59 protein-coding genes and 1 tRNA gene (1 of these 60 cut by a window edge) are annotated in these 53,704 nt (G+C 69.6%); 27 read left to right on the top strand and 33 right to left on the bottom strand.

Features of this window, described 5'->3' with window-relative positions:
* Positions 1–712 precede the first annotated feature (712 nt).
* Positions 713–803, bottom strand: a tRNA-Ser gene (locus AC3EGR_RS02980).
* A 44-nt stretch (positions 804–847) separates the two neighbouring features.
* The gene (gene serS / locus AC3EGR_RS02975) at positions 848–2,158 is read right to left on the bottom strand and encodes a serine--tRNA ligase (protein ID WP_488544940.1); all 1,311 of its coding nucleotides are present in this window, start codon (positions 2,156–2,158) and stop codon (positions 848–850) included.
* Positions 2,159–2,217: 59 nt separating this feature from the next.
* Between serS and AC3EGR_RS02970 the strand changes: the two genes are divergently transcribed.
* The gene (locus AC3EGR_RS02970; RefSeq protein ID WP_488544939.1) at positions 2,218–2,637 is read left to right on the top strand and encodes a VOC family protein; all 420 of its coding nucleotides are present in this window, start codon (positions 2,218–2,220) and stop codon (positions 2,635–2,637) included.
* A gap of 4 nt (positions 2,638–2,641) precedes the next feature.
* Here the strand turns inward: AC3EGR_RS02970 and AC3EGR_RS02965 are convergent, their stop codons facing one another.
* The 5 genes from AC3EGR_RS02965 to AC3EGR_RS02945 all read right to left on the bottom strand — a co-directional run bounded on the left by AC3EGR_RS02965 (position 2,642) and on the right by AC3EGR_RS02945 (position 8,095).
* Positions 2,642–3,583 carry a threonine/serine dehydratase gene (locus AC3EGR_RS02965; protein WP_488544938.1) on the bottom strand — a complete coding sequence of 314 codons (942 nt, stop codon included), beginning with the start codon at positions 3,581–3,583 and terminating at the stop codon, positions 2,642–2,644.
* Positions 3,580–4,515 (bottom strand): 4-hydroxy-3-methylbut-2-enyl diphosphate reductase, encoded by a 936-nt coding sequence (ispH, locus tag AC3EGR_RS02960; RefSeq protein ID WP_488544937.1) that lies wholly within the window; start codon positions 4,513–4,515, stop codon positions 3,580–3,582. The genes AC3EGR_RS02965 and ispH overlap by 4 nt, the downstream gene beginning before the upstream one ends.
* Complete coding sequence (locus AC3EGR_RS02955) at positions 4,515–4,991, bottom strand: FKBP-type peptidyl-prolyl cis-trans isomerase (protein WP_488544936.1); 477 nt, start codon at positions 4,989–4,991, stop codon at positions 4,515–4,517. The genes ispH and AC3EGR_RS02955 overlap by 1 nt, the downstream gene beginning before the upstream one ends.
* Positions 4,992–5,070: 79 nt before the next feature.
* On the bottom strand, positions 5,071–6,672 hold the full coding sequence (locus AC3EGR_RS02950; protein WP_488544935.1) for a tetratricopeptide repeat protein: 1,602 nt from the start codon (positions 6,670–6,672) through the stop codon (positions 5,071–5,073).
* Between the two features lie 10 nt (positions 6,673–6,682).
* Positions 6,683–8,095, bottom strand: a complete 1,413-nt coding sequence (locus AC3EGR_RS02945) for a tetratricopeptide repeat protein (RefSeq protein WP_488544934.1) — start codon at positions 8,093–8,095, stop codon at positions 6,683–6,685.
* A 125-nt stretch (positions 8,096–8,220) separates the two neighbouring features.
* Here AC3EGR_RS02945 and radC point away from each other — a divergent pair, with 125 nt between their 5' ends.
* Positions 8,221–8,898 (top strand): RadC family protein, encoded by a 678-nt coding sequence (gene radC, locus AC3EGR_RS02940; protein ID WP_488544933.1) that lies wholly within the window; start codon positions 8,221–8,223, stop codon positions 8,896–8,898.
* Complete coding sequence (locus tag AC3EGR_RS02935) at positions 8,889–9,530, top strand: Smr/MutS family protein (RefSeq protein ID WP_488544958.1); 642 nt, start codon at positions 8,889–8,891, stop codon at positions 9,528–9,530. Before radC ends, AC3EGR_RS02935 begins: the two co-directional genes overlap by 10 nt.
* Here AC3EGR_RS02935 and AC3EGR_RS02930 read toward each other — a convergent pair.
* The 16 genes from AC3EGR_RS02930 to apbC all read right to left on the bottom strand — a co-directional run bounded on the left by AC3EGR_RS02930 (position 9,517) and on the right by apbC (position 26,250).
* The gene (locus AC3EGR_RS02930; RefSeq protein ID WP_488544932.1) at positions 9,517–10,521 is read right to left on the bottom strand and encodes a M48 family metalloprotease; all 1,005 of its coding nucleotides are present in this window, start codon (positions 10,519–10,521) and stop codon (positions 9,517–9,519) included. The genes AC3EGR_RS02935 and AC3EGR_RS02930 overlap by 14 nt on opposite strands.
* 17 nt (positions 10,522–10,538) lie before the next feature.
* The gene (locus AC3EGR_RS02925) at positions 10,539–11,132 is read right to left on the bottom strand and encodes a LemA family protein (protein ID WP_488544931.1); all 594 of its coding nucleotides are present in this window, start codon (positions 11,130–11,132) and stop codon (positions 10,539–10,541) included.
* Between the two features lie 161 nt (positions 11,133–11,293).
* Positions 11,294–11,692, bottom strand: a complete 399-nt coding sequence (locus tag AC3EGR_RS02920) for a group II truncated hemoglobin (RefSeq protein WP_488544930.1) — start codon at positions 11,690–11,692, stop codon at positions 11,294–11,296.
* Between the two features lie 21 nt (positions 11,693–11,713).
* Complete coding sequence (locus AC3EGR_RS02915; RefSeq protein ID WP_488544929.1) at positions 11,714–14,236, bottom strand: ABC transporter permease; 2,523 nt, start codon at positions 14,234–14,236, stop codon at positions 11,714–11,716.
* 19 nt (positions 14,237–14,255) lie between these two features.
* Positions 14,256–15,116, bottom strand: coding sequence for a formate dehydrogenase accessory sulfurtransferase FdhD (locus AC3EGR_RS02910; RefSeq protein ID WP_488544928.1), 861 nt, complete (start codon positions 15,114–15,116; stop codon positions 14,256–14,258).
* 69 nt (positions 15,117–15,185) lie between these two features.
* Positions 15,186–15,758, bottom strand: coding sequence for a hypothetical protein (locus AC3EGR_RS02905; protein ID WP_488544927.1), 573 nt, complete (start codon positions 15,756–15,758; stop codon positions 15,186–15,188).
* A 14-nt stretch (positions 15,759–15,772) separates the two neighbouring features.
* On the bottom strand, positions 15,773–17,023 hold the full coding sequence (locus AC3EGR_RS02900; RefSeq protein ID WP_488544926.1) for a formate dehydrogenase subunit gamma: 1,251 nt from the start codon (positions 17,021–17,023) through the stop codon (positions 15,773–15,775).
* Positions 17,007–17,240 (bottom strand): hypothetical protein, encoded by a 234-nt coding sequence (locus AC3EGR_RS02895; RefSeq protein ID WP_488544925.1) that lies wholly within the window; start codon positions 17,238–17,240, stop codon positions 17,007–17,009. The genes AC3EGR_RS02900 and AC3EGR_RS02895 overlap by 17 nt, the downstream gene beginning before the upstream one ends.
* Positions 17,237–17,854 (bottom strand): formate dehydrogenase FDH3 subunit beta, encoded by a 618-nt coding sequence (gene fdh3B / locus AC3EGR_RS02890; protein ID WP_488544924.1) that lies wholly within the window; start codon positions 17,852–17,854, stop codon positions 17,237–17,239. Before fdh3B ends, AC3EGR_RS02895 begins: the two co-directional genes overlap by 4 nt.
* Positions 17,855–17,870: 16 nt before the next feature.
* Positions 17,871–20,837: a formate dehydrogenase subunit alpha gene (locus AC3EGR_RS02885; protein WP_488544923.1), complete on the bottom strand. Its 2,967-nt coding sequence runs from the start codon at positions 20,835–20,837 to the stop codon at positions 17,871–17,873.
* Positions 20,838–20,852: 15 nt separating this feature from the next.
* Entirely contained in the window at positions 20,853–21,062 is a 210-nt protein-coding gene (locus AC3EGR_RS02880) for a formate dehydrogenase (RefSeq protein WP_488544922.1), read from the bottom strand.
* A gap of 233 nt (positions 21,063–21,295) precedes the next feature.
* Positions 21,296–21,913 (bottom strand): TorD/DmsD family molecular chaperone, encoded by a 618-nt coding sequence (locus AC3EGR_RS02875; RefSeq protein WP_488544921.1) that lies wholly within the window; start codon positions 21,911–21,913, stop codon positions 21,296–21,298.
* On the bottom strand, positions 21,910–23,997 hold the full coding sequence (locus tag AC3EGR_RS02870; RefSeq protein ID WP_488544920.1) for a 4Fe-4S binding protein: 2,088 nt from the start codon (positions 23,995–23,997) through the stop codon (positions 21,910–21,912). The genes AC3EGR_RS02875 and AC3EGR_RS02870 overlap by 4 nt, the downstream gene beginning before the upstream one ends.
* Positions 23,924–24,610 (bottom strand): DUF3306 domain-containing protein, encoded by a 687-nt coding sequence (locus AC3EGR_RS02865; RefSeq protein ID WP_488544919.1) that lies wholly within the window; start codon positions 24,608–24,610, stop codon positions 23,924–23,926. The genes AC3EGR_RS02870 and AC3EGR_RS02865 overlap by 74 nt, the downstream gene beginning before the upstream one ends.
* On the bottom strand, positions 24,603–25,151 hold the full coding sequence (locus tag AC3EGR_RS02860; RefSeq protein ID WP_488544918.1) for a DUF3305 domain-containing protein: 549 nt from the start codon (positions 25,149–25,151) through the stop codon (positions 24,603–24,605). The genes AC3EGR_RS02865 and AC3EGR_RS02860 overlap by 8 nt, the downstream gene beginning before the upstream one ends.
* A gap of 10 nt (positions 25,152–25,161) precedes the next feature.
* Complete coding sequence (gene apbC, locus AC3EGR_RS02855; protein WP_488544917.1) at positions 25,162–26,250, bottom strand: iron-sulfur cluster carrier protein ApbC; 1,089 nt, start codon at positions 26,248–26,250, stop codon at positions 25,162–25,164.
* Positions 26,251–26,323: 73 nt separating this feature from the next.
* On the opposite strand from apbC, the gene metG reads away from it, so the two are divergent.
* Complete coding sequence (gene metG, locus AC3EGR_RS02850) at positions 26,324–28,408, top strand: methionine--tRNA ligase (RefSeq protein ID WP_488544916.1); 2,085 nt, start codon at positions 26,324–26,326, stop codon at positions 28,406–28,408.
* On the opposite strand, the gene AC3EGR_RS02845 is transcribed toward metG, so the two are convergent.
* The gene (locus AC3EGR_RS02845; RefSeq protein WP_488544915.1) at positions 28,365–29,294 is read right to left on the bottom strand and encodes a LysR substrate-binding domain-containing protein; all 930 of its coding nucleotides are present in this window, start codon (positions 29,292–29,294) and stop codon (positions 28,365–28,367) included. The two genes, metG and AC3EGR_RS02845, sit on opposite strands and share 44 nt — an antisense overlap.
* A gap of 104 nt (positions 29,295–29,398) precedes the next feature.
* Here AC3EGR_RS02845 and AC3EGR_RS02840 point away from each other — a divergent pair, with 104 nt between their 5' ends.
* The 10 genes from AC3EGR_RS02840 (at position 29,399) to AC3EGR_RS02795 (ending at position 39,177) form a co-directional block, all read left to right on the top strand.
* Complete coding sequence (locus tag AC3EGR_RS02840; RefSeq protein ID WP_488544914.1) at positions 29,399–30,379, top strand: Bug family tripartite tricarboxylate transporter substrate binding protein; 981 nt, start codon at positions 29,399–29,401, stop codon at positions 30,377–30,379.
* Between the two features lie 5 nt (positions 30,380–30,384).
* Positions 30,385–31,230 carry an N-formylglutamate amidohydrolase gene (locus AC3EGR_RS02835; protein ID WP_488544913.1) on the top strand — a complete coding sequence of 282 codons (846 nt, stop codon included), beginning with the start codon at positions 30,385–30,387 and terminating at the stop codon, positions 31,228–31,230.
* A 24-nt stretch (positions 31,231–31,254) separates the two neighbouring features.
* Positions 31,255–31,470, top strand: a complete 216-nt coding sequence (locus tag AC3EGR_RS02830; protein ID WP_488544912.1) for a hypothetical protein — start codon at positions 31,255–31,257, stop codon at positions 31,468–31,470.
* Positions 31,471–31,689: 219 nt separating this feature from the next.
* Positions 31,690–33,342 carry a SulP family inorganic anion transporter gene (locus AC3EGR_RS02825; protein ID WP_488544911.1) on the top strand — a complete coding sequence of 551 codons (1,653 nt, stop codon included), beginning with the start codon at positions 31,690–31,692 and terminating at the stop codon, positions 33,340–33,342.
* Positions 33,343–33,383: 41 nt separating this feature from the next.
* Positions 33,384–33,611, top strand: coding sequence for a DUF3460 family protein (locus AC3EGR_RS02820; RefSeq protein WP_488544910.1), 228 nt, complete (start codon positions 33,384–33,386; stop codon positions 33,609–33,611).
* 8 nt (positions 33,612–33,619) lie between these two features.
* Positions 33,620–34,480: a segregation and condensation protein A gene (locus AC3EGR_RS02815; RefSeq protein WP_488544909.1), complete on the top strand. Its 861-nt coding sequence runs from the start codon at positions 33,620–33,622 to the stop codon at positions 34,478–34,480.
* Positions 34,481–34,505: 25 nt separating this feature from the next.
* Positions 34,506–36,086, top strand: a complete 1,581-nt coding sequence (gene nadB / locus AC3EGR_RS02810) for an L-aspartate oxidase (protein WP_488544908.1) — start codon at positions 34,506–34,508, stop codon at positions 36,084–36,086.
* A 112-nt stretch (positions 36,087–36,198) separates the two neighbouring features.
* Positions 36,199–36,915, top strand: a complete 717-nt coding sequence (locus AC3EGR_RS02805; protein WP_488544907.1) for a hypothetical protein — start codon at positions 36,199–36,201, stop codon at positions 36,913–36,915.
* Entirely contained in the window at positions 36,912–37,340 is a 429-nt protein-coding gene (locus AC3EGR_RS02800; RefSeq protein WP_488544906.1) for a hypothetical protein, read from the top strand. Before AC3EGR_RS02805 ends, AC3EGR_RS02800 begins: the two co-directional genes overlap by 4 nt.
* A 52-nt stretch (positions 37,341–37,392) precedes the next feature.
* Complete coding sequence (locus AC3EGR_RS02795) at positions 37,393–39,177, top strand: hypothetical protein (protein WP_488544905.1); 1,785 nt, start codon at positions 37,393–37,395, stop codon at positions 39,175–39,177.
* Positions 39,178–39,293: 116 nt separating this feature from the next.
* Here AC3EGR_RS02795 and nadA read toward each other — a convergent pair whose 3' ends face one another.
* Together nadA and nadC are read right to left on the bottom strand one after the other, a co-directional pair.
* Positions 39,294–40,412, bottom strand: coding sequence for a quinolinate synthase NadA (gene nadA / locus AC3EGR_RS02790; RefSeq protein ID WP_488544904.1), 1,119 nt, complete (start codon positions 40,410–40,412; stop codon positions 39,294–39,296).
* A complete protein-coding gene (nadC, locus tag AC3EGR_RS02785) occupies positions 40,412–41,275 on the bottom strand; it encodes a carboxylating nicotinate-nucleotide diphosphorylase (protein ID WP_488544903.1) in 864 nt (287 codons plus the stop codon). The genes nadA and nadC overlap by 1 nt, the downstream gene beginning before the upstream one ends.
* Before the next feature lie 81 nt (positions 41,276–41,356).
* Between nadC and AC3EGR_RS02780 the strand changes: the two genes are divergently transcribed.
* Complete coding sequence (locus tag AC3EGR_RS02780) at positions 41,357–41,755, top strand: PaaI family thioesterase (protein ID WP_488544902.1); 399 nt, start codon at positions 41,357–41,359, stop codon at positions 41,753–41,755.
* Positions 41,756–41,825: 70 nt separating this feature from the next.
* Positions 41,826–42,143, top strand: coding sequence for a thioredoxin family protein (locus tag AC3EGR_RS02775; protein WP_488544901.1), 318 nt, complete (start codon positions 41,826–41,828; stop codon positions 42,141–42,143).
* A gap of 61 nt (positions 42,144–42,204) precedes the next feature.
* Here AC3EGR_RS02775 and AC3EGR_RS02770 read toward each other — a convergent pair whose 3' ends face one another.
* The 5 genes from AC3EGR_RS02770 to AC3EGR_RS02750 form a co-directional block, all read right to left on the bottom strand.
* Entirely contained in the window at positions 42,205–42,867 is a 663-nt protein-coding gene (locus tag AC3EGR_RS02770) for a hypothetical protein (protein ID WP_488544900.1), read from the bottom strand.
* A 68-nt stretch (positions 42,868–42,935) separates the two neighbouring features.
* Positions 42,936–43,952, bottom strand: coding sequence for an NAD(P)H-dependent glycerol-3-phosphate dehydrogenase (locus tag AC3EGR_RS02765; RefSeq protein ID WP_488544899.1), 1,017 nt, complete (start codon positions 43,950–43,952; stop codon positions 42,936–42,938).
* A 22-nt stretch (positions 43,953–43,974) separates the two neighbouring features.
* Positions 43,975–44,454: a protein-export chaperone SecB gene (gene secB / locus AC3EGR_RS02760; RefSeq protein WP_488544898.1), complete on the bottom strand. Its 480-nt coding sequence runs from the start codon at positions 44,452–44,454 to the stop codon at positions 43,975–43,977.
* Between the two features lie 104 nt (positions 44,455–44,558).
* Positions 44,559–44,825, bottom strand: a complete 267-nt coding sequence (gene grxC / locus AC3EGR_RS02755; RefSeq protein ID WP_488544897.1) for a glutaredoxin 3 — start codon at positions 44,823–44,825, stop codon at positions 44,559–44,561.
* Positions 44,826–44,846: 21 nt separating this feature from the next.
* Positions 44,847–45,254 (bottom strand): rhodanese-like domain-containing protein, encoded by a 408-nt coding sequence (locus AC3EGR_RS02750; RefSeq protein ID WP_488544957.1) that lies wholly within the window; start codon positions 45,252–45,254, stop codon positions 44,847–44,849.
* A 93-nt stretch (positions 45,255–45,347) separates the two neighbouring features.
* On the opposite strand from AC3EGR_RS02750, the gene gpmA reads away from it, so the two are divergent.
* From gpmA to AC3EGR_RS02735, 3 genes are all read left to right on the top strand, one after another.
* On the top strand, positions 45,348–46,091 hold the full coding sequence (gene gpmA / locus AC3EGR_RS02745) for a 2,3-diphosphoglycerate-dependent phosphoglycerate mutase (RefSeq protein ID WP_488544896.1): 744 nt from the start codon (positions 45,348–45,350) through the stop codon (positions 46,089–46,091).
* A 176-nt stretch (positions 46,092–46,267) separates the two neighbouring features.
* Complete coding sequence (locus tag AC3EGR_RS02740; protein WP_488544895.1) at positions 46,268–47,713, top strand: S41 family peptidase; 1,446 nt, start codon at positions 46,268–46,270, stop codon at positions 47,711–47,713.
* Positions 47,714–47,824: 111 nt separating this feature from the next.
* Positions 47,825–48,586 (top strand): HesA/MoeB/ThiF family protein, encoded by a 762-nt coding sequence (locus tag AC3EGR_RS02735; RefSeq protein ID WP_488544894.1) that lies wholly within the window; start codon positions 47,825–47,827, stop codon positions 48,584–48,586.
* On the opposite strand, the gene AC3EGR_RS02730 is transcribed toward AC3EGR_RS02735, so the two are convergent.
* On the bottom strand, positions 48,583–48,738 hold the full coding sequence (locus tag AC3EGR_RS02730) for a hypothetical protein (RefSeq protein WP_488544893.1): 156 nt from the start codon (positions 48,736–48,738) through the stop codon (positions 48,583–48,585). The two genes, AC3EGR_RS02735 and AC3EGR_RS02730, sit on opposite strands and share 4 nt — an antisense overlap.
* A 216-nt stretch (positions 48,739–48,954) precedes the next feature.
* Here AC3EGR_RS02730 and AC3EGR_RS02725 point away from each other — a divergent pair, with 216 nt between their 5' ends.
* Complete coding sequence (locus AC3EGR_RS02725) at positions 48,955–49,332, top strand: response regulator (protein WP_488544892.1); 378 nt, start codon at positions 48,955–48,957, stop codon at positions 49,330–49,332.
* A gap of 25 nt (positions 49,333–49,357) precedes the next feature.
* Here the strand turns inward: AC3EGR_RS02725 and AC3EGR_RS02720 are convergent, their stop codons facing one another.
* Positions 49,358–49,990: a response regulator gene (locus AC3EGR_RS02720; RefSeq protein ID WP_169418000.1), complete on the bottom strand. Its 633-nt coding sequence runs from the start codon at positions 49,988–49,990 to the stop codon at positions 49,358–49,360.
* A 119-nt stretch (positions 49,991–50,109) separates the two neighbouring features.
* Between AC3EGR_RS02720 and AC3EGR_RS02715 the strand changes: the two genes are divergently transcribed.
* The 7 genes from AC3EGR_RS02715 to AC3EGR_RS02685 all read left to right on the top strand — a co-directional run.
* Positions 50,110–51,510 (top strand): CHASE3 domain-containing protein, encoded by a 1,401-nt coding sequence (locus AC3EGR_RS02715; protein ID WP_488544891.1) that lies wholly within the window; start codon positions 50,110–50,112, stop codon positions 51,508–51,510.
* A 179-nt stretch (positions 51,511–51,689) separates the two neighbouring features.
* Entirely contained in the window at positions 51,690–51,854 is a 165-nt protein-coding gene (locus AC3EGR_RS02710) for a DUF1328 domain-containing protein (RefSeq protein WP_488544890.1), read from the top strand.
* Positions 51,855–51,892: 38 nt separating this feature from the next.
* A complete protein-coding gene (locus AC3EGR_RS02705; protein ID WP_488544889.1) occupies positions 51,893–52,162 on the top strand; it encodes a hypothetical protein in 270 nt (89 codons plus the stop codon).
* Positions 52,163–52,175: 13 nt separating this feature from the next.
* Positions 52,176–52,550 carry a phage holin family protein gene (locus tag AC3EGR_RS02700; protein WP_488544888.1) on the top strand — a complete coding sequence of 125 codons (375 nt, stop codon included), beginning with the start codon at positions 52,176–52,178 and terminating at the stop codon, positions 52,548–52,550.
* Positions 52,551–52,640: 90 nt separating this feature from the next.
* Positions 52,641–53,105, top strand: coding sequence for a hypothetical protein (locus AC3EGR_RS02695; RefSeq protein WP_488544887.1), 465 nt, complete (start codon positions 52,641–52,643; stop codon positions 53,103–53,105).
* A 91-nt stretch (positions 53,106–53,196) separates the two neighbouring features.
* The gene (locus tag AC3EGR_RS02690; RefSeq protein WP_488544886.1) at positions 53,197–53,511 is read left to right on the top strand and encodes a BON domain-containing protein; all 315 of its coding nucleotides are present in this window, start codon (positions 53,197–53,199) and stop codon (positions 53,509–53,511) included.
* 96 nt (positions 53,512–53,607) lie between these two features.
* Positions 53,608–53,704, top strand: partial view of a zinc-binding metallopeptidase family protein gene (locus AC3EGR_RS02685; protein WP_488544885.1) — the 5' end (the start) only. It continues 1,076 nt past the right edge of the window; only the first 97 of its 1,173 coding nucleotides appear in the window; the start codon lies at positions 53,608–53,610; its stop codon lies beyond the right edge, outside the window.

Genomic DNA, 53,704 nt, shown 5'->3' with positions numbered 1-53,704 from the left:
CGGCCGGGATGAGCGGCGATCCCCGTCTCCCGAGCGGACTTGCCCGGTCGGCCCCCTTTCGTCGACACTTCTTGAAACAAACTTGTGGGGTGGCTGGTACAGATCCAGCCGGGGAACTGAGGGGAATCGAGGATCGCGCTTCGGCCGATCCAAGGGTGTCGTTGGGGAAGGTCTCGATGCAAGCGAGGCCATTGAGGGGAAAGCCCCGCGTTCGCGCGGGGCTCTTTTTTTGTCCGGACGGTTTGTGCATCCTGCCCACGGGCGGCTTGTGCGGTGAGCCCGACACGGAGAATAATCCCGCACAGGCAGCACAGATTCCGCGGGGCACCGGGCCTCGCCGCCCCCGAAGTGCTGCAAGCGCATATCGTGGGACGGAGAATCCCCCGGCGAAGACGCCGGAGCCAAGCAGGAAGCCCGCCGAAAGGCGGGCTTTCCTCTTTCTCGGACGTCCTTGCAGTGCGCGGTCGGGGACCTGATGCAGGGCAGTGCCGGTCTTCAGGTGTGCAGCTGGATGGATGCCTCCAGGAGCGGTCGCCCATGCCGGCAGCGAGGCGAGCGCCTCGTGCGAGCGCACGGCTGGGAAGACGACGCGCCCGCATTCGACCTCCATCACCAGGCACCGCGTTACTGGGCCCAAAAAAACAAAAGGCCTCTGATTTCTCAAAGGCCTTGTTCGTTCGAGAGGACCGGTGGACCTCCCTGGACTACGTTCTGGCGGAGCAGGTGGGATTCGAACCCACGGTACGGCATAACCGTACACCGGATTTCGAGTCCGGCGCATTCGACCACTCTGCCACCGCTCCTGATTCGGTTCGCGTGGTGCGAAGGCCGGTAGTTTAACCCAAGCTCAGGGCGCGAGCCGCTCCAGGCCGCCGAGATACGGCCTCAGCACCGGGGGTACCGTCACGCTGCCGTCCGCATTCTGGTAGTTCTCCAGCACCGCCACCAGGGTGCGGCCCACCGCCAGGCCCGAACCGTTGAGCGTGTGCACCAGCTCGTTCTTGCCCTGGGCATTCTTGAAGCGCGCCTGCAGCCGGCGGGCCTGGAAGGCCTCGCAGTTCGACACCGAGCTGATCTCGCGGTAGGTGTCCTGCGCCGGCAGCCAGACCTCGAGGTCATAGGTCTTGGCCGCGGTGAAGCCCATGTCGCCCGAGCACAGGAGCATCACGCGGTAGGGCAGTTCCAGCTTCTGCAGGATCGCCTCGGCGTGGCGGGTCATCTCCTCCAGCGTCTCGTAGCTCTTGTCTGGAAGCACGATCTGGACCATTTCGACCTTGTCGAACTGGTGCTGCCGGATCATGCCCCGGGTGTCGCGGCCCGCGCTGCCGGCTTCCGAGCGGAAGCAGGGCGTGTGCGCCGTGAGCTTCAGCGGCAGCTGCGCCTCGGCCAGCACCTCGTCGCGCACGAAGTTCGTCAGCGTCACTTCGCTGGTGGGGATCAGGTACAGCGCCTGCTGCTCCTCGGAGGCGAGGCTGTCCTGTCCACCCTTGCGCACGGCGAACAGGTCACCCTCGAACTTCGGCAACTGGCCCGTGCCGCGCAAGGTCGCCTCGTTGACGATGTAGGGTGTGTAGCACTCGGTGTAGCCGTGCTCCTGGGTCTGCGTGTCGAGCATGAACTGCGCGAGCGCGCGGTGCAGGCGGGCGACCTGGCGCTGCATCACCGTGAAGCGCGCGCCACTGAGCTTGACGCCCGTGGCGAAGTCCAGGCCGAGCGGCTCGCCGATGTCCACGTGGTCCTTCACGGCGAAGTCGAACTTGCGAGGCGTGCCCCACTTGCGCACTTCCACGTTGGCGCCCTCGTCCGCGCCGACCGGCACGCTCTCGTGCGGCAGGTTGGGGATGGCCAGCAGCAGCGCCTCCAGCTCCGGCTGGATCTGCTCCAGGCGCGCGGCCGCGCTGTCCAGTTCGGCCTTGGCCTGCGCCACTTCGGCCATCACGGCATCGGCGCTCTCGCCCCTGGACTTGAGCTGGCCGATCTGCTTGGACAGCTGGTTGCGCCTGGCCTGCAACTCTTCCGTGCGGGTCTGGATGGTCTTGCGTTCGGACTCCAGCCGCTGGAAAGCCGCGACGTCGAGGTAGGGCTGCGGTGACTTGCGCGCCTGCAGGCGCGCGACGACCGTATTCAGGTCTTTGCGAAGGAGGTTGACGTCGAGCATGCGCTGATTTTATTCGGGGCCTTCCGTACCATAGGCGCCCGACCCCAAGGAGGACCCCCATGCCCATGCAGATCGACTGCTATCTCTCCTTCAACGGCAACTGCGAGGAGGCACTGAACTTCTATGCCCAGTGCCTCGGCGGCAAGGTGAGCACGCTCATGCGCTTCGAAGGCTCGCCCATGGCCGACAAGAACTTCCCTCCCGAGTGGAAGAACAAGGTGATGCACGCCACCGTCGAAGCCGAAGGCGCCCAGATCATGGGCAGCGACGTCCCGCCCCACTTCGGCCGCGTCGAGGGCTACAACGGCATCACCGTGTCGCTGTACATCAAGCAGGACGTGGAGCGGGCGCGCAAGGCCTTCGAGGCGCTGTCCGCCGGCGGCCAGGTCACGATGCCGTTCGCGCCGCCGTTCTGGGGCGGCCACTTCGGCATGCTCAAGGACAAGTTCGGCGTGCCGTGGATGGTCAGCTGCGAGTGAGGGTTCAGGCCAGCGACGCCGGGTCCAGGTTGGCCCCGCACAGGACCAGCGCCACGATCTCGTCGGCCTGGGGAACGTAGGCGCCCGATTGCAAGGCGGCCAGGCCCAGCGCCGCCGCAGGCTCCACGGCCAGCTTGAATTCCTTCCACAGCGCCAGCTGTGCCGACCGGATCGCCGCATCGGGCAACAGCAGCGCGTCGCGCACGTGCCGCTGCGTGAGGTCCCAGGCGATCGCGCCGATGCGCTTGGCGCCGAGCGAATCCGCCGCGATGCCGCCCACTGCCACGTCGACCGGCGCCCCCGCCTCGCGCGCGCGGAACAAGGTGGGGGCGAGCTCCGGCTCCAGCGCCACCACGCGGCTGCCGTCGCCGTACCAGGCCGCGATGCCGGCGATCAGGCCGCCGCCGCCGACGCTGACCAGCACGCTGTCCGGCGGCTCGCCGCCCTGCTCCTCGATCTCGCGCGCGAGGGTGCCGGCGCCGGCCACGACCTCGGGCTGGTCGTAGGCATGCGTGAGCAGCGCGCCGGTCTCGCGCTGGCGCGCCAGGCAGGCCTCCAGCGCCTCGGCGTACACCGCGCCCGCCACGACCACCTGCGCGCCCAGTTCGCGCAGCTTCGCCTGCTTGGCCGGGCTGCAGACCGCGGGCACGAACACCTCGCATGCCACGCCGAGCGCGCGTGCCGCGGCCGCGGTGGCGATGCCTGCATTGCCGCCGGAGGCGACGATCACGCCGCTGGGCGGGATCGCGTTGGCGAGCAGCCGGTTGTACATGCCGCGCGCCTTGAAGCTGCCGGCCACCTGCAGCTGCTCCAGCTTCAGCCAGACCTCGGCGCAACCCACGCCGAGGGCGGCACCGGGCAGCTTCCACAAGGGCGTGCGACGCACGAAGCCCCGGCCGTCGGTCGCGAAGCGTTCGGCGGCGGCTTCGACGTCGCTGCGGTTCACAGCTTCAGGCCCTTGGGCAGCGGGAACTTGACGGTCTCGACGATGCCGTCCATCTTGCGCACGGACACGGCGCCCAGCGCCTTGATCCGCGCGATCACGTCCTGCACCAGCACGTCGGGCGCGGACGCGCCCGCGGTGAGGCCCACGCGCGACCGGCCTTCCAGCCACTCGGCCTTCAGCTCCTGCGGGCTGTCGACCATGTAGCTGTCGACGCCCAGCTTGCGCGCGAGTTCGGCCAGCCGGTTGCTGTTGGAACTGGTGGGGCTGCCCACCACGATCATCACGTCGACCTCGCGGGCCATCAGCTTCACGGCGTCCTGCCGGTTCTGGGTCGCGTAGCAGATGTCCTGCTGCTTGGGCTGGCGGATGGAGGGGAAGCGCTCCCGGACCGCGGCCATGATCTCCGCCGCGTCGTCCACCGACAGGGTCGTCTGCGTGACGACCGCCAGCCGCCCGGTCTGCGCCGGATGCACGTTGGCCACGTCGATCACGTCCTCCACGAGGTGGATGCCGTGATCGAGCTGGCCCATGGTGCCTTCGACCTCGGGATGGCCCTTGTGGCCGATCATGATGAACTCGTAGCCTTCCTTGGCGAGCTTGGCCACTTCGATGTGGACCTTGCTCACCAGCGGGCAGGTCGCGTCGAACACGTGGAAGCCGCGCTGCTGCGCCTCCTGCTGCACCGCCTTGCTCACGCCGTGGGCGGAGAACACCAGCGTCGCGCCCGGCGGCACGTCGGCGAGGTCCTCGATGAAGATCGCGCCCTTGGACTTGAGGTCGTTGACCACGAAGGTGTTGTGCACGATCTCGTGGCGCACGTAGATCGGCGCGCCGAACTTCTCCAGCGCCCGCTCCACGATGTCGATGGCGCGGTCGACGCCCGCGCAGAAGCCGCGCGGCTCGGCCAGCAGGATCTCGGCGGGAGCCGTCATCAAAGTACCCCGATCAGCTGGACCTCGAAGGTCACCGGCTGGCCCGCGAGCGGGTGGTTGAAGTCGAACAGCACCGCGTCGGGGCGGCCGTCGCCGTCCTTGTCCTCGCCCAGCTGCTGCACCGAACCTGCGTACTGGCCCAGGCCGTCCGGCGTCGGGAACTGCACCACGTCGCCGACGGCATAGCTCTCGTGCGGGTCGCCCATCTGCGCCAGCAGCTTGCGCGCGACCCACTGCACCATTTCCGCGTTGCGCTCGCCGAAGGCCTCGCCGGCCGGGATCTGGAACACGGTGCGCGTGCCCTCCTCCAGCCCCAGCAGCCGCTGCTCCACCGCCGGCGACAGCTCCCCGGCGCCCAGCGTCAGGGTGGCGGGCTTGTCGGCGAAGGTGTTGATGATGTCCCCGGCCGGTCCCGCCAGGCGGTAGTGCAGCGTGAGGAAGGAGCCCTGCTGGACGCGGGCGGGCGAGGTGCTCATGGGGGGCCAGTCGATCAGGAAGCCCTCCATTGTAGGAAGGCAGGCGGCAGGCGTCCGGGGCGCGCCGGAAGACCTTCCGCTAGGACGCCGCCCAGGCGGCGAGCGACTGCCTCAGCCGCTGGAGGGCCCCGTCCCACTCGCCGTCCGCCTCCTGGCGGAACTGGCGCATGGTGGGGTACCACGGGTTGTCGTCCCGCCCCGCGTGGTAGCGCCAGTCAGCGGAAAACGGCAGCAGCACCCACACCGGCCGGCCCATCGCGCCGGCGAGATGGGCCACTGCGGTGTCGACCGAGACGACCAGGTCCAGTTGCGTGAGCAGGGCCGCGGTGTCCGAGAAGTCGCGGATGCTCGCCGTGAGGTCGACGAAATGCATGCCCGCGGGGATCTCGGCCGGCTGCGGCGCGGGCACGCCTTTCTGCAGGCTGAAGAAGCTGACGTCGCCGACCTCCCCCAAGGCGCCCAGCTGCCCCAGCGTGAGGGAGCGGCGCGTGTTGCCCAGGTTGCCGGGGTTGCCGGTCCACACCAGCCCCACCTTGCGCCGCCGCGGGCCGGCGGCGCGCACGCGCTCGCCCCAGGCCTGCACACGCGCCGGGTCGGCCGGGATGTACGGACCGGACCAGGGAACCGTCTCCAGGGTCGTGCCGAACAGGCCGGGACACGCAATGAGCGGCAGATGCGCATCGAAGCGCGGCAGGGGGTCGCCCTGCGCCACCACCTGCGCCACGCCGGGCACGCGCGCGAGCAGAGCCTGCAGGGCGGGAGGACATTCCACGAGCACGCGCGCGCCGCGCTGCGCCACCAGCGCAGCGTAGCGCACGAACTGCAGGTTGTCGCCGAAGGCGCCTTCGCCGTGCAGCAGCACGGTGCCCTCTTGCAGCCTGCGGCCGTCCCAGCGCGGTTGCTGGAAGCGCAGCATGGCTTCGTTGAGCATCGCCATGCGCCAGCGCCACTCGTACGCCTTCCAGCCTTCGGCATACCGGCCCAGCAACAGCAGGGCCTGGGCACGGGCGAAGTGGAACTCGGCGCGGCCCGGCTCGAGGGCGGTGGCGCGCTCGTACGCAGCCAGCGCCTCGCCGTGGCGACCCACCTGCTGGTACAGGTGCCCCAATTGCAGCTGCCCCTCGGCGTCCTCCGGATGCTGCGCCACCTGGCGCTCGAACCCGCGCAGCGCCTCGCCGACCTCCTCGGGCCCGCCCGCCACGAGCGCGAAATTGCGCAGGGCCACCGGCTGCCCCGGCTCGAGCTGCAAGGCGGTGCGGTAGCAACGCACCGCTTCCTCGGTGCGTTGCTGCAGGTGCAGCATGCAGCCCAGGTTGGTGAAGCCCTGCGCGTTGGCCGGGTCGAGCTCCGTCACGCGCCGGTAGCTCGCCTCCGCCTCGCCGATGCGCTCGGCCGCCTCCAGCAGCCGGCCCATGGCGAAATGCGCCCGCACGCAGTGCGGGTCCGCTGCCAGCGCCTGCTGCGCCCACTGCAGGCCGGCCTGCACCTGCCGTTGATCCGCGGCGATCGCGGCCATCAGCGCCATGGCGTCCGCATGGCCGGACTCGTCGCGCAGGATCTCCTGCGCCGCCGCGCGCGCCGCATCGAAATCGTCCTGCATGCGCAGCGCCCGCGCGCGCTCCAGCCGCGCCGCCGTCGTATCGGCGGGCTTGCTGCGCCCGGCCAGCCATTTCAGCAGCATCGCGCGGACCTCAGGCGAGCCGGTTCCCGTACAGGAGGGTGATGTTGATGCGCCGGCTCAGGTAGCCCTCGCGAAAGCGCGGGCTGTCCGTCGCGTGGAACAGGTCCGAGTCGAACACCAGCGCGCGATTGGCGCGGTACGGATAGCGCGTGGGCGTGCTGCCCACCGATGCGAGGTAGTCCTTGATCACGCCGGGATCGTGGTTGAAGCGGCGGAAATCCCAGTCCGGCGGGGCCACGTGCTCGTACACCTGCAGGCCGCCGCCTGCCGGGTCCAGGTTGGCGTCGTCCTCGGTGATCCAGAAGTTCACGTTCACGGCGGCCGCATCCGCGTGCACCGCCAGGCCCGGCAGGCTCGCGTCGCACTTGAAGCCCCACATCATGTTCAGCGGATGGTCGCGGATCACGCGCGGCATGTGCGCGCGCAGGTCCCAGGCCAGGCGCAGCAGCAGTTCCGAGCAGAAGCCGTCGTAGAAGTAGGCGCCCAGGTAACCCGGCTTGATGTTGTTCCAGATGGTGCTCTCGCGGCAGAAGCGCCGCACGGCGGCCAGTGCCTCGGGCGTCAGCAGGCTGTCGATCGCCAGCGCATTGGGCTGCGCGGCGAGGTAGCGGTCCTGGATGTCCTCGAAATCGAGGTCCGGGTTGATGATCCGCTCCGGTGCGGGAATGTCCGCGATGTGCACCGGGCGCTTGTACGTGCGCTGCACGAGCGGGTGGCGGGCGGCATCGAACCCCATCAGCGAGTTCTCGTCCACCTGCCCGCGCACCTCCGCGAGCAGGCTGCAGTAGTCCTCCAGCACGCGCGCGAAGTCTTGCGGCAACTGCTTGCCCTGCAGCAGGTACTCCAGCTGCTCGCAGTCGTGCCGCAGCTTCACCTCGTTGACGCCCAGGTCCATGGGCTCGAGCGCCGGGGTGGGCTCGTGTTGCAGCAGCGCGGCGCGGTCGCCCTTCCACGGCGTGCCGCGGCGCAGTTCGACGCAGCGCGTGAAGCTGCGGCTTGCCTCCTGCAGGCGGCCTTGCTCGAACTGCGCCAGTCCCAGGTTGAACAGGGCCTCGGAAAAATCGGGGTTCAGTTCGAGCGCCTTGGCCAGATGCCGTGCCGCATCGTCGAAGCGGTGCTGCTCCTTCGCCGTCACGCCCAGCATGCACCAGGCGTCCGCGTTGGCCGGCTCCAGGTCGACGAGGGCGGCGAAGCTGCGTTCGGCTGCGGGGAAGAGTTCGAGTTCGTGCTGGATGGCGCCGAGCTGCAGCAGCACCTTCGCGCGGGCCGCGCCCCGGGTGAGCGCCTTCTCGTACGCGGCAGCCGCCTCCTGCAACTGCCCTTCGCGGCGCAGGCGCTCGGCCTGCGCGATCCAGTGGTCCGCACCGGGTTCGGCTGGCTGCCTGGCACCGCCGGCGAACAAGTTCCTGATCAGCGATTTCATTGTGCGGTTTTCCCCTCCCGGCATGCACCTCCCCCAGTTGCATGCCTGCGGCGAGTATAGGTGGCGCGTCCACGGGCTCCGCATCCGCGCGGGACGGATAGACTCGCTGCAGCCACACCCGCCGCATGCCGCTCCAGGACCTCCCCGCCGATGCCCGCCCCCGCGAGAAGCTGCTGGCCCGCGGCGCGTCCGCGCTCAGCGACACCGAGCTGCTCGCGCTGCTGCTGCGCACCGGCACGCGCGGACGCGGCGTGTTCCAGATGGCGGAGGAGGTGCTGGCGCGCTTCAGCGGCCTGGCCGGCCTGCTGCACGCGAGCGGCCAGGAGCTGCGCCTCGTCAAGGGCCTGGGCGGGACCGCCAAGCGTTCGGAGCTGCTCGCGGTGCTGGAACTCGCGCGGCGCGCCGTGGCGGAGCAGCTCAAGGCGCGCGAGGTGTTCGAATCGCCGAGCGCCGTGAAAAATTACCTGCAGCTGCAGCTCGGTCGCCGGCCGCACGAGGTCTTCGCCGGCCTGTTCCTCGATGCGCAGAACCGCCTGATCGCGATGGAAGAACTCTTCCGCGGCACGCTGACTCAGACCAGCGTGTACCCGCGCGAAGTCGTCCTGAAGGCCTTGCACCACCACGCCGCGGCGGTGGTGCTGGCGCACAACCACCCGAGCGGCACGGTGCATCCTTCGCGCGCCGACGAGGCCCTGACGCAGACGCTCAAGGCCGCGCTCGCACTGGTGGACGTGCGCGTGCTCGATCACGTGATCGTCGCGCCCGGGAACGCCCTGTCGATGGCCGAAAAAGGATTGTTGTGAAAGCGAAGTCCTTGCAGGACCTGGCGGACATCCGCAAGCAGCTCGCCGAGCAGGAGCGCCTGGCGCGCGAGCGCGCGGTGCGCGAGGCGGAGACGCGCAAGCGCGCGGAGGCCGAGCGCAACCTGTTCCAGCGCGCCGCGGGCAAGGTGGAGCCGCTGCGCCACCACGGCCGGGTGCAGCACCCGCCCGAGCCGGTCGCTCCCATCGCCGTGCAGCGCCAACTGGATGACCAGCGCGTGTTGAAGGAGGCGATCAGCGACGAGTTCGATGCCTCCACGCTGCTGGAAGTCGACGAGGCGATGAGCTTTCGCCGCCCGGGCGTCGGCATCGACGTCGCGCGCAAGCTGCGCCGCGGCTACTGGAGCATCCAGGCGGAAATCGACCTGCACGGCCTGCGCACCGACGACGCGCGCGAGGCGCTGGCCGCCTTCTTGCGCGAAGCCGTGCGCCAGGGCCTGCGCTGCGTGCGCGTCGTGCATGGCAAGGGGCTCGGCTCTCCCGGCAAGACACCGGTGCTCAAAGGCAAGGTGCACGGCTGGCTGGTGCAGAAGAACGAGGTGCTGGCCTTCGTGCAGGCGCGCGGCGACGAGGGCGGCGCCGGCGCGGTGGTGGTGCTGCTCACGCCCACGTGACCGCGGCGGGTTCGCCGCGCGGCAGCGGCAGCCCGGGCATGCTGCGGCCGTAGATGCGCTCGATGCGCTGCGCCAGCGGCGGGTGGTTGGCGAACCAGCGATGGCGTGCGGCGACGTCCGCCAGCAGCAGCAGGTGCTGCGCGGACGCGGGGAAGGCCGGATCGTCCGGGCGGCTTTCCGGCTCCGCGTGCTGCGTCAGTGCCTTGCGCAGCACGCCCCCCAGCCCGTCGCGGCTGCGGGTCCACTGCACGGCGCGCGCATCGGCCAGGAATTCGCGTTGGCGCGAGACCGACGCTTGCAGCAGTCGCCCCGCGTACCAGCCGGCCGCGCCGATGCCCATGATCGCATTGCCGAACACGAAGGCCAGGCCGCCGCGCTCGCGCACCGTCTCCCCGAAGCCCCACAGCAGTTCCAGCCCGGTCACCATGCCGGCCAGCTGCATGTTCAGGCGCGTGTCGCCCTCGTGGACGTGGCTGCACTCGTGCGCCACCATGCCCTGCAGCTCCTCGCGCGTGAGCAGGTCCAGCGCGCCCTGGCTCACGGCCACCACCGCATCCTGCGCATCCCAGCCGGTGGCGAAGGCGTTGATCGCCTGCAGCCGCGGCAACACCATCAGCTGCGGCCGGGGCATGTGCGCCGCGATGCAGATCTCGTCGAGGATGTTGTCCAGGCGCTGTTCGGCCGCGTGCTCGCGCCGCAGCTCGCGGGCGCCGAGGCGCCGCGCCAGCCGCTCGGCGCCGCCGGCGACCTGCAGGTTCGATGTCTCTATCCACCAGCCGCCCAGCACCAGCAGGAGCGTCACGCCCACGTTCACCGCGAGGAAGAAGGGCGGATAGTCCAGGGGCCAGGGCACGAGGCGCTGCAACACCCACCAGCACGCGAGCAGCGCCAGGTGCACCCCTGCCACGGTCGCGGCCACGGCCAGCGAGAACAGCAGCAGCAGCCGCAGCGTCTGGCCGCGGGCGGCGTCCTGCTGCTGGAAGAAACGCATGGCGCGCCGGCCGGCGCTCAGAAGGCCACGCGCGGCGCCTCGCGCTCCTGCGGGCTGGCGGTGGACTGCAACATGGCGCCGGGGACGAAGCCGAACAGGCGCGCGGCCAGGACGACCGGGAAGCGCATCGCCGCGTCGTTGTACTCCAGCACCTCGTCGTTGTAGGCCTGGCGGGCGAAGCCGATGCGGTTCTCCGTGGAGGTGAGTTCCTCGGCGAGCGACTGCATCGTGGCGTCGGCCTTCAGCGCGGGATAGGCTTCGGCCAGCGCGAACAGGCGGCCCATGCTGCCCCCGAGCTCCTGCTCCGCGAGCGCCAGGGCCTGCATCGTGCCGGCGTCGGCGGGCCGCACGCGGGCCGCGGCCGCGGCGCTCATCGCACCACCGCGGGCCTTGGCCACCGCTTCGAGCGTCTGCGCTTCGTGGGCCAGGTAGCGCCGTGCCACTTCCACCAGGTTGGGGATCAGGTCGTAGCGGCGCTTGAGCTGAACGTCGATCTGCGCGAAGGCATTCGCGATGCGGTTGCGCCGCTGCACCAGCGAGTTGTAGGCGGCGATGGCCCACACGGCCACCACGGCGGCGAGCACGACGAAAGTCCAGCTTCCTGCGTTCATGGAGCCCCTCCCCAGTCCCGGATGGGACGATTATGGCGTGGCGGGGGCCATCTCATCCGTGCGTATTGCGCATCCCGCCTGTTGTCGCGTGCATCGGTGGGGTTCGCGGCCGCTCACCACAACCCCGGCGACATCCGGGCTGCTGCTGCTCCTTCGCTCGCTCACATCGGCGTGTTGCGCATCCAGTCCGCGGTCTGGAAGAAAGACTGCTTGAGCCGCTGCCGCAGTTCCTCCGGCACGCCCACGTCTCCCATGGCTTCGTCCATGCACGCCAGCCACTGGTCGCGCTCGACGATGCCGATCTTGAACGGCATGTGCCGCATCCGCAGCCGGGGATGGCCGAAGCGGTCGGTGTAGTGCTGCGGGCCGCCCAGCCAGCCGCAGAGGAACCAGAACAGGTTCTCCCGCGCGCGCGCCAGCTCGCTGCCGTGCGCGGCGCGCAACTCCTTGTACTTGCTCTCCAGGTCCATGAGGTCGTAGAAGCGCTCGACGAGCGCCCTGACCTTCTCTTCGCCGCCGATCCACTCGAAAGGGGTGGCGGGCTTCTCGGGGTTCTGCATGCCCCGATTGTCTCAGCGACCCTATTCGGCGGCCTTGCGCAAGGTTTCCATGACCGGCCGGTTCAGCACTTCGCGCAGGCCCCACCAGCCGGCGGCCAGCGCCAGCACGGCGCCGGCAGCGGCCCCGGCCAGCGGCACGAGGGGGGACGCGGTCCAGGTGAAATCGAAGGCGTACTTGGCCAGCGCCCAGCCCACCACCGCGGCGACGACGCTGGCCAGGAAGCCGGCCAGCAGCCCGACGCCGATCAGTTCCGCGCGCTGCACCTGCCGCAGCAGGCTGCTGCGGGCGCCCACCGCCCGCATGATCGCGTACTCCCGCGCCCGCTCCTCGCGGGTGGCGGTCACCGCGGCGAACAGCACCACCACCCCGGCGGCCAGCGTGAAGCCGAACAGGAACTCCACCGCGCGGATCACCTTGTCCAGCACGCCTTGCACCTGGTTGATCGTGGCCGTCATGTCGACGTTGGTGACGTTGGGAAACGCCCGCACCAGCGCGTTGTCGAAGCCGCGCTGCTCCGGCGCACGGAACGCGCCCATGAAGGTCACGGGGATGTCCGGCAGCTCGTTCACCGGGTACATCACGAAGAAGTTCGCCCGCATGGAGCCCCAGTCCACGCGGCGCAGCGAACTGATCTTCGCCTCGCTGGTGGCACCGGCGATGTCGAAGCGCAGCGTGTCGCCGAGCTTCAGGCCCAGCGTGGTCGCCAGTCCCTCTTCCACGCTCACCGTGCCCTGCTCGCCGGGCACCCAGCGGCCGGCGACCACCTCGTTGTGCTGCGGCTGCTGCGCTGCATAGGAGAGGTTGAACTCGCGATCCACCAGGCGGCGCGCGCGGTCCTCGGCGAAATTGTCGGGGCCGATCACGCGGCCGTTCACCGCGACGAGCCGGCCGCGGAACATCGGGTACCAGTCCAGCCGCTTCACGCCGGCGCCGCGCAGCTGGTCCAGGAAAGGCTGGCTCTGCTCCGGCAGCACGTTGATGACGAAGCGGTTCGGCGCATCGGGCGGCGTGGCCTGGCGCCAGCTCGCGATGAGGTCCGTGCGCAGCAGCACCAGCAGCACCAGCGCGAGCAGGCCCACGGCCAAGGCGCTCGTCTGCACCACGGCATAAGCGGGGCGCGCGCCGATCTGGCGCGTGGCCAGCACGAGCCAGCGGGGTGCGGTCTGCTCGTTCACCACGCGCCGCAGCAGCTTCACTGCGATCCAGCTCAGGCCCGCGAACAGGAGCACGGCGCCGGCAAAACCGCCGACCGCGATGGCGCCCAGCTTCAGGTCGCTGCTCGCGGCCAGGAGCAGGGCCGCGAAGCCGGCGACGCCGATGCCCAGCACCAGCAACGAGGCGGGCTTCAGGCCGCCCACGTCGCGCCGGATCACGCGCAGCGGCGGCACCTGCGCGAGCTGCAGCACCGGCGGCAGCCCGAAGGCGAACAGCAAGGTCAGGCCCATGCCCAGGCCGAAGGCGACCGGCCACGGTCCCGGCGCCGGCAGCGAGGCCTCCACCAGGCCACTGAGGAGGGCGACGAACACGAAGTGCACCGCGTAGCCGAGCGCCAGCCCGAGCAGGCTGGCCGCCACGCCGATCACCGCGAACTCGAAGGTGTAGCTCAACGCGATCGTGCGCTGGCTCTGGCCCAGCACGCGCAGCATCGCGCAGTCGTCCAGGTGGCGGCTGGCGAAGCCGCGCGCCGCCAGCGCCACCGCCACCGCGCTCAGGAGCGCGGCCAGCAAGGCCACCAGGTTCAGGAATTTCTCGGCGCGGTCCAGCGTCTGGCGCATCTCCGGCCGGCCGCCCTCGAGCGACTCCACCCGCACGCCGCGCACCTGCGGCTTCTTCGCCTCGGCGTCGGCCCACTCGGTGAAGCGCCGCACCGGCACATCGGCCCCCGCCACCGCGAAGCGGTAGCCGACGCGGCTGGCCGGCTGCACGAGACGGGTGGCCGGCAGGTCGTCGACGTGGACCATCACGCGCGGGGCGAAGCTCAGGAAGCCCGTGCCGCGGTCCGGCTCCAGGGTGATGACGCGGGCGATGCGCAGTTGCGCGTCACCGAGCAGCAGCGGGTCGCCCACGCGCAGGTTCAGCGACTCCAGCACGCCCGCATCGACCCAGGCCTCGCCGCGGCCCGGCACCTCGCGTGTCGTTCGCCCCGGCCCGTCCGACTGCGTCGCCACCTCCAGGCTGCCGCGCAAGGGATAACCGGTGGGTACCGCCTTGAGCGACACGAGCCGGCTCGCGCCCCCTTGCGCCTCGGGTGCGCGACCCATGGAGGGGAACACCAGCGTGGTCACGCTGCGCAGCCCGAGCGCCCGCGCCCGCTCGATGAAGGCTGGCGGCGTCGGCTGGTCGCTCACGACCACCGCGTCGCCGCCCAGCAGCGCCCGCGCATCGCGCGCCAGTCCGCCCTTGAGGCGGTCGGCGAAGAAGCCGACGGCGGTCAGCGCCGCAACCGCGAGCGCGACGGCCACGATCAGCAGGCGCAGCTCGCCGGCGCGCAGGTCGCGGCGCAAGGTGCGCCATCCCAGGGATACAGCGGGGAACAAGGGCATCGGGGATCCAGGAAGGCGCTCAGGCCGCGGCCGGCCGGGGACGCGCGCCGGCGAGCTCGGGCTGCGACAGCAGGCGCTCGCGGGCGGTGTAGCAAAGGAAGTGGCGGTTGGTGGCGCGGCCGATCGTGCACAGGCCCAGGCGCTCGGCGATCTCGTAGCCCATCTGCGTGATGCCGCTGCGCGAGACCACGATCGCCACACCCATCTGCGCGGACTTGATCACCATCTCGCTGGTGAGCCGCCCGGTCGTGTAGAACACCAGCGGCTCTTCAGGCGTGGCCGGCGGCAGGTCCTGCTGCAGCCACATCCAGCCCGCGATGGTGTCGATCGCGTTGTGGCGGCCCACGTCCTCCACGAACAGCAGCATCTGCTCGCCGCGGAACAGCGCGCAGCCGTGCACCGAGCCGGCGGACTTGTACGTGGTCTCCTGCAGGCGGATGGCATTGACCAGGCCGTACAGCTGCGCCTGCGTGATGCGCGCTTGCGGCAGCGCGATGCTGTCCACGTCCGCCATCAGGTCGCCGAACACGCTGCCCTGCCCGCAGCCGGTGGTGACCACGCGCCTGGCGGTCCGCTCCTCGATGCGCTCGATGCCCGTGCGGGTCTTCACCGCCGCGGCGCCGACCTCCCAGTCGACGGTGACGGATTCGACCGCGTCCAGGCTCTCCACCAGGCGCTGGTTGCGCAGGTAGCCCAGCACCAGCCACTCGGGGCGCGCGCCGAGGGTCATCAGCGTGACGAGTTCGCGCTTGTCGACATAGAGCGTGAGGTCGCGCTCGGCGGGGATGGAGATCTCCTCGCGCTCGCCGTGCTCGTTGACGATTTCCACGCTGCGGGTCAGCGGCGCGCGGGCATCGGTGAGCTGGGGACGGCGGGTCATGCGCGAAGGCTACCGCAAATGAAAAGGCCAGCCGCAAGGCTGGCCTTGGCAGGCAAGCGAGCCGCGGGCTTACTTGGCAGCCGGGGCGGTGCTGGGCTTTGCCGGCGCCATCTCCGCCGAGGGCGTCCGCACGCTCGGCGGGCTGGTCGCCGTCGCGGCCGGGGAATGCGCGCCGGAGGCCTCCAGCGGTTTCTGGTCGGGTGGGGCGTAGACGAACGGGCCGGGCTCCGTGCACGGCGGAATGGACGGTGCTGCCGCCACCACCGCCGCAACCGGCGTGCTGCCGCCTTGCGACGCGCTCGCGGCGCTCGGCACGGGCGGCTTTGCGGCCGCGGCCGCAGCCGCAGGAGCGGAAGCCGCAGCTGCCGCGGCGGGCGCAGCACCGGCCGGCGCCGCGGCGACGGGCGTGGCGGACGCCGCCGCGCCCGCAGGCTTGGCCTGCGCGGGATGGGCGGACTTGTATTTCGCCGCGACGCGGTCCTGGGCCTGGCACAGCTTGTACGCATCGACCTTGCCCTGCCAGGCGGTCTTGGCGGCGGCCTCCGCGGCCTTGGCCTTGGTGGCTTCGTCGGGCGGCGGCAGCTTGGCGACGGCCATTCCGGCAACCGCCAGGCAGGCCACGGTGAGCATGCAACGCTTCATTGTTCTTCCTTTCTTCAGGCGGGCCGCGCCGACTCGTGCGTGTCGTGCACGACCTCGAGCGGCCTGGTGCGCTCGGCCGGGATGCGGCCTGCCTTGATGTCCTCGTACCAGTACTGGTGGTGCTCGCGGGCCCATGCCTCGTCGACGTAACCACGGCGCATGGCGGTGTAGGCGCCGCGCATGCCGATGGTGCCGATGTAGATGTGGCCGAAGAAGACGACCAGCATCAGCACGGTGGACACGTTGTGCACCATGTGCGCCACCTGCATGGTCTGCCGCTCGTACACCAGGTTGGGAACGAGCTGGTCCATCACGAGGCCGGAGGCGACCACGATCAGGCCCAGGAACAGCACGCCGGCCCAGAACACCACCTTCTCGCCCGCGTTGAAGCGGTGCGAAGGCAGCTCCTTGCCGCTCACCATGCCGCCGAACCGCAGCAGCCAGCGCAGGTCGCCCTTGCGCGGCAGGTTGTCCCGCGCGAAGGTGACGATCATGATGACCAGCGAGACAGCGAACAGCGGCCCGGCGAAGTTGTGCAGGTTCTTCAGGATGTAGGTGAGGTAGCCGAACAGGGTCTGGCCCATGATGGGCAGCAGGAAGAACTTGCCGAAGGCCATGACGATCCCGGAGATGCCGAGGATCGAGAAGGCGATGGCGTTGCTCCAGTGGGCGGCGCGTTCGAACGGCGTGAAGCGCTCGATGGCGCGCGGGTTCGGGCCCATCTCGTGGTGGCCCAGCGGCCCCTTGGCGAAATAGAAGATCGCCAGCGCCGCCAGCACGATCAGCAGCAGCGAGCCGCCGTAGGGCAGCAGCCAGTGGTTGCGCACCTGGCGCCAGGCCTCGCCGGCCGTGACGAAGCGCGTGCCGGGATACTGCACCGGCCCCTGGATCAGGACGCCCGCCTCCGGCGCCTGCGACTTGGGCAGGCTGCTGTAGCCTTCCATGCCGCGCTGCACGCCGCGCCACATCGGCGCGTTGTTGCCCGGCTGCACGCGGTTGCGTTCGCCGTTGGTCTGGTCCAGGTAGCCCGGCTCGGACGACGCGTCGCGCTTCACCTCGGGCTTCACGTCGAAGATGTTCTGCCCCTGGATGCCGCCGGGGGCGGCCTGGCCGGGTGGCAGGTCCTCGGGCGCCACCTTGGCAGCCGGCGTGGTCGCGGCGGACCCGCCGCCCGCGGGCGTGGAGGTCGTGGACTGCGCGAGCGCGCCGCTTGCGAAAGCGGCCGTCAGGACGGCCGCTGCGACGAGCTCAAGGAACCTTGACATAGTCGTTCTGCCCGTTGACGGTGCGCACCTTCAGCTGCTGCTCCCAGTTCGCGCGGTCGCCCTGCTTCCAGCCGGCGGCCATGAAGGGCGGCTGCTTGCTGGTGCCCTGGTAGGGCGCCGCATCGCTGCGGATGCCGCTGGCGGTCTGCTCGCGCTCGGCGCAGCCGGCCAGCGCGAGCGCGGCGGCGGCGAGGCCCAGGAGGATCGCGTGCTTCATGACTTGGCTCCGTTGGGCTGGCCGGCCTGCTTGGAGCCGTAGGCCGTGCCCCAGCCCCAGACTTCGGCACCCTTGCCGCGCTTGAGCACGCGGTTGCGGAAGATGTCCGCCACCACGTCGCCGTCGCCGGCGAGCAGCGCCTTGGTCGAGCACATCTCGGCGCACGCCGGCAGCTTGCCTTCGGCCAGGCGGTTGCGGCCGTACTTCTCGAACTCGGCCTGCGAGCCGTTGGCCTCGGGGCCGCCCGCGCAGAAGGTGCACTTGTCCATCTTGCCGCGCACGCCGAAGGTGCCGGCGGCCGGGAACTGCGGCGCGCCGAAGGGGCAGGCGTAGCTGCAATAGCCGCAGCCGATGCAGGTGTCCTTGTCGTGCAGCACCACGCCTTCTTCCGTGCGGTAGAAGGTGTTGGTGGGGCACACCGCCATGCAGGGCGCGTCCGAGCAGTGCATGCAGGCCACCGAGATGGAGCGCTCGCCGGGGACGCCGTCGTTGAGCGTGACCACGCGGCGGCGGTTCACGCCCCAGGGCACCTCGTGCTCGTTCTTGCAGGCGGTGACGCAGCCGTTGCATTCGATGCAACGCTCGGAGTCACAGATGAATTTCATTCGTGCCATCGTGATCTCCTCGTTTTCAGGCGGCGCGCTGCACGTCGCAGATGGTCGTCTTGGTCTCTTGCATCATGGTGACGCTGTCGTAGCCGTAGGTCGTGGCGGTGTTGACCGCCTCGCCCCGCACCACCGGCGCGGCGCCGTTGGGGTAATGCGCCAGCATGTCCGCGCCCTGCCAGCGGCCGGAGAAGTGGAAGGGCATCCACACGGTGTCGGGGCCCACGCGCTGGGTCACCAGCGCCTGCACGTTCAGCTGCGCGCCCGTGGGGGTCTTCAGCCACACGCGGTCGCCGTTCTTGATGCCGCGGTTGGTGGCCGTCTGCGGATTGATCTCCACGAAGGCTTCCTGCTGCAGTTCGGCCAGCCACGGGTTCGAACGGGTTTCCTCGCCGCCGCCTTCGTACTCGACCAGGCGCCCGGAGCTGAGGATCAGCGGGAACTTCTCGGCCAGCTTGTCGTCGACGTTCTTCTGCTGCAGCGACTTGTACAGCGTCGGAACGCGCCAGAAGGCCTTCTTGTCGTCGTGCGACGGGTACTTCGCCACCAGGTCCGGCCGCGTGCTGTAGATCGGCTCGCGGTGCTGCGGGACCGGGTCCGGGAAGTTCCAGACCACCGCACGCGCCTTGGCGTTGCCGAAGGGGTGGATGCCGTGGTTCTTCATCGCCACGCGGATCAGGCCGCCGGACAGGTCGGTCTTCCAGTTCTTGCCCTCGGCCGCGGCCTTCTCGACGTCGGTGAGTTCGTCCCACCAGCCCAGCTTCTTGAAGAAGATGTGGTCGATCTCGGGATAGCCCGTCGTGATCTCGGAGCCCACCGGCGCGGAGCCGTCCTCGGCCAGCAGGTTGACGCCGTCCTTCTCCACGCCGAAGTTCGCCCGGAAGCAGCCGCCGCCGTCCATGACATGCTTGGTGGTGTCGTACAGGTTGGGCGAACCGGGATGCTTGAGTTCCGGCGTGCCGTAGCAGGGCCAGGGCAGGCCGAAGTAGTCGCCCTGGATGTCGTAGCCCGTGACCGGGTCCTTGGCGCTGCCCTTGGCCTTGAGCGTCTTGACGTCGAAGCTGCCCATCAGCTTCATGTGGGCCTTCAGGCGCTCCGGGCTCTGGCCGGTGTAGCCGATGGTCCAGTTGGACTTGTTGATCTCGCGCAGGATGTCCTCGGGGACGGGTTCGTCCATGCCCTTGACCTTCTGCATCTTGAAGTTCTTGACCAGCTCCTGGCCGAAGCCCAGCTTGTCCGCCAACTGGTACATGATCATGTGGTCGGTGCGGCTTTCCCACAGCGGCTCGATGACCTTCTCGCGCCACTGCAGGGACCGGTTGGACGCCGTCACCGAGCCGCTGGTCTCGAACTGGCTGGCCGCCGGCAGCAGGTAGACGGCGCGGTTCGGGTTCAGGTCCTTCGCGTCGCCGGGCATGGCGGCCATCGCCGCCGTCGCCGAGGGATAGGGATCGACCACCACCAGCAGGTCCAGCTTGTCCATGGCCCGCTTCATTTCCAGCCCGCGGGTCTGCGAGTTCGGCGCGTGGCCCCAGTAGAAGACGCCGCGCAGGTTGGGCGTCTGGTCGAGGAATTCGTTCTTCTCGAGCACGCCGTCGATCCAGCGCGACACGGTCATGCCCGGCTTGGTCATCATGCCGGGGTTCTCGAAACGGCCCTTGATCCAGTCGTAGTCCAGCGCCCAGACCTTGGCGAAATGCCGCCAGGAGCCCTCGGCGATGCCGTAGTAGCCGGGCAGCGAGTCGGGGTTGGGACCGATGTCGGTGGCGCCCTGCACGTTGTCGTGGCCGCGGAAGATGTTGGCGCCGCCGCCGGACACGCCGATGTTGCCCAGCGCCAGCTGCAGGATGCAGGTGGCACGCACCATCGCGTTGCCGATCGAGTGCTGCGTCTGGCCCATGCACCACACGATGGTGGAGGGCCGGTTCTTGGCCAGCGTCTCGGCGACCTTGAAGACCTCGGCTTCCGGCACGCCGCAGGCTTCCTGCACCTTGTCCGGCGTCCACTTGGCCATCACGTCCTCGCGGACCTTGTCCATGCCGTAGACGCGGTCGTTGACGTACTTCTTGTCCTCCCAGCCGTTCTTGAAGACGTGGTACAGCACGCCGAACAGGAAGGGGATGTCGGTGCCGGAGCGGATGCGGACGTACTGGTCCGCCTTGGCCGCGGTGCGGGTGAAGCGCGGATCGGCCACCATCAGCTTCAGGCCGTTCTCCTTGGCGTGCAGGACGTGCAGCATGGAGACCGGGTGCGCTTCGGCGGCGTTGGAGCCGATGTACAACGCAGCCTTCGAGTTCTGCATGTCGTTGTACGAGTTGGTCATCGCCCCGTAGCCCCACGTGTTCGCCACGCCGGCGACGGTGGTGGAGTGGCAGATGCGCGCCTGGTGGTCGCAGTTGTTGCTGCCCCAGAGGCTCACGAACTTGCGCATGAGGTAGGACTGCTCGTTCGAGTGCTTGGACGAGCCGATCCAGAACACCGACTCCGGTCCGCTCGCCTTGCGCAGGTCCTGCAGCCGGGCGGCGATCTCGCTGTACGCCTGGTCCCAGGAGATGCGGACGTACTTGCCGTCCACCAGCTTCATCGGGTAGCGCAGGCGGAACTCGCCGTGGCCGTGCTCGCGGATCGCCGCGCCCTTGGCGCAGTGCGCGCCCAGGTTGATCGGCGAGTCGAACACCGGCTCCTGCCGCACCCACACGCCATTCTCGACGACGGCATCGATGGCGCAGCCCACCGAGCAGTGGGTGCACACGGTGCGCTTGACCTCGATGCGGCCTTCACCGATCGCCGGGGCGTTGTCCTTGGCACGCGCCTTCTTCACCAGCACGAGCTGCGAAGCGGCGAGGCCGACGCCGACCCCGAGGCCCGAGCGGCGCAGGAACGCGCGGCGGTCCATGGTGGGCAGCGCCGTGGCCAACCCGCGCTGCAGGCTGTGGACGAAGGGCGAGCGTGGCGTGGCCTGGGCAGAACCCGACTTTTTCGTGAGCAACATGGATCTCTCCAGCGGTCAGACCTGGGTGGTCTTGTAGTAACGCTTGACGTGCTCCGTCACGCGATAGCCGCCACCCCTCTCGGGCGCGGGCGGCGTGTCTTCGGCGACGGGGAGTTCGGGGGTGGCGGTCCTGGGGAGCGTGACGACGGCAGCGGTGGCTGCGCCGGCAACGGCTGCTCCCAACACGAAGCCCCGGCGGGAGGGCTTGGCCTGGCTTTCGGACATGTGGGTCTCCTGAAGCTCTTATGAACAACTCTTCATACTGTAGTAGAGCAATCCGTGCACCGCAATCGAGCATGCGCCTCGATTCTCAGGGAAAACGCTAGGCGACAGGAGCCCGACAGGATCCCGTCTCAAAACGAGACGCCCGTATTAGGGAAAGTGCCGTGCGATTGGATGGCGCGCAAGGGAATAAGCGTGCCCGGGGCGCCACGCTCGACGGCGTGGGCCGCAGTCCCCTACCCGAGCATGTCGAAGCCCTGCGCTTCGACGTCGAGGAAGGTACGCGTGAACTCCGCGAGCCGCGCGTAGAAGTGCGCCTTCGGATGCGCGGCGATTGCATCGCACAAGGCTCCCGCCCAGGGCTGCAGGTGCGCTGCGAAGAACTCGCTCTGGCGCGCGAGGTTGGCGACGGCGACGTCGTCGCCCGCGATCAGGTAGCGCATGACTTCGCAGACGTAGGCGATGTGGTCCTCCGTCTCCGGCATGGCGTCGTCGCGCGCGAGCCCCAGGGAAGCGAGCGCCTCGCGCAGCCGCGCGAGCGGCTTCTCGTTGAGGAAACCACTGAGGTAGTGCGAACCAAAGAGGTAGACCTCGGGCTTGCCGACGCCACCGAAGAGCGCGTCGTACTCGTCGGCGATCTGCCGGTCGCCGAGCTCGCGCGCCGCGCCGACGACCTGCCGCCAGGGTTCTTCCAGCAAGCCGCCTTGCGCCGGCGCCTCCGTCACGGCGACGCGCAGCGCCGCCAGCAGTTGCGGCGAAGGCGGGGCGTAATACAGCTGCGACAGCAGGCCGTAGATCTCGGCCCGCGCCGTTTCCTCGTCCAGCGCACTCGTGGTCGGCAGGGGCTCGCTCATAGGTCGAGGATGCGGGACTCGTCCTGCGCGCTGTAGATGTCGATCACGCGGCAGTCGCCGCACATCTTCAGCCGCTCCGCGGCGGCGCCCTGGAACATGGCGTGGCCGGCGAGCTTGCCGATCATCGCCTCGATGCCCTTGAGCGTGCCGAAGGGCTTGCCGCAGCGCACGCAGGCGAAGGGCTTGGCCTCGTTGACGACGCGCGGCTGCTTGCGCTCGGGCGTGAGCAGCAGGCGCGGCTGCAGCGTGATCGCCTGCTCCGGGCAGGTCGTCTCGCACAGGCCGCACTGCACGCAGTTCTTTTCCACGAAGCGCAGTTGCGGGGCAGTCTGGTTGTCCTGCAGCGCGCTGGCCGGGCAGGCGCCGACGCAGGACATGCACAGGGTGCACTTGTCCTTGTTCACGTCCACGGTGCCGAACAAGGCGCCGGCGGGCAATGGGATGGACTCGGGCCTGAGCCTGCCCTGTTCGACCAGGTGGTCGAGGGCGAGCTCGAGCGTGGTGCGTTTCTCCGCGGAGACGGCGTAGCGCGCGCGGGTGGCCGGCACGGCGCCCCGGCGGCGCGCCAGCAGCTTCAGCTCCTGGTCCAGGTCGCTCGCGCTGCGCGCCTGCAGCAGGCTCAGGTGGCTGCCTTCGTAGCCCAGCCCCGTGAGGATGGACTGCGCCACCTGCATCTGCGCCTGCAGCCCTTCCAGGTACTGCGGCGCCTCCTCGTTCGTCGCGAGCACGGCGACGTGGGCCGCGCCCTGGGCGATGGCAGTGAGCCACAGGTCGATGCCCGTGCTCGCCACGTGCCAGAGGGGCATCGGGATCACGCCGGCCGGCACGCCGTCGGCGACGCCCACGCGGGCGGCGCGACCGAGCTCCTCGACCAGCGCCTGGCCGCGCTCCTGGCTGTGCAGCAGCACGACCGGCGCCGTGCCGCCGGCCTTCTCGTAGGTGGACACCAGGGTGCGCAGCTTCGCGCCCTGCTCGCTGGCCCGCGGATAGGCGAACGTCAGCGCGCCGGTGGGGCACACGGTGGTGCACGCGCCGCAGCCCACGCACAGGTTGGGGTTGACCTTCACCTGCTGGCGCGACTTGTCGCTGGAGATCGCCTCGGCCGAACAGATCTCGATGCAGGCGTTGCAGCCCACCTTCTCGTTGCGGCTGTGCGCGCACAGCTTCTGCTTGTAGGCGAAGAACCTGGGCTTCTCGAACTCGCCCACCAGCTCGCGCAGCTTGAGCACCACTTCCAGCGCGTGCGGGCCGTTCTCCTGCTCCGGCGGCAGGTGGAAATAGCCTTGCGGCGGCGCATGCTGCACGAAGGCGGGCGCCCGGCGCAGGTCCAGCACCAGGTCGAAGGTGTCGGTGTGCGACACCGGCGCGCGGGCAAAATCGATGGCGCCGGCCACGTCGCAGGCCTTCACGCAGGCGCGGTGCGACTTGCAGGCCTGCAGGTCCACCTGGTAGTCCAGGCCGATCGCCTGCTCCGGGCAGGCGGCGACGCAGGCATTGCAGCGCGTGCACAGGTCCAGGTCGATCGGGTTGTCCTGCGACCAGGCGAGCTGGAAGGCGCCCAGCCACCCAGTGAGGGTCTCGATGCGGCCGCCCACGATCGGATAGCGACGCTCCTGCTCGCCGCTGCCGCCGCGCGAGAAGATGGTGATGTCCAGCGCGTCGCCGATCACGTGGGCGAAGCGCTCGGCTTCCTCCAGCCGGCCGATCAGCAGCAGGCGGCCGGCGCTCTTGTAGGTGACGGTGGGGACCGGCTCCGGCTCGGGCATCCTGGCCACCGCGAGCAGCGCCGCCAGCTTGGGCATGGCGCTGCGCGCGTCCTTGCTCCAGCCACCGGTCTCCCGGATGTTCACGAAGCGGATCGGCGAGACCGCGCCTTCGGTCTGCCGGCCCAGTTCGCCGAACAGGCGCTTTTCCTGCGTGCAGGCGACCACGACGTCGTCGCCGCCCTTGACGGCCTGCTGGAACGCGCCCGCCTCGCGGCGGCACAGCGTCGAATGCAGCGTCAGGGATTCATCGAGAGCCCGCCCCAGGGCCTTCGGGTCCAGGGGCATCGTCTTGTTGCAGTCGCAGATCAGGGTCGGCATGGTCTTCGGCCGGCGGTAATGCTTGCGCGGTCCGGGTGCTGGACTGTGCCACGGATTGGGGCGCGCCCGCATCGGGGCTTGCGCTCCCCGTGGGGGATTTGCCAACGGCGCCCTCTTCCTTTTCCTCTTCCTCCTCCTCGAAGAGCTTGAGGAACTTCGCGCTGGCGAGCTTGCGCAGCATCTCCGGCGGGATGGGATCGGCCTTGTTGTAGTCCCCGATATAGGTGTCCAGGCCGTCCATGGTGTTGAAGTGGGGATCGCTGAACAGCTTCTTCAGCGCCGTGTTCTTCACTTCGGGGGCGACGCCGGGCTGGACGAAGCGGCGGAAGTCGGAGTCCCTGGTCAAGGCCTGCGCGTCCTCGAGCGTCGGTGCGGGCTCCGCGGCCGGAACGCCCCCACCCTGGCCCTCCCCCAGAGGGGGAGGGGAGGATGCAGCCTGGCCCTCTCCCAAGGGCCGAGGGGAAGAAGCAGTCTGGCTCCCTCCCCCACTGGGGGAGGGCTGGGGTGGGGGCACGCCCGGCGCGAGCTCCTTCGGCGGCTCCTCCGCCACCTCCTGCCCTTTGCGGACTGCCTCCTTGCGCTGCGACCAGCGGCCCAGGAAGCCCTCAGCCATTGCCGTCCCCTCCGCCGTACTTCTTTTCCGTCGTCACCGACGCCGGCTGGCCGAAGCGGTCCTGCAGCGGCTTGAAGCTTTCGGGGCGCTTGCGCTTCTTGGGCTCCGGCACGTAGTGCTCCAGGTAGAAGGCGCGCATCCACTCGACCACGTGCGGCGGCGCGGGCACCTGCTCCACCGTCTCCTGCGCATCCATCCAGCGCGCCGCCTCGTTGTAGCTGAGGGTCACGATCAAGGGGCGGGGGATGGGCTCGTCCGCGACGGTGGCCTCTTCCTCCATGCGCCAGAGCACGAACCAGCAAGGCGCCGGGGAGTTCACGTTGAGGTAATACCCCTCGGCTTCGTCGCGGAACAGCTCCACCCGCAGGGCGGGATGCAGCCAGCGCTCGCCGTCCTCGACCTGGACCAGGCGGCGTGGCTCGGTGCCGAAGCTTTCCTCCTGGGCGACCACCTCGGCCAGCTCCCAGCGCCAGGGCTGCCACTGGCTGCGGGTCGGCAGCTTGCGCAGGATCACCGCAACGTCGAGGGCCGGGCGTTCCATGCGGGAATCCTCAGGTGTTCTTGGACACCGTGATGGTCGGGAACTTCGAGGAGAAGTCCTTGGCCTTGGTCGCGATCTTGACCGCCACCTGGCGCGCGATGCTGCCGTAGATCTTGGCGGCCTCGCTGTCCGGGTCCGCGACGACCGTCGGCTTGCCGCTGTCGGCCTGTTCGCGGATGTGCAGCGCCAGCGGCAAGGCCCCCAGGTACTCGATGCCCTTCTCCTGGGCATAGCGCTTGCCGCCGCCCTCGCCGAAGATGTGTTCGGCATGGCCGCAGTTGCTGCACACGTGCACGGCCATGTTCTCCACGATGCCCAGGATGGGCACGCCCACCTTCTCGAACATGGTGACCGCCTTGCGCGCGTCGATCAGGGCGATGTCCTGCGGCGTGGTGACGATCACCGCGCCCGTCATCGGCACGCGCTGCGACAGCGTGAGCTGGATGTCGCCGGTGCCCGGGGGCATGTCGACGATCAGGTAATCGATGTCCTGCCAGTTGGTCTGGCGCAGCAGCTGCTCCAGCGCCTGCGTGGCCATGGGGCCGCGCCAGATCATGGCCTCGTCCTGGTTCACCAGGAAGCCGATGGACATCACCTGCACGCCGTGGTTCTCCAGCGGCTCCATGGTCTGGCCGTCCTCGCTTTCGGGGCGGCGGTCGATGCCCAGCATCATGGGCTGGCTGGGCCCGTAGATGTCGGCGTCCAGGATGCCCACGCGCGCGCCTTCGGCCGCCAGCGCCAGCGCCAGGTTGGCCGCCGTGGTGCTCTTGCCGACGCCGCCCTTGCCGGAAGCCACCGCGATGATGTTCTTCACGTTGGGCATCAGCTGCACGCCGCGCTGCACCGCGTGGGCGGTGACCCGGGTGGTGATGTTCACGGAGGCGTTGGCCACGCCCGGCACGGACTTGGCCGCCGCGATCAGCGCGCGCCGCAGCTCCGGCAGCTGGCTCTTGGCCGGGTAGCCCAGTTCCACCTCGAAGGACACGTCGCCGCCCTCGACCTGCACGTTGCGCACGGCCTTGGTGGAGACGAAATCCTTGCCCGTGTTCGGGTCCTTGACGCCCGCGAGGGCCGCGAGCAACTGTTCCTGGGTGGCCATAAAGCTTTGTGTCTCCGTGTCCTGCAAGTGTAGCGGTCACGAATAAAATGCCCGGTTCCCCCGGAAAGCCCCCATGTCCCAGCGCAAGCTCTTCGTCACCACCGCCCTGCCCTACGCCAACGGCAAGTTCCACATCGGCCACATCATGGAGTACATCCAGGCCGACATCTGGGTGCGCCACCAGCGCATGGCGGGCAACATGGTGCACTTCGTGGGGGCGGACGACGCGCACGGCGCACCCATCATGATCGCCGCCGAAAAGGCGGGCAAGACGCCGGAACAGTTCGTGGCCGAGATCGCCGCCGGCCGCAAGCAGTACCTCGACGGCTTCCACATCCGCTTCGACAACTGGCACTCCACGCACAGCCCGGAGAACACCCAGCTCGCGCAGCAGATCTACCTGGACCTCAAGGCCAACGGCCTGATCGCCAGCAAGACCATCGAGCAGTTCTTCGACCCGGAAAAGCAGATGTTCCTGCCGGACCGCTTCATCAAGGGCGAGTGCCCGAACTGCCACGCGAAGGACCAGTACGGCGACAACTGCGAGGTGTGCAGCAAGGTCTACTCGCCCACCGAGCTGATCAACCCGTACTCGGCGCTGTCCGGCGCCAAGCCGGTGCTGAAAAGCTCGGAGCACTTCTTCTTCAAGCTGTCGGATCCGCGCAGCATGGAGTTCCTCAAGAAGTGGACCGCCAGCGGCACCGTGCAGCCCGAAGTGCTGAACAAGATCAGCGAATGGCTCGTGCCCGGCGAGGACGGCCACACGGCGCTCGGCGACTGGGACATCAGCCGCGACGCGCCCTACTTCGGCATCGAGATCCCCGACGCGCGCGGCAAGTACTTCTATGTCTGGCTCGACGCGCCGGTGGGCTACCTCGCCTCCCTGAAGAACTACTTCGACCGCGGCGGCGCCAGGGCGGCGGGCGAGACCCGCTCGTACGAGGAGTTCATCGCCGATCCGGCGAGCGAGCAGTACCACTTCATCGGCAAGGACATCATCACCTTCCACACGCTGTTCTGGCCGGCGATGCTGCACTTCAGCGGCCGCAAGACGCCCAACGCCATCTTCGTGCACGGCTTCCTCACCGTGAACAACGGGGAGAAGATGAGCAAGAGCCGGGGCACCGGGCTCGATCCGCTGAAGTACCTGTCGCTCGGCATGAACCCCGAATGGCTGCGCTACTACCTGGCCGCGAAACTGAACGGCCGCAACGAGGACATCGACTTCAATCCCGAGGACTTCATGGCCCGGGTCAACAGCGACCTCGTGGGCAAGTACGTCAACATCGCCAGCCGCGCCGTCAAGTTCGTGCCCGGGGGCCAGCTGGTGGCGGGCGAGCCCCTGGCCGCGATCGACCCGCAAGCCCTGGTGCAGACCGTGCGCGGCCTGTACGAGGCGCGGGACTACGCCAAGGCGCTGCGCGAGATCATGGCCGTGGCCGACCAGGTCAACACGGCCTTCGATGCCGCCGCCCCCTGGAAACTGGCCAAGGAAGGCAAGGGCGACGAAGCCGCGGCTGTGGGCAGCTGGTGCCTGCAGATGTTCCGCCTGCTCACCGCCTGCCTGCGTCCGGTCCTGCCGTCGCTCGCCGCACAGGCCGAAGCCTTCCTCGGCTGCGAGCCGCTGGACTGGTCCAATGCCGCCAAGCCGATGCCGGCGGGCCACCAGGTCGGCAGCTACAAGCACCTGATGCAGCGGGTCGAGGACAAGCAGCTGGATGCGCTGTTCGAGGCGCCTGCGGAGGCCGGAGCGCCCCCACCCCAGCCCTCCCCCAGCGGGGGAGGGAGTGACAAGCCGGGCGGCGAGGACATCGCGCCGACGATCACGATTGACGACTTCGCGAAGGTCGACCTGCGCATCGCGAAGATCGTGGACTGCAAGGCCGTCGAAGGGTCCACGAAGCTGCTGCAGCTCACGCTGGATGCGGGCGAAGGGCGCATGCGCAACGTGTTTTCCGGCATCGCGTCGGCCTACAAGCCCGAGGACCTGGTGGGCAAGCTCACGGTGCTGGTGGCCAACCTCGCCCCGCGCAAGATGAAGTTCGGCGTCAGCGAAGGCATGGTGCTGGCCGCCAGCCACGCCGACGAGAAGCAGAAGGCCGGGATCTACGTGCTCAACCCGTGGCCCGGCGCCGAGCCGGGGATGCGGGTTCGCTGAGCGCCGCCTGCTCCTGCACCCAGGCGGAGAAGCGTTCGACCGCCGGATGCGCCCCCAGTGCGCGCCGGCGGCACAGGAAGTAACCCCGGCCGGTCGAGGCGGTGCCCGGCACGGGCATCGCGAGCCGCCCGGAAGCGAGGTCCGCTTCCACCATGCACTTCTGCACCACGGCCACGCCCATGCCGCTGCGCGCCGCCTCGATCAGGTTGATCACGAGGTCGAAGCCGCTGCCCTGCCAGCCGGCGGGCAGCGTGGCACCGACGGCTTGCGCCCACAGGTCCCAGTTGTCCGGATACATCGAGTGATAGAGCAGCGGCTGCGCCAGCAACTCGCGCGCGTTGCGGATGCGGCGCCCGAGCGCGGGCGCGCACACGGCGACGACCTCCCGCCCCACCAGGTAGTCCGCCGCCACCTGCCGCGGCCACTGCTGCCGCGGCTTTTGCTTCAGCGCGATCCACAGGTCGACGTCCTCGCGCAGGAAGTCGTCGTCGCGCCGGTACGGGCGGAACTCGATCGCGATCTCCGGATGGCGCGCGTGGAAGTCCTCCAGCCGTGGCATCAGCCACAGGTTGCCCAGGCTGGTGACGACGGACAGGCGCAGGCGCATCCGGTCGGCGCGGCGGCCCAGTTGCACGGCCGCCGCCTCCAGCGCCGCCACGGGCTTTTCGACGCGCCGGCGCAGTTCCTTGCCGGCCGCCGTGAGCTGCACGCCGGCGCCGGAGCGGGCCAGCACGTCCACGCCCAGGTCCTGCTCCAGCCGCGCCACCGCGCGACTCACTGCGGCCTGGGTGACGAACAGTTCGTCGGCCGCCTTGCGGAAACTGCCCGTGCGCGCGACGGCGAGGAAAGCATGCAGCTCCACGAGGGAGGGACTGCGGATCGGCATGCGCCGATTACAGCATGTCATCACCCGCGGAAAAAAAGTCGCTGGACCGGCCCGGCCGGGAACCCTAGCCTCGCGGGCGCTACCAACCTCGCAAAGACCCGCCGATGCACACCCGCCAGTTCCTGAAGGCCACCGCCGCCGCCACCGTCCTCGTCCTGGGCAGCGCCTTCGCGCAGCAGCCCTTCCCGAGCCAGCCGATCAAGCTGGTCGTGCCCTTCGCGCCGGCCGGCTCCACCGACATCGCGGCGCGCCTGCTCGCGGAATACGGCAGCCGCGAACTGGGCCAGCCCGTCATCGTCGACAACAAGGCGGGCGCGGGCGGCTCGGTCGGGATGGAGTTCGTCGCCAAGAGCAAGCCGGACGGCTACACGCTGGGCATGGCCACCGTCAGCACGCACGGCGCCAACCCCGCCGTCTACGGCAGCAAGCTGAAGTACGACCCGGTCAAGGACTTCGCGCCGGTCACCAACGTGGCGACGACGCCCAGCGTGTTCGCGGTGAACCCCGGCAAGGTGCAGGCGAAGACCATGAAGGAATTCCTGGCCAGCGCCAAGGCCACGCCCGGCAAGTACACCTTCGGCTCGCCCGGCACCGGCTCGCTGGGCCACGCCAACATCGAGCACTTCATGGCGCTCGCGCACGTCAAGCTGCTGCACGTGCCCTACAAGGGCGCGGGGCAGGCGATGAACGACGCCCTCGCCGGGCAGGTCGACGCGATCACCGACAACCTGCCCTCGGCGCTGCCGCACATCAAGGCCGGCAAGCTGCGCGCGCTGGCCGTGCTGTCCGAAAAGCGCTCGCCCGCACTGCCCGACGTGCCGACCTACGGCGAGCTGGGCTTTCCCCAGATGGGCGGCGGCGGCTGGTTCGGCGTGGTCGCGCCCGCGGGCACGCCGCCCGAGGTGGTGGCCAGGCTCAACGCCGCCTTCCTCAAGGCGATGAAGGACCCGGAGTTCCAGAAGAAGGTCGAGGAACTCGGCGCCACGCTCATCCCCGGCACGCCGGCGGAATTCGGCAAGCAGATCGAGCAGGCGATCGCGCGCTACCAGCGCGTCTCGCAGATGGCCAACATCAAGGCGGAGTGAGCGGCGTGGCGCCCTTCACCCTGGTGCCGCCCGCCGCGGCGCCGGTGCCGCTGGTGTGCGACTCCCCGCACAGCGGCACCTGCTACCCCGACGACTATTGCCACGCGGTCCCGCGCGAACAGCTGCGCCGCGGCGAGGACACGCACGTCGAAGCGCTGTGGCAAGCGGTGCCGCGCCACGGCGGGACGCTGCTGCACGCGCACTTTCCGCGCACCTACATCGACGCCAACCGCACGCTGGAGGACCTGGACCCGGACCTGCTCGCCGAACCCTGGCCCGAACCGCTGGCGCCGAGCGAGAAGAGCCGGCTCGGCTTCGGCCTGGTGTGGCGCAACATCGGCGCCGGCGTGCCGATCTACGACCGGGCGCTGAGCGTGGCGGAGGTGCGCCACCGCATCGATGCCTACTACCGGCCCTACCACGCCGCGCTGGCGGACGCGATCGAAGGCACGGTGCAGCGCTTCGGCGCCGTGTGGCACCTGAACCTGCACTCGATGCCCAACGACGCCTACGAGCGCCTGCAGATCGCCAGCCCGCATCCCCTGGCGGACTTCGTGCTGGGTGACCGCGATGGCACGACCTGCGAGCCGGCGTTCGTGGACCTGGTGGAACGCGCGCTGCGCGCCCGCGGCTACACGGTGGCGCGCAACGACCCCTACAAGGGCGTGCAGCTGATCGCCCGCATCGGCCAGCCCGCGCGCCGCCGCCACAGCCTGCAGATCGAGATCCGCAGGCCGCTCTACATGGACGAGGCGACGCGCGAGCGCAACGCCGGCTTCGCGCGGCTGCAGGAAGATCTCACGGCGCTGACGGGCACCCTGGCGGCTTACGTAAAGGCACAGGTCGGCTGAGCTTGCCACGCTAAGCTCGCGGGCATGCAGTCCCTCGTCCGCGCCGCCGTCCTGGCCCTCGCCGCAGCCGCCCTCTGCGGCTGCACCGTCATCACGGTGGCGGGCGCCGCGGCGTCGGTCGCCGTCACCGCCGGTTCGCTGGCCGTCGATGCGGCCGTGGGCGCGGCCAAGGTGACGGGCGCGGTGGCCGGTGTGGCCGTCGACGCGGTGCTGCCTTCCGGCCAGCCCGCCGGCCAGTAAGGCTCGCAGCCGGCGCAGGCGCTGGCGACGCGCCTGCCCGCGGCACCCGCGAAATGCGCTCGCGGGCGTGGCGACGCCCGGCGTACACTGCCCGCATGACCTCCGCGGTCCTGCCCATGCCGCTCTCGCGGCGCCGCCGCTTCATCACGCGCCTGCACCACTGCGGGCCTCCGGCAGCGGACTGAACCCTCGCGTTCCGTTCGACGACCGGAGAGTTCCTTGCCCGTTTCCTTCCCCTTCCGTCCCCGCCTGCTCGACGCCGTGCGCGGCTACGACCGCGGCCGCCTCGCCCGCGACCTCGGCGCCGGCGTGAGCGTCGGCATCGTGGCCCTGCCGCTTGCCATGGCCTTCGCGATCGCCTCCGGGCTCAAGCCCGAGGCCGGCCTGTGGACGGCGATCATCGGCGGCCTGCTGATCTCGCTGCTGGGCGGCTCCAGCGTGCAGATCGGCGGGCCCGCGGGCGCGTTCATCGTCATCGTCTACGGGATCATCGAGCGGCACGGCGTGGCCAACCTGCTGATCGCCACCGCCTGCGCGGGCGTGCTGCTGTTCCTGCTGGGGCTGCTGCGCCTCGGGCGCCTGGTGCGCTACGTGCCCCTGAGCATCGTCGTCGGCTTCACCAACGGCATCGCGGTGCTGATCGCCGCCTCGCAACTGAAGGACTGGCTGGGGCTGGACACGGGGCGCATGCCCGCGGACTTCTTCGCGCAGCTGCGCATGCTGCTCGCGCACCTGGACACCTTCAATCCCGCCGCCTTCGCGCTCGGGCTCGCCTGCGTGCTCGGCCTCTTCGCCTGGCCGCGCCTGTGGCACGCCCGACTGGCCGAGCGGCTGCCCGTGCCGGTGCCGGGCTTGCAGGAGGCCAGCGAGGTGGGCGCGCGCATCCCGGGGCCGGTCGTGGCCCTGGTCACGCTGACGGCCGTCGCCTGGTTCTTCCAGCTGCCCGTGGAAACCATCGGCGGCCGCTTCGGCAGCATCCCGCAAGGGCTGCCCGCCTTCACCCTGCCGGATTTCCGCTGGGAGACGGTCAAGCAACTGGTGACGCCCACGCTCACCATCGCGCTGCTGGGCGCGATCGAGTCCCTGCTGTGCGCCCGCGTGGCCGACCAGCTCTCCAGCCTTCCCCGGCACGATCCCGACCAGGAGCTCATGGCGCAGGGCGTGGCGAACTTCGTGGTGCCCTTCTTCGGCGGCATGCCGGCCACGGGGACCATCGCGCGCACCGTGACCAACATCCGCGCCGGCGCGACCTCCCCGGTCGCCGGCATCCTGCACGCCGTCACGCTGGCGCTGATCGTGCTGCTTGCCGCGCCACTCGCCCTGCTGGTGCCGCTCTCCGTGCTGGCCGGCATCCTGTTCTTCGTGGCCTGGAACATGGGCGAGTGGCGCGAATTCGCCCACCTGCGCCGCTACAGCGTCGACTACCGCATCAAGATGCTGGTCACCTTCGTGCTGACGGTGGTGTTCGACCTGACCGTGGCCATGCAGGTGGGCCTGCTGGCCGCCTGCATCCTGTTCATCCGCAACATGGGATCGCTCTTCACCGTCGAACGCATCCCGGGCGACGACGACGCCCTGCGCTACCGGCTGTACGGCTCCCTCTTCTTCGGCGCCACCGGGAAGATCGATCCGGTCGTCCAGGCGGTGGAATCGTGGCCGGGCCCGCCCGCGGTCGTCCTGGACGCCCTCCAGCTGGTGCACCTGGACACTTCCGGCCTGGACACGCTGCGCCAGCTGCACAAGGTGATCCTGCTGCGCGGCGGCAGCCTGCGGCTGGAGAACGTGCAGCCGCAGCCGCTGCAGGTGATCGAACAGGCCCGCTTCGGCGAGGAACTGGCGCAGCACCGGGCTTCGGAGGAGGTGGCGGCCTAGCGTCCCCGGGCTGCCGGGCCGGAAGCCCTAAAATCGCCCCCATGTCCTTCCTGCAACGCATCTTCCGCCGGCCCGACTACCGGTCCGACGTCACCCAGTTCATCGACCAGCTGAAGACGCAGAAGCCGGACCTGGAGGCGCAGCAGCGCGCCGGCCGTGCCCTGTGGTGGGACAAGCACCTGGACCGCGAGGCCATCGCCGAGTGGAAGGAAGCGCGCGTGCCGCAGAAGGCCTACGTGTACGGCGACGATCCGCGCCGCCCGCGCTGAGCGGCACCATGGACAGCGGCGAAACCGTCCTGCCGGAGCTGCCGGAGCCCCCGGCGGCCGAGGAGACCGGGCTGCCCGAGGTGGTGGACCAGGTCGCCCTGGCCCGCCTGTACGGCGAGCCGCTGTTCGCCATGCCGCAGGACCTGTACATCCCGCCGGATGCGCTGGAGGTCTTCCTGGAGGCCTTCGAAGGGCCGCTGGACCTGCTGCTGTACCTGATCCGCAAGCAGAACTTCAACATCCTCGACATCCCGATGGCGGCGGTGACCCGCCAGTACCTCACCTACGTCGACGAGATCCGCGAGCGCAACCTGGAGCTGGCGGCCGAGTACCTGCTGATGGCGGCGATGCTCATCGAGATCAAGTCGCGCATGCTGCTGCCGCCCAAGAAGACGGCGGAAGGGGAAGAGGCCGAGGACCCGCGCGCCGAACTCGTGCGCCGCCTGCTGGAATACGAGCAGATGAAGGCCGCGGCCTTCCGCCTGAACGAGATGCCGCAGCTCGGGCGCGACGTGCTGCGCGCCCAGGTCTACATCGAGCAGTCCCTGCAGCCGCGGTTTCCCGACGTGGACATGAACGACCTGCAGGAAGCGTGGCGCGACATCCTGCGCCGCGCCAAGCTGGTGCAGCACCACAAGATCTCGCGCGAGGAGCTCTCGGTGCGCGAGCACATGAGCATGGTCCTCAAGAAGCTGCAGGGCCGCAAGTTCGTGGAGTTCGAGCACCTGTTCGACGTGGCGCGCGGCGTGCCGGTGCTGATCGTCACCTTCATCGCCATGCTGGAGCTGGCCAAGGAAACGCTGATCGAGCTGACCCAGGCCGAAGCCTACGCACCCATCTACGTGCGCCTCGCTTACCAACCCGCGTAAGAACAACAACGACAGGAGCCCCGCCTTGAGCCAGGCCCAATCTCGCGACTTCGACGTCCTCATCGTGGGCAGCGGCCTGGCCGGCCTGTCCGCCGCCCTGCATCTTGCCCCCACGCACCGCGTGGCGATCCTCACCAAGCGGGCGATGAGCGACGGCTCCAGCGGCTGGGCCCAGGGCGGCATCGCCGCCGTCACCGACCCGAGCGACAGCTTCGAATCGCACGTGAACGACACGTTCATCGCGGGCGCGGGCCTGTCCGACCCCGCCGCCACCCGCTTCGTCGTCGAGCACGCGCCGGAGAGCGTGGCCTGGCTGCGCGAGCTGGGGGTGCCCTTCTCCGAGGAGGACGGCCACCTGCACCTCACGCGCGAAGGCGGCCACAGTGCGCGGCGCATCGTGCACGTGACGGACGCCACCGGCGCGGCCGTGCAGCAGACGCTGATCCAGCGCGTGAAGCGCACGCCCAACATCACGATGCTCGAGCACCACATGCTGGTCGACCTGATCACGGCCGGCAAGCTGGGCGTGCCGGGCGACAACCGCTGCCTGGGCCTGTACGCGCTGGACGAGGCGACCGACGAGGTCGTCACCTTCCGCGCGCCGCACACCATCCTGGCCACCGGTGGCGCCGGCAAGGTCTACCTGTACACGACCAATCCCGACACGGCCACGGGCGACGGCATCGCCGCGGCCTGGCGCGCCGGCTGCCGGGTGACGAACATGGAATTCATCCAGTTCCACCCGACCTGCCTGTACCACCCGCACGTCAAGAACTTCCTGATCTCCGAAGCCGTGCGCGGCGAAGGCGGGCGGCTGCTGCTGCCCGACGGCACCCGCTTCATGCCCGCGCACGATGAGCGCCTGGAGCTCGCGCCGCGCGACGTGGTGGCCCGCGCGATCGACTTCGAGATGAAGAAGCACGGCCTGGACTGCGTGCACCTGGACATCTCGCACCAGCCGGCAAGCTTCATCCAGGAGCACTTCCCCAACATCTACGCGCGCTGCCTGGACCTGGGCATCGACATCACGCGCGAGCCGATCCCGGTGGTGCCGGCGGCGCACTACACCTGCGGCGGCATCCACACGGACCTGTCCGGCCGCACCGACCTGGCCGGACTCCACGCCATCGGCGAGACGGCCTACACCGGCCTGCACGGCGCCAACCGCCTGGCGAGCAACTCGCTGGTGGAATGCATGGTGTTCGCCCGGTCCGCCTCGCAGGACATCCTGGCCACGCCCATGCCCGTGCCGCCCGAGGTGCCGGCGTGGGACGACAGCCGCGTCACCGACGCGGACGAACTGGTCGTGATCTCCCACAACTGGGACGAGCTGCGCCGCTTCATGTGGGACTACGTGGGCATAGTGCGCACCAACAAGCGCCTGGACCGCGCCGCGCACCGCGTCACGCTGCTGCAGCAGGAGATCCAGGAGTTCTACAGCACCTTCCACGTCACACGCGACCTGCTGGAGCTGCGCAACCTGGTGACGGTGGCCGACCTGATCGTGAAGTCGGCACAGGCGCGCCACGAAAGCCGCGGCCTGCATTTCAGCCGCGATTACCCACAGATGGCGCCGGTGGCGGTGCCGACCATCCTCCAGCCCTGAGCGCCGGTCGCCGGGGCGGCCTTTTTTGCAACGGCCCACTGGTCGGCGCGGGGGGTCGTTGCTATAACGGGCAAAGGGGCGGCACGCAGTCGGGTGCCGCGAGGGGAACCCGATGCACCGCATCCTGCTTGCCTTGTTGCTCGCCACCGTGGCCGCCGCGCCGGCCGCGCGGGCCATGGATTTCCACCGCGTCGGGGACATCCTCGTCCTGAGCGGCCCCGTCGACGCCGACGACCTCGTGCGCCTGCGCAACGAACTGGCCGGCGCCCGCCCGGCGCTGGTGCTGCTGCACGACAGCCCCGGGGGCGACCTCTGGAACGGCTACCAGATCGGCAACCGCATCCGCGACGAGCACCTGCCCACGGCGGTCGCCGGCAAGTGCGAATCCGCCTGCGGCCTCATCTTCCTGAGCGGCTCCGAACGCTACTTCAGCGACGGCCGCCCCATCGCGCAGACCATGGTCGGCCTGCACGGCGCCCATTCCGTCGACACCAAGCAGCCGCTGCCCGAGCTGGGGCCGCGGATGGCGTACGTGATCAAGTCGATGACGGCCAGCAAGTACCCGGCGGACCTGCTGCAGCGCACGGTCTACCCGCGCAACGCGGAGGACATGGTGTATGCCTTCCACCCGGGCCGCTACCCGGTGAACGCGAAGGCGCGCGGTGTGGTCGAGTGCCTCAAGCAGCCGGACGTGAGCTTCAAGTGCGACATGGTCGATGGCCTGGACGCACTGGGCATCGGCATCATCACCAGCACCGAACTGCTGGAGCTGCCCGAAGAGGTCAAGGCGCTGCTGCAGCGCCTGGAGTCCACGGTCGCCTCCCCATGAAACCGCAGGAAGGCGGGGTGGTCGCGGGCGTGGCCGTCGCCGCGCTCGGCTGCGCCCTCGCCCTGCTCGCCTACGCGCAGCCCCAGCAGATGCGCGCGCCCGCCTGGGTCGTGTACGCCTGCGCGCTCGCCTTCGTGTTCGCCGGCTGGATCGTGGTGGCCCGCGCCCGCGGTCACGCGCGGCTCAAGGCCTGGCTGCCCGTGCCGCTGCTCGCGTGCCTGGTCGCGCCCACCGTGTGGATCGCCTTCGGCAGCGGCCACCGCCACTGCGGCCTGGACGCCATGCGCGGCGTGCTGCGCATCTTCGCCACCCGCTCCGACCTGCCCTGCCGGCTGGGATTCGGCATCGCCGCGGTCGTGGGATTGGTCCTGCTCCTCCTGTCCATCCGCCAGGCGGCGCGGTCGGGGCGCGAGCCGCTGCCCTGACAATCGCTGCGGCACGGGCAACGACAACGAAGAGACGGGGATGGGGATGGGGATGCGGAACATCTGGGAATCGGCCGGCGCGATGCGCACCCTGGCGGCCGGCCTGCTGGCGCTCGCGCTGGCGGGCGTCGCGGTAACCTTCTACGCCAACGGGCGCTGGGTTGCGATCCAAGGGCCGGTCACGGTGCAGGCGGTCGGCCGCGACACGCTGTGGCTGGGGGTCGACGAAGACCTGTGGATCCTGGACAGCCTCGGCCACCGCAACGGCCAGCGCAGTGCGCGCGAGCTGGGCTTCACGGCTGCCGTCAGCAATATCGCCCTGGCGCCCCACGACCAGGTGCTGCTGTCCAGCCGCGTGGACCGCGACTGGCAGCTCGTGGACCGCAAGACGCTGGCGCCGGTTCGCACCATCCGCCCGCAGTGGCCGGAGGACATCGCCAGGCTGCCGCTCAACGCCGTGCACCTGGCCGTGTCTCCTGAAGGCGACATTGCCGCTGCCACGGGCGGCGGCCACACGGTGCTGCTGTTCGACCGGGACGGTCGCCTGCTGGCCCGATCCGCGCCCGACACCTACCGCTTCACCAACGGCCTGTGGTGGTCGCCGCAAGGCTGGTGGAGCACCGACACCAACCGCTTCGCCCTGCGCCTGCTCGACGCGCGCACGCTCGCCGTCAAGGCCAGCCTGCAGCTGCGCGCCGAGCCCGCCGGGACCCCGTTCCTCGGCGAAGCCATCGCGTCGCAGGGCGGCCCGCAGACCGGCCGGACCGAGCTGCCGCTGGCGACCGTGTCCCGCCTGGGCACGCTCATGGAGCCGGGCCACGCGGTGGACATCTTCCCGGACGGCTCGCAGGCGGTCTACAACCTGGACACCATCGCGCAGCTGCGGGACATGGCCTGGTTCGACCGGCACCTGCTGCTGGTGGACGGGCACAACTTCGAGGTGCGCCGCTTCGACGCCGACCGCATCGAGGTGCAGCCCTTCGGCGACGTGCAGGTGCGCGCCGCGCTCGCGCGCCTGCGGCAGGATCGCGCGTTCTGGCGCGGCATCGCCTCGCGCCAGGCGTCCGGCTTCGCCGCGCTGCTGCTCGTGCTGGGCCTGCTGGCGTATGCGCGGCACCGCCAGCTCGCGGGCCGGTCCGACCTCGAGGAGGCGCTGAACGAGCCCGCCATCGACTGGCTGCGCGCCCCGGCCGAATTCGAGCGGATCAAGCTGGAGGCCGAGTCGGCACGCGAGGCGGTCTACCTGCCCGGCCGGCGTCCGCGCTGGCTGCTGGTGACGAACCGCCGCATCCTCCTGTTCGCGGGCGAGCCCGGCCAACGGCGGCTGCAAAGCGAATGGCCGCGGCGCGCCGTGATCTTCGCCGGGGCGCCGGAGCAGTCGCCGGGCCACCGGCCCCTGTGGCAGCAGCTGCTGCAACCGGCCAACCTGGCACTCACCTTCACCACGGGCACGACGCTGTACCTGCGCTGTGCCAGCGCAGCGACCGCCCGCCGCGTCGCCCGCTTGCTGATGTCCTCGCCGGCGCTGCCCGACGACTTCGGCAGCAGCATCGAGATCCCGCTCGTCCCGAAGCAGCCGACGTGGCAGGCCGCTGTCGCTTCCTTCGTGGTGCCGGGCACCGGCCAGTGGCTGCAAGGGCGCTTCGCCATCGGCACCGCGTTGTTCACGGCGGCCCTGCTCCTGTGCATCTACGGCTGGGCGCCGGTGCTCTGGGCGCTGCACGGGCCCAAGATGGAAGTGTCGCGCCACGCGATCACGCAGGCCCTGGTCGCCTGGCTGCTGCTGCCGCTGCTGGCGAGCAGCGAGGCCTGGAGGTTCGGCAGCAGGCGGGGGTGAGGCAGGGAAGGAACCCCGCGCCGGCGCAGGCACGGTGGGGTTCGCGGCGCTCACCGTCCGCGGCGTTGCCGCGCCGTCCTGCGGGGCGGTGGTGAGCGAACCGCGCGGATCCCCGTTCAAGCCGCGCCGATATTGGGCACCAGCGCGCCGGCCGGCTGCCCCGCCTTCAAGGCCGCGGTGAACGCCAGCATGCGGTCGATCGGCAGGCGGGCACGTTCGCCCAGCGCCGGATCCACGAACACCTCGTTGGTGCCCGTCTCCAGCACCTGCGCCAGGCCCGCCAGGCCGTTCATCGCCATCCACGGGCAGTGCGCGCAGCTCTTGCACGTCGCGCTGTTGCCCGCCGTCGGCGCCTCGATGAACACCTTGCCGGGGTTGAGCGTGCGCAGCTTGTGCATCATCCCGTTGTCGGTGGCGACGATGAACTCGCGCGCATCGAGCTCGCGCGCCGCCTTGAGGATGGCGGAGGTCGAGCCCACCGCGTCGGCCAGCGCCACCACGTCGGCGGGCGACTCGGGGTGCACCAGCACCTTCGCGTTCGGGTACTGCTTCTTCAGGTCCTGCAGCTCGAAGGCCTTGAACTCGTCGTGCACGATGCACGCGCCGTTCCAGAACACCATGTCGGCGCCCGTCTCGCGCTGGATGTAGCCGCCCAGGTGCTTGTCCGGGGCCCACAGGATCTTGTGGCCCTTGGCCTTGAGCGCGCTGACGATGTCCAGCGCGCAGCTGGATGTCACCAGCCAGTCCGAGCGCGCCTTCACGGCGGCGCTGGTGTTGGCATAGACGACCACCGTGCGATCCGGGTGCTGGTTGCAGAAGGCGTCGAATTCGTCGGCGGGACAGCCCAGGTCCAGCGAGCAGGTCGCGTCCAGGTCGGGCATCAGCACGCGCTTTTCCGGGGACAGGATCTTCGCCGTCTCGCCCATGAACTTCACCCCGGACACGACCAGTGTCTGGGCGGCGTGATCACGGCCGAAGCGCGCCATCTCCAGCGAGTCGCTGACGATGCCGCCGGTCTCCTCCGCCAGGTCCTGCAGGTCGGGATGCACGTAGTAGTGCGAGACCATGACGGCGTTGCGTTCCTTGAGCAGCCGCTTGATCCTGTCCTTGAGCGCCGTGCGCTCCGCCGGCGAGGGCTCCACCGGCACGCGCGCCCACGCATGCCTGGTGTCGCACGCGTTGCCGGGCAAGGGGTGTTCGTATTCGACTTCCTTCAGCGGAATGACTGCACTCATCAGATTTCCTTCAGGCGCATGGAGAAGTCGGTGGCCTTCACGTCCTTCGTGAGCGTCCCGACCGAGATGCGGTCGACGCCGGTTTCCGCCAGCGCCCGCAGCCGCTCGAAGGTGACGCCGCCGGAGATCTCCAGGATGGCGCGGCCCGCGTTGATCCGCACCGCCTCGCGCAGCACGGGCAGGTCCATGTTGTCCAGCAGGACCATCTTCGCGCCGGCGTTCAGCGCCTCTTCCAGCTGCGCCAGCGTCTCGACCTCGATCTGCACGAACACCGCCTGCGCCGCGACGCGCTGCGCCGCCTGCAGCACCGGCGTCACGCCACCGGCGGCCGCGATGTGGTTCTCCTTGATCAGCACGGCGTCGTACAGGCCGATGCGGTGGTTGGTGCCGCCGCCGGTCTTCACGGCGTACTTCTGCGCGAGGCGCAGGCCGGGAAGGGTCTTGCGGGTGTCCACGATCTGCGCGCGCGTGCCCCGCACCGCCTCGACGTAGGTGGCGGTCTTGGTGGCGACCGCGCTGAGCAGCTGCAGGAAATTCAGCGCGGTGCGTTCGGCCGTGAGCAAGGCGCGCGCGCTGCCTTCCACTTCGAGCACCACCTGGTCGGCGGCGCAGCGCTCGCCCTCGCCCACCAGCCAGCGCACGCGCGCGCCGGCGTCCACCTGGCGCAGGGCCGCTTCCGCCCACGGCGCGCCGCAGATCACGGCGCTCTCGCGCGCCAGCACGCGGGCCTGCGCCCGGCGGGCGGGGTCCACCAATGCCGCGGTGAGGTCGCCGCCACCCACGTCTTCGGCCAGGGCTCGGGCCGCATCGGACTGCGCGAGCTGCGCGATGGCGGCCGGGGAAAAATCGAACACGGAACTCATGGCGGCGAGCATACCGGCTCGCGCAGCCCCGTGCTGGCGCGCGGGCGATCGCGGCAGTACAGTCGCCGCCGGAGGAAGCGCATGAACCCAGACCAGCTCCAGTCCCTGCTGCAACCGCTGTTTCCCGGCCTCCTGGGCGTGGAGCTGACCGAAGCGACGCCCGAGCGGGTCGTCGCCAGGATGCGGGTGCGGCCGGACCTGTGCACGGCCGGCGGCATCCTCCATGGGGGCGCGCACATGGCTTTTGCCGACACGCTGGGCGCGGTCGGCACCGTGCTGAACCTGCCCCAGGGCAAGCGCACGACCACCACGGACTCAAGCACCAAGTTCATCGGCGGCGCCAGGGTCGACACGGTCGTCACCGGCGAGAGCGTGGCCTTGCACCGTGGCCGCACGACGATGGTGTGGCAGACCTCGATCCGCAACGCCGAAGGCAAGCTCTGCTCGGTGGTGACGCAGACGCAGCTCGTTCTGGATTAGCTGCTCCCTCCCACAAGCCTTGCGGGGCCGTTCCGACGCAAGCTGGACGAGGACGCACGACAATGGGGGCATGGAAACGAGCTATGCCACGGCCGCGCCTTCCCGCGACGAGGTCGACGCGCTGGCGGGGCCCACGGTGCTGGAGTTCGGCACCGGCTGGTGCGGCTGGTGCCGCGCGGCCCAGCCCCTGATCGGCGCCGCCTTCGCCTCGCACCCGGACGTGCGGCACATCAAGATCGAAGACGGTCCCGGCCGGCCGCTGGGGCGCAGCTTCCGGGTGAAGCTCTGGCCCACCCTCGTCTTCATGAAGGACGGCCAGGAGGTCGCGCGGGTCACGCGTCCGAACAGCCTGGACGAGGTGCGCGAGGCGTTCAAGAAGCTGGGCTGAAGCCGGCCCATGGATCCCGGCTTGCGCCGGGATCCCGGGCTACGCGCAGCCGCTCACGCCATCAATTCGCGGCGAAGCAGTAGAGCAGGCCGCCGCCGCCGGTCGACTTCAGTGCCTCCATGCTGCAGCCGCGGGTGGCATGCGAGGAATTCCAGGACTTGGACGGCGCGTCGTCGCGCAGCCCTTGGCGGTCGTGGTGACCGACGATGGCACTGCCCTCGCCCCCGCGCGTCCAGTTGCCGCAGGTGGTGTCCTCGGTGCCGCCTGCCGTGGCGCGGCCCTCCGGCGTCGAGCCGGTCAGCACGTCGTGCAGGTTCACCGCATCCCCGCGGCCCATGACGGTCGCGCCACGCTCGGTGAGCGCGGTTTCCTTGGTGAGCTGGTTGGTGCCGTGCAGTTCGTCGACGTTGGAGGCGATCTTCACGCCCTTGACGTTGTACCAGGGGCCCTTGCCGATGCGGTCGCGGGCGTTGACCGGCGTGGCACCGGTGGTGCTCAGGTAGGCGCGCCACGTGCGCCCGCTCAGGCCGGCGCTGCTCGCCAGGGTCTGGCAGTAGGCGTCGGCGCCGGCGATGCCGCCGAAATCCGCTCCCTTGCCCGGGTTGGCGCTGGTGAGGAAGAAGCTGGGGGATGGGCCCTGGCCCATCATGGTGTTCATGCTGCTGCAGCTGGCGAGGCCCGCGGCGGCGGCGGCCAGGGCGAGGAGGGCTAGGGATCGCTGCATGGAAGCTCCTGTCTTTGGGGAAGCGCCGAGGCTAGCCCCGCCGTGGCGGCGCGCCACGGGGAAGGTCCTTATGCAACCGGCGGAATATTTTCAGCGGCCGGGTCCCGCCCCATGAGGGTGCTCACCGCCTGCGCGGGAGCGAGGCGCCCATCCAGCAGGTCCACGACGCCTTGCGCGATCGGCATTTCGACGCCCAGGCGCCGGGCCCGTTCGACCACCGTGCGTGCGCTGTAGACGCCCTCGGCGACGTGGCCCAGGGACTGCACGGCCTGCTGCAGCGTGCGCCCCTGCGCGAGCAGCAGTCCGACACGGCGGTTGCGGCTCAGGTCGCCGGTGGCGGTGAGCACCAGGTCGCCCAGCCCGGACAGCCCCATGAAGGTCTCGGGGCGGGCGCCCAGCGCCACGCCCAGGCGCGTCATTTCCGCCAGGCCGCGCGTTACCAGCGCCGCACGCGCGTTGAGCCCGAGAGCCAGCCCGTCGCACAGGCCGGTGGCGATGGCCAGCACGTTCTTCACCGCGCCACCCACCTCCACGCCGGGCAGGTCGTCGTTCGCGTACACGCGCAGCGCCGGGCCATGGAAGGCGGCCACGAGCGCGTGACGCACAGCTGGCGTGTCGCTCGCCGCGACCAGGGCGGTGGGCTGCGCGTTGGCGACTTCCTGGGCAAAGCTGGGACCGCTGAGCACGCCGGCGGCCAGCCGCGGGGCGGTCTCGGCGCGGATTTCATGGCCGAGCAGGCCGTAAGGCTGGGTCTGCGGGGCTTCGAAGCCCTTGCACAGCCAGGCCACGGGACGCCCGCAGTCGCGCAGCGCGACCAGCATGCCGCGCAAGGCGGCCATGGGGGTGGCGACGATGACCAGGTCGTGGCGCGTCGCCAGCCTGGCCACCGCACCCTGCGCAGGACCCGCCACAGAGACGCCGGCGGGCAAGGCGAAGCCGGGGAGGTAGACGAGGTTCTCGCGCCTGGCTGCCATCGCGGAGGCTTGCGCCTCGTCGCGGGCCCACAGGGTCACGCGGTGCCGCGCGCCCGCGCTGACGGCCAGCGCCGTGCCCCAGGCGCCGGCTCCGAGCACCAGGATGTCCATTGCGCCGGCGACGTGGCCGCTTTCAGGCCGAAGTGATGATGCGCGACGCGCCCGCGCCGGCCCCAGCCTGCTGTTGCTGGTCGGCCTGCTGCTGCTCGTACATCGCCTGGAAGTTGATCTCCGCCAGGTGCACCGGCGGGAAGCCCGCGCGGGTGATCACGTCGGCCACGTTGGAACGCAGGTAGGGGTAGACGATCTGCGGGCAGGCGATGCCCATGACCGCCTGCATCTGGTCCGCCGGCAGGTTGCGGATCTCGAAGATGCCCGCCTGCTTGACCTCCACCAGGAACACGGTGCGATCCTTGAGCTTGGTGGTGACCGTCGCCGCCACGCAGATCTCGAACATGCCTTCGGCCGCCTGCTCCACCTGCACGCCGAGCTGGATGTCGACGGTGGGCTGCTCCTGCTCGAGCAGGATGGCCGGCGAATTCGGCTGCTCCAGCGAAGCTTCCTTCATGTAGACGCGCTGGATCTGGAAAACGGGATCGTTGTTGTCGGCCATGGCCAATGCCTTTCGAAGCGAATGAAAAAGCCCGCCGGGAACGCTCCGGCGGGCGCAGTGCGTGTCAGCCCGCGATTATCGCAGGCGGGGGGCGCGCGGCGGGCTCAGCCCGGTGCGCCGTTGAGCAGCGGCACGAGGCCGCCGCGGCCGTCGAGCGCGACCAGGTCGTCGCAGCCGCCGACGTGCGTGTCGCCGATGAAGATCTGCGGCACGGTGCGCCGGCCGGTGATCTCCATCATGCGGGCGCGCTCCTCGGGCTGCATGTCGATCCGGATCTCCTCGATCTGGGCGACGCCCTTGGCCTTGAGGATCTGCTTGGCACGGATGCAGTAGGGGCAAACGGCCGTGGTGTACATCTTGACTTGCTGCATGGGTCTATGGTGACGCGAGGTTCAACTCTTCTCGACGGGGAGATTAGCCTCTTTCCATGCCCGCATTCCGCCAGCCATGGCGACAGCCTTGTCGTACCCGAGGGCTTGCGCCGTCTTCAGGCAGCGCTGGGCGCGGGCGCCGGTCGCGCATACCAGGATGAGCGGCACGCCCTTGTTCTTCACCACCTCGGGCAGGCGCTGCTGCAGCACGGCCACCGGAATGTTGCGCGACCCGACGATGTGGCCGGCGGCGAACTCGTCCGCTTCGCCCACGTCGACGACCACCGCCCGCTCGCGGTTGATCATCTGCACGGCAGCGTCGGGCGTGAGCCCGGAGCGCACGCCCGAGAGGATGCCGGGGGCCAGCAGGAGGGTGCCGGATACCACGGCAATCAGCACCAGCGCCCAGTTGTGCGCCAGAAACGGCAAGAGATCCATTCCAACCTTTCACGTCAGGCCCGGCATGTGCCGGGCAGCCCTCAATTCTAGAATGCCGGGTTTCCCCCCACCTTGCGACCGACCATGCACAAGCTCGTCCTGATCCGCCACGGCGAATCGACCTGGAACCTGGAGAACCGTTTCACCGGCTGGACCGACGTCGACCTCACGCCCACCGGCATCCAGCAGGCGGTCTCCGCGGGCAAGTTGCTCCAGGCGGAAGGCTGGGACTTCGACCTCTGCTACACCAGCGTGCTCAAGCGTGCCACCCGCACGCTGTGGCACGTGCTGGACGAGATGGACCGCACCTGGCTGCCGGTGGTGCACTCGTGGCGCCTCAACGAGCGCCACTACGGCGCGCTGCAGGGCTTGAACAAGTCGGACATGGCCAAGCAGTACGGGGACGCCCAGGTGCTGCTCTGGCGCCGCAGCTACGACACGCCGCCGCCGGCGCTGGAGGCCGACGACCCGCGCTGGGAACGGGGCGACCGCCGCTACGACAAGCTCAAACCGGAAGAGATGCCGCGCACCGAATGCCTCAAGGACACCGTGGCCCGGGTGCTTCCCTTCTGGAACGAGTCCATGGCGCCGGCGATCCGCGCCGGCAAGCGCATCGTGGTCGCGGCCCACGGCAACTCCATCCGGGCGCTGGTGAAATACCTGGACGGGATCTCGGACGACGAAATCGTCGGGCTGAACATCCCCAACGGCATCCCGCTCGTTTACGAGCTGGACATGGACCTGAAACCGGTGCGCCACTACTATCTGGGCGACGCGGAAGCCGCAGCGCGGGCGGCGGCCGCCGTTGCAGCACAGGGCAAGGGCTGACGCGGCCCGCCGCGGCAGGCGGGACCCACTTCGGTGCACGTTGTAGGACGTTTCCTGCGCCAAAGCACGTATTTGTCACACGCCGTCCGGGGGCCCTCGGGAACCCCTTATCCCACCCGTGCATCTGACATGTTTCTCAGGTGTATATTGAAGTCGAGAGGACCTGGACCCACCCCATGAGCCAAAAATTGAAGATTGCCGGCTGGATTTCCGTTGGCGCCCTCGCCGGAGCGCTGACCACGGTTTCCCTGCAGACCGTTGCACGTGGCTCGCTGGCCCCCCTTCCGCTGGAAGAACTGCAGCAGCTCGCTGCCGTCTTCAGCATGGTCAAGACCGATTACGTCGAGCCGGTCGACGAGAAGAAGCTGATCACCGATGCCATCTCCGGCATGGTGGCGAGCCTCGACCCGCACTCGCAGTATTTCGACAAGAAGTCCTTCAAGGAATTCCGTGAAGGCACGTCCGGCCGCTTCGTCGGCGTGGGCATCGAGATCTCGCAGGAAGACGGCCTGGTGAAGGTCGTCTCGCCGATCGAGGGCTCGCCTGCCCACCGCGCCGGCCTGAAGACCGGCGACCTGATCACCAAGATCGACGACACCGCGGTCAAGGGCCTGTCCCTGTCCGAGGCCGTCAAGCGCATGCGCGGCGAGCCGAGCACGAAGGTGACGCTCACCATCTACCGCAAGGACGAGAACCGCACCTTCCCGGTCACGATCACCCGCGAGGAGATCAAGACCCAGTCGGTCAAGGGCAAGGTCGTCGAGCCGGGCTACGGCTGGATCCGCCTGTCGCAGTTCCAGGAACGCACCGTCGACGACTTCGTTCGCAAGATCGAGGAGATCTACAAGCAGGACCCCAACCTCAAGGGCCTGGTCCTCGACCTGCGCAACGACCCGGGCGGCCTGCTGGACGCGGCCGTGGCGATCTCCGCCGCCTTCCTGCCGGAGAACGTGACCGTGGTGTCCACCAACGGCCAGCTGGCGGAGTCCAAGTTCGTCTACAAGGCCTCGCCGGAGTTCTACCAGCGCCGTGCCGGTGCCGACCCGCTCAAGCGCCTGCCGCCGCAGCTCAAGACCGTGCCGCTGGTGGTGCTGGTCAACGAAGGCTCCGCCTCGGCTTCCGAGATCGTGGCCGGCGCCTTGCAGGACCACAAGCGCGGCGCCATCCTGGGCAGCCAGACCTTCGGCAAGGGCTCCGTGCAGACAGTGCGCCCGCTGGGTCCGGACACCGGGCTGAAGCTGACCACGGCCCGCTACTACACGCCCACGGGCAAGTCGATCCAGGCGCGCGGCATCGTGCCGGACGTGATGGTCGACGAGACCGCCGAAGGCAACATCTTCGCCGCGCTGCGCACCCGGGAAGCCGACCTCGACAAGCACCTGGCCAGCGGCCAGGGCGGCGTCGAGATCAACAAGGACCCGGTGTTCGAGAAGGCCCGCGAGGAAGCGCGCAAGCGCGCCGAGGAGGAAGCCAAGAAGGCGCCGGCCGACCGCAAGGTGCCGGAGTTCGGCAGCGACAAGGACTTCCAGCTCGTGCAGGCCCTGAACCAGCTCAAGGGCCGCCCGGTGATGGTCTCCAAGACCCAGGTCGTGGAGAACAAGGAAGAGAAAAAGGAAAACTGAGTTCGCGCGCCGCGCGCTGCGCGGCACCAGCGACCTCATCCCGGCGCAGGCCGGGATCCATGAAGCGGCCCCATGCGGGCCGCTTTTTCATGGGTGCCGCACAATCCCCGCATGACCGACGACCAGCTCCTGCGCTACTCGCGCCACATCCTCCTGGACGAAGTGGGCGTCGAAGGACAGGAGCGGTTCCTGGGCGCGCACGCGCTCGTCATCGGTGCCGGCGGACTGGGCTCGCCGGTGGCCCTGTACCTGGGCACCGCGGGCGTCGGCCGCATCACGCTCGTCGACGACGATGCGGTGGACCTGACCAACCTGCAGCGCCAGATCGCCCACAACCTCGAACGCGTGGGCCGCCCCAAGGCCGAATCGGCGCGCGATGCGATCGCGGCGATCAATCCCGACGTGCAGGTGCGCCCCCTGGTCCTGCGCGTCGATGCGCAGGCGCTGGACGAACTCGTGCCGCAGGCGGACGTGGTGATCGACTGCTGCGACAACTTCGCGACGCGCCAGGCCATCAACCGTGCCTGCTTCGCGTACGGCAAGCCACTGGTGTCGGGCGCGGCGATCCGCCTGGACGGCCAGGTGAGCGTGTTCGATCCGCGGCGCGCGGACAGCCCTTGCTACGCCTGCGTGTTTCCGCCGGACCAGGAGCTGGAGGAGACGCGCTGCGCCACCATGGGCGTGTTCGCGCCGCTGGTGGGGATCATCGGTGCGATGCAGGCCTCGGAGGCCTTGCGCTTGCTCGCCGGCGTCGGGACGTCGCTGGCGGGCCGGCTGCAGATGCTCGATGGCCGCAGCATGGAGTGGACCGAGATGCGCGTGCGGCGCGACCCGTCCTGCCAGGTGTGCGGCGGGCGCCGCGCTGGCGGCTAGGGCTCGATCGCGAACAGGCTGGCCACCACCTCGGGCGGTGGCGCCTGCACGGCCATTTCCACTTCCGCGTTGCCGGGCGCGCCCAGGGCGACGAGCGCGGCGGCCAGCACGGTGCCGAAGAGGACGAAGGCGGACTGGAGGAACAGATTCATGGGGAACGGGGAGCAGGAACTGCCACGCTCTCCCTGCACGGCAGTTTCGCAGCGCGCCCGCTGGCTGTCCGTAGTCGGCCCGCCGCGCGCGCTGTCGCTGCGTCCCACCCGGCACCGTAGGAGAGGTCCTACCGGCCCGCCGAGGGGCCACTGGCACAATCCCGCGCAGAGGAGACGGGCCGCCGCAAGCGCGGGCGGCACGCACAGGACATCCCGGTGGAACTGCGAACCTACATCGTCGAAGACAACGCGACCATCCGCGAGAACCTGATCGGAACCCTGGAGGAACTCGCGTCGGTCGACGCCCTGGGCTGGTCGGAAACGGAGCGCGATGCGCGCAGCTGGCTGGCCGACGGCCACGACTGGGATCTGCTGATCGTGGACCTGTTCCTCAAGCAAGGCAGCGGGCTCGGCGTGCTGGAGGCCTGCCAGGACCGCGCGCGCGGCCAGCGCGTCATCGTGCTGAGCAATTACGCGACCAACGACATGCGCAAGCGCAGCGCCGAACTGGGCGCGGACGCGGTCTTCGACAAGTCCAACGAGATCGAGGCCCTGGTGGACTACTGCCTGGCGCTGGGAGAGGCCGGCGCCTGAGGCGCCGCCTCCGCGCCGGCGCGGATCAGTCGATCAGCTTGTTCTTCAGCGCGTAATAGGTCAGGTCGCTGTTGGAGGAGAGGTTCATCTTCTCCATCAGGCGCGTGCGGTACGTGCTGACCGTCTTGACCGACAGCGACAGGGCCTTGGCGATGTCGCCGGCCGTCTCGCCCTTGGCGAGCTTCAGGAACACCTGGAACTCGCGCTCGGACAACTGCTCGTGCGGCGCGCCGCCTTCCTTGCGATTGAGCTGCTGCGCCAGCAGTTCGGCGACGGCGGGGGAGATGTAGCGACGGCCTAGCGCGATCGTGCGGATCGCGTTGACGATCTCCATGGGCTCGCATTCCTTGTTCAGGTAGCCGCTCGCGCCCTGGCGAATCAGGTTCATCGCGTAGTGTTCTTCCGGGTAGCCCGAGAGAATCAGGATGCCCACATCCGGCGCCTTGGCGCGGATCATCCCCAGTGCGTCGATGCCGCTCTGGCCCGGCATGGACAGGTCCATCACCAGGACGTCCATCTCGGTGGTGCGCACGAGGTCGATGGCCTCGCGGCCACTCGCCGCTTCACCGACGACGCGCAGGTCGACCTGCTCTGAAAAGAACTGTTTGAGCCCCGACCGCACGATGGCGTGGTCGTCCACAATGCCCACTTTGATCATGCTTCACCTTCTACGCCAAGCTGTTTCATTGTGCCCCACTTCAGAACGAAATGGCCTACCCTTGAGTCATGACGTGCGCCGGATTGTATTCACACCGCTGAGCCTTTAGGGTGAAGGTCTTGTCATCTTTCGCCTCGTCCCGGGGTGCGATCAGTCTCATCCTCGCCCTGGTTGCCGCGCTCGTGCTCATCGGTATCAGCGAGACCGGTTACCAGCAGTCCACCCAGGCGCTGGAGCGCATCGAGGCGTCCACGCGCACGCGCAACCAGGTGAACCAGTTGCTGCAGCAGGTGCTGGATGCGGAAACGGGACAGCGCGGCTACCTGCTCACCGGTGACCCGCGCTACCTGGAGCCGTACAACGCGGCCGTCGCCGGGATCGGCCAGAGCCTGGACGGGCTGCGCCGCAGCTACCCGCCGGAAGCAGTGGAGGCCGCGACGCTCGCCCAGCTCACGCGCAACGTCCAGCGCAAGCTCGGCGAGATGGACATGACGGTGCGCATGCGCAAGCAGGGCAACGACGAGACCTGGAAATTCGTGCTGCTCACCGACGTGGGCAAGGAGCAGATGGAAGCGATCCGCGAACAGGCCGCCCGCCTCGTGCAGAGCGCGACCGAAGGCGTGACGGCCGCCCAGGGGCAGGTGCAGCGCTCCCTGCGTCTCGCGCGCGGCGGCATCGCCGTCGTCAGCCTGGCAGCGTTGATCGCCTTCGCCCTCTACCTGCGGCAGACCACCCGGCTCAAGCGTTCCGACGAGCAGCAGCAGGCCGCGCTGCAGCAGGAGCGCGACCTGCTCGAATCCGTCGTGCGCGACCGCACGGCGACCCTCGCGCAGCTGGCCACGCACCTGCAGCAGGTGCGCGAGGAGGAGCGCGGCCACCTGGCGCGCGAACTGCACGACGAGCTGGGCGCCCTGCTCACGGCGGCGAAACTGGACGTCGCCCGGCTGAAGTCCCGCATGGGCGATCCGGCGCCGGAAGTGAGCGAGCGCCTGCAGCACCTGACCGAGACCCTCAACAGCGGCATCGCGCTGAAGCGCCGCATCATCGAGGACCTGCGGCCCTCCTCGCTGTCCAACCTCGGGCTGACCGCCTCGCTGGAGATCCTGGCGCGCGAGTTCTCCGAGCGCTCCGGCCTGGAGGTCGCCTGCAGCCTCGAGCAGGTCGAGCTCGACGAGGACCGCCAGCTCACCGTGTACCGCACGGTGCAGGAGTCGCTCACCAACGTGGGCAAGTACGCGGAGGCGCGGCAGGTGGACGTCAGCCTGCGCAACTACAGCAACCACGTGGAAATCGAGGTGCGCGACGACGGCCGCGGCTTCGACGTGAACGCGGTGCGACCGAGCACGCACGGGCTGGCGGGCATGCGCCACCGCGTCGAGGCCGCGGGCGGCCGGCTCACGTTGCAATCGCGCCCGGGGCATGGCACCCGTGTCCTCGCCACCCTGCCCAAGAGCGCGCCGGCGCGCGCATCGGTCGAACCGGGTGACGTGGAAACCGCCCTCCACGAGAACGCCGCCTGAGACGGTGGCGGCCTGCCCGGCCGTCGCCCGTCGGAACCGTCCTACACGGCCACCCGCCGCGTCGACTACAAGCTGTGACGCATGGCCCTGATCACCGCGTCGGCGGATATGCCTAAGCTAGCCGCAGGCACGTGATCGCCTGACCGTGCCCGCGCAACAAGACCCCGAGGAGTCCCCCCGTGCTGCATTACGCCGTCGCTTTCCTGGTCATCGCGCTGATCGCCGCGGTGCTGGGATTCGGCGGCATCGTGGCGGACGCCGCCGGCCTCGCGAAGATGATGTTCTTCTTCTTCGCCGGGCTGTCCGCCGTCGCATTCATCCTCGGCCTGGTGCGCAGATCCTAGGCAACCCGCAAGAACCCCGACAAGAGAGGACCCACTACATGATGAACGACACGATCGACAACACCCGCCGCATGGCTTCCGATGCGCTGGAGCGCGCCTCCAGCACGATGAAGGAACTGCGCTCCGGCGTGTCGGACCGCGCCAGTGCGGCGCGCAACTCCATGGGCGAGTACGCCAGCGCGTCGACGCGCTACGTCGCCGACAACCCCATGAAGGCGGCGCTGATCGCCGCCGCGATCGGGGCCGCCGTCGCCGGCCTCTACCTGGCCATGCGCCACCGCCGCGAGCTGCAGGACCGCTACTTCTGAGATCCGCCACGCCATGCTGCATCCGATCTTCTCGGTGCTGGTCACCAAGCCGGAACTGGTGATGGAACACGTGGCGGGCTACGCCTCGCTCATGCGCGAGGAGGCCTCCACCGTCGGACTGGAGGTCGCCAAGCGCGCGGTTGCGTGGGGCGTGACCCTGTTCTCGCTGCTCGTGTTCCTGATCCTGGCCGGCGTGGCGGTCATGCTCGCCGCCGTGCAGGACCAGTTCCATTGGGCTTTCGTGATCGTCCCGGCGATCGCGCTGGCCCTCGCCGCCATCGGCTTCTCGGTGGCGCGCAAGCCCTTGCCGGAGAAGGCCTTCACCGAACTCAAGGCGCAGCTCGATGCCGATGCGAAGGCACTGCGCGCGATCGGTGCACGTTCATGAGTGCCGCACGGACGCCCGAAGGCGCTCGCTGCGTGCGCTCGTGGACCGCGGTGGCGAAGACTGCGAACAAGACAAGCCCGGGGGAGGTTCATGTCTGATGCGTCCGACAAGCTGGATCGCACCCGGCAGGCGATCCTGGAACACATCGCGCGCCGCCAGCGCAAGCACGACCCGCGCGAGGAGCCCGCTGCGCGCGGCTACGAGGCCGGCTACGCGCCGGACTTCGATGACGGAAATCTCGAGGAGCCGCGCCCCGGCGGCGGCTGGTTCGGGCACGTGGGCCACGCCGTGCGCACCTGGTGGCGCTACCACCCGGCCCACATGGCGGTCGACCTCGCGTCCCCGCTGCTGCGCGACTACGCACGGCGCAAGCCCATGCAGTTGCTCGGCATCTCGCTGGCCGCGGGCGCCGCGCTGACCTTCGCCCGGCCATGGCGCCTGATCTCGCTGACGACGCTGGTGGTCGCAGTGCTGAAGTCGTCGCAGCTGTCTCAGGTGTTCATGGCGGCAATGTCAGCGGCGGACTACCGCAAAGATCAGAATCGTCCGGAGTGACTGCCTCTGCCGCGCAGGTATGGTGCGCTTCCAGGTGTGTTCACATTCGTTCGCACCATCGGAGAAGCAACCTGAAAGGAAGGGAGTTCACATGAAGCAATACCGCGCCATCGCCCTGGCTATCCTCACTGGCATCACCCTCGCCACCAGCGGCTGCGCCGTCTGGCGCGGCCAGACCGACGCCGGCACCTACGTCGACGACCGTGCCATCAGCACCTCGGTGAAGGCCAAGCTGCTCGAGGACAAGAGCACCGGCGGCCTGTCGATCAACGTCGACACCCTCAACGGCACCGTGGCCCTGTCCGGTTTCGCGAAGTCCCAGGCCGAGAAGGACCAGGCCGGCCGCATCGCCGCCAACACCAAGGGCGTGCGCGAAGTGCGCAACAACCTCGTCGTGCGTCCGTAAGCAGCACACCGGTGACGGGCGGCCCCGCGCCGCCCGGTCGGGCAGGCCGCCTCGCGGTGCGCCTGCCTTTTTCTTTTCTCGGAGCAGGTGACAACGATGAAGACATTCCACTGCCAGTACTGCGGGCACCCGCTGTTCTTCGAGAACGTGCAATGCCTGCAGTGCGAGAGCGAGGTCGCCTTCCTGCCGGATC

The organism is Ramlibacter sp. G4-7 (genome assembly GCF_057784995.1).
This window is presented reverse-complemented; position numbering and strand designations above follow the sequence as displayed.

Bases quoted from the DNA above. Each gene is read 5' to 3' on its own strand.
- serS (WP_488544940.1), bottom strand. From the start codon at position 2,158: ATGCTCGACGTCAACCTCCTTCGCAAAGACCTGAATACGGTCGTCGCG.
- AC3EGR_RS02970 (WP_488544939.1), top strand. From the start codon at position 2,218: ATGCCCATGCAGATCGACTGCTATCTCTCCTTCAACGGCAACTGCGAG.
- ispH (WP_488544937.1), bottom strand. From the start codon at position 4,515: ATGACGGCTCCCGCCGAGATCCTGCTGGCCGAGCCGCGCGGCTTCTGC.
- AC3EGR_RS02955 (WP_488544936.1), bottom strand. From the start codon at position 4,991: ATGAGCACCTCGCCCGCCCGCGTCCAGCAGGGCTCCTTCCTCACGCTG.
- AC3EGR_RS02950 (WP_488544935.1), bottom strand. From the start codon at position 6,672: ATGCTGCTGAAATGGCTGGCCGGGCGCAGCAAGCCCGCCGATACGACG.
- AC3EGR_RS02945 (WP_488544934.1), bottom strand. From the start codon at position 8,095: ATGAAATCGCTGATCAGGAACTTGTTCGCCGGCGGTGCCAGGCAGCCA.
- radC (WP_488544933.1), top strand. From the start codon at position 8,221: ATGCCGCTCCAGGACCTCCCCGCCGATGCCCGCCCCCGCGAGAAGCTG.
- AC3EGR_RS02930 (WP_488544932.1), bottom strand. From the start codon at position 10,521: ATGCGTTTCTTCCAGCAGCAGGACGCCGCCCGCGGCCAGACGCTGCGG.
- AC3EGR_RS02925 (WP_488544931.1), bottom strand. From the start codon at position 11,132: ATGAACGCAGGAAGCTGGACTTTCGTCGTGCTCGCCGCCGTGGTGGCC.
- AC3EGR_RS02920 (WP_488544930.1), bottom strand. From the start codon at position 11,692: ATGCAGAACCCCGAGAAGCCCGCCACCCCTTTCGAGTGGATCGGCGGC.
- AC3EGR_RS02915 (WP_488544929.1), bottom strand. From the start codon at position 14,236: ATGCCCTTGTTCCCCGCTGTATCCCTGGGATGGCGCACCTTGCGCCGC.
- AC3EGR_RS02910 (WP_488544928.1), bottom strand. From the start codon at position 15,116: ATGACCCGCCGTCCCCAGCTCACCGATGCCCGCGCGCCGCTGACCCGC.
- AC3EGR_RS02905 (WP_488544927.1), bottom strand. From the start codon at position 15,758: ATGAAGCGTTGCATGCTCACCGTGGCCTGCCTGGCGGTTGCCGGAATG.
- AC3EGR_RS02900 (WP_488544926.1), bottom strand. From the start codon at position 17,023: ATGTCAAGGTTCCTTGAGCTCGTCGCAGCGGCCGTCCTGACGGCCGCT.
- AC3EGR_RS02895 (WP_488544925.1), bottom strand. From the start codon at position 17,240: ATGAAGCACGCGATCCTCCTGGGCCTCGCCGCCGCCGCGCTCGCGCTG.
- fdh3B (WP_488544924.1), bottom strand. From the start codon at position 17,854: ATGGCACGAATGAAATTCATCTGTGACTCCGAGCGTTGCATCGAATGC.
- AC3EGR_RS02885 (WP_488544923.1), bottom strand. From the start codon at position 20,837: ATGTTGCTCACGAAAAAGTCGGGTTCTGCCCAGGCCACGCCACGCTCG.
- AC3EGR_RS02880 (WP_488544922.1), bottom strand. From the start codon at position 21,062: ATGTCCGAAAGCCAGGCCAAGCCCTCCCGCCGGGGCTTCGTGTTGGGA.
- AC3EGR_RS02875 (WP_488544921.1), bottom strand. From the start codon at position 21,913: ATGAGCGAGCCCCTGCCGACCACGAGTGCGCTGGACGAGGAAACGGCG.
- AC3EGR_RS02870 (WP_488544920.1), bottom strand. From the start codon at position 23,997: ATGCCGACCCTGATCTGCGACTGCAACAAGACGATGCCCCTGGACCCG.
- AC3EGR_RS02865 (WP_488544919.1), bottom strand. From the start codon at position 24,610: ATGGCTGAGGGCTTCCTGGGCCGCTGGTCGCAGCGCAAGGAGGCAGTC.
- AC3EGR_RS02860 (WP_488544918.1), bottom strand. From the start codon at position 25,151: ATGGAACGCCCGGCCCTCGACGTTGCGGTGATCCTGCGCAAGCTGCCG.
- apbC (WP_488544917.1), bottom strand. From the start codon at position 26,250: ATGGCCACCCAGGAACAGTTGCTCGCGGCCCTCGCGGGCGTCAAGGAC.
- metG (WP_488544916.1), top strand. From the start codon at position 26,324: ATGTCCCAGCGCAAGCTCTTCGTCACCACCGCCCTGCCCTACGCCAAC.
- AC3EGR_RS02845 (WP_488544915.1), bottom strand. From the start codon at position 29,294: ATGCCGATCCGCAGTCCCTCCCTCGTGGAGCTGCATGCTTTCCTCGCC.
- AC3EGR_RS02840 (WP_488544914.1), top strand. From the start codon at position 29,399: ATGCACACCCGCCAGTTCCTGAAGGCCACCGCCGCCGCCACCGTCCTC.
- AC3EGR_RS02830 (WP_488544912.1), top strand. From the start codon at position 31,255: ATGCAGTCCCTCGTCCGCGCCGCCGTCCTGGCCCTCGCCGCAGCCGCC.
- AC3EGR_RS02820 (WP_488544910.1), top strand. From the start codon at position 33,384: ATGTCCTTCCTGCAACGCATCTTCCGCCGGCCCGACTACCGGTCCGAC.
- AC3EGR_RS02815 (WP_488544909.1), top strand. From the start codon at position 33,620: ATGGACAGCGGCGAAACCGTCCTGCCGGAGCTGCCGGAGCCCCCGGCG.
- AC3EGR_RS02805 (WP_488544907.1), top strand. From the start codon at position 36,199: ATGCACCGCATCCTGCTTGCCTTGTTGCTCGCCACCGTGGCCGCCGCG.
- AC3EGR_RS02800 (WP_488544906.1), top strand. From the start codon at position 36,912: ATGAAACCGCAGGAAGGCGGGGTGGTCGCGGGCGTGGCCGTCGCCGCG.
- AC3EGR_RS02795 (WP_488544905.1), top strand. From the start codon at position 37,393: ATGCGGAACATCTGGGAATCGGCCGGCGCGATGCGCACCCTGGCGGCC.
- nadA (WP_488544904.1), bottom strand. From the start codon at position 40,412: ATGAGTGCAGTCATTCCGCTGAAGGAAGTCGAATACGAACACCCCTTG.
- nadC (WP_488544903.1), bottom strand. From the start codon at position 41,275: ATGAGTTCCGTGTTCGATTTTTCCCCGGCCGCCATCGCGCAGCTCGCG.
- AC3EGR_RS02780 (WP_488544902.1), top strand. From the start codon at position 41,357: ATGAACCCAGACCAGCTCCAGTCCCTGCTGCAACCGCTGTTTCCCGGC.
- AC3EGR_RS02775 (WP_488544901.1), top strand. From the start codon at position 41,826: ATGGAAACGAGCTATGCCACGGCCGCGCCTTCCCGCGACGAGGTCGAC.
- AC3EGR_RS02770 (WP_488544900.1), bottom strand. From the start codon at position 42,867: ATGCAGCGATCCCTAGCCCTCCTCGCCCTGGCCGCCGCCGCCGCGGGC.
- AC3EGR_RS02765 (WP_488544899.1), bottom strand. From the start codon at position 43,952: ATGGACATCCTGGTGCTCGGAGCCGGCGCCTGGGGCACGGCGCTGGCC.
- secB (WP_488544898.1), bottom strand. From the start codon at position 44,454: ATGGCCGACAACAACGATCCCGTTTTCCAGATCCAGCGCGTCTACATG.
- grxC (WP_488544897.1), bottom strand. From the start codon at position 44,825: ATGCAGCAAGTCAAGATGTACACCACGGCCGTTTGCCCCTACTGCATC.
- gpmA (WP_488544896.1), top strand. From the start codon at position 45,348: ATGCACAAGCTCGTCCTGATCCGCCACGGCGAATCGACCTGGAACCTG.
- AC3EGR_RS02740 (WP_488544895.1), top strand. From the start codon at position 46,268: ATGAGCCAAAAATTGAAGATTGCCGGCTGGATTTCCGTTGGCGCCCTC.
- AC3EGR_RS02735 (WP_488544894.1), top strand. From the start codon at position 47,825: ATGACCGACGACCAGCTCCTGCGCTACTCGCGCCACATCCTCCTGGAC.
- AC3EGR_RS02730 (WP_488544893.1), bottom strand. From the start codon at position 48,738: ATGAATCTGTTCCTCCAGTCCGCCTTCGTCCTCTTCGGCACCGTGCTG.
- AC3EGR_RS02720 (WP_169418000.1), bottom strand. From the start codon at position 49,990: ATGATCAAAGTGGGCATTGTGGACGACCACGCCATCGTGCGGTCGGGG.
- AC3EGR_RS02705 (WP_488544889.1), top strand. From the start codon at position 51,893: ATGATGAACGACACGATCGACAACACCCGCCGCATGGCTTCCGATGCG.
- AC3EGR_RS02700 (WP_488544888.1), top strand. From the start codon at position 52,176: ATGCTGCATCCGATCTTCTCGGTGCTGGTCACCAAGCCGGAACTGGTG.
- AC3EGR_RS02695 (WP_488544887.1), top strand. From the start codon at position 52,641: ATGTCTGATGCGTCCGACAAGCTGGATCGCACCCGGCAGGCGATCCTG.
- AC3EGR_RS02690 (WP_488544886.1), top strand. From the start codon at position 53,197: ATGAAGCAATACCGCGCCATCGCCCTGGCTATCCTCACTGGCATCACC.